Source organism: Bradyrhizobium sp. UBA2491 (genome assembly GCF_002341725.1).
GTDB lineage: Bacteria > Pseudomonadota > Alphaproteobacteria > Rhizobiales > Xanthobacteraceae > Bradyrhizobium.
Genome location: NZ_DDOP01000077.1, coordinates 1 through 57,671, shown reverse-complemented (window position 1 = coordinate 57,671; position 57,671 = coordinate 1). Strand labels below are relative to the sequence as shown.

General features: G+C 65.8%; 45 protein-coding genes (1 of these 45 running past the window's edge). 29 read left to right on the top strand and 16 right to left on the bottom strand.

Going from position 1 to position 57,671, the window contains the following annotated elements; genetic code table 11:
- On the top strand, positions 1 to 38 hold the final stretch of the coding sequence (gene ahcY, locus B2W55_RS25280) for an adenosylhomocysteinase (RefSeq protein ID WP_024585078.1). It extends 1,390 nt beyond the left edge of the window; only the last 38 of its 1,428 coding nucleotides appear in the window; its start codon lies beyond the left edge, outside the window; the stop codon is at positions 36 to 38.
- 324 nt (positions 39 to 362) lie between these two features.
- Here the strand turns inward: ahcY and B2W55_RS25275 are convergent, their stop codons facing one another.
- The 3 genes from B2W55_RS25275 to B2W55_RS25265 form a co-directional block, all read right to left on the bottom strand.
- Entirely contained in the window at positions 363 to 1,157 is a 795-nt protein-coding gene (locus B2W55_RS25275; RefSeq protein WP_024585077.1) for an IclR family transcriptional regulator, read from the bottom strand.
- A 217-nt stretch (positions 1,158 to 1,374) separates the two neighbouring features.
- On the bottom strand, positions 1,375 to 3,105 hold the full coding sequence (locus B2W55_RS25270; protein ID WP_024585076.1) for an FAD-dependent oxidoreductase: 1,731 nt from the start codon (positions 3,103 to 3,105) through the stop codon (positions 1,375 to 1,377).
- A 10-nt stretch (positions 3,106 to 3,115) separates the two neighbouring features.
- A complete protein-coding gene (locus tag B2W55_RS25265; protein WP_024585075.1) occupies positions 3,116 to 4,315 on the bottom strand; it encodes an ABC transporter substrate-binding protein in 1,200 nt (399 codons plus the stop codon).
- 357 nt (positions 4,316 to 4,672) lie between these two features.
- Here B2W55_RS25265 and B2W55_RS25260 point away from each other — a divergent pair, with 357 nt between their 5' ends.
- The gene (locus B2W55_RS25260; RefSeq protein WP_024585074.1) at positions 4,673 to 5,602 is read left to right on the top strand and encodes an aspartyl/asparaginyl beta-hydroxylase domain-containing protein; all 930 of its coding nucleotides are present in this window, start codon (positions 4,673 to 4,675) and stop codon (positions 5,600 to 5,602) included.
- An 85-nt stretch (positions 5,603 to 5,687) separates the two neighbouring features.
- On the opposite strand, the gene B2W55_RS25255 is transcribed toward B2W55_RS25260, so the two are convergent.
- On the bottom strand, positions 5,688 to 7,028 hold the full coding sequence (locus B2W55_RS25255) for an MFS transporter (protein ID WP_024585073.1): 1,341 nt from the start codon (positions 7,026 to 7,028) through the stop codon (positions 5,688 to 5,690).
- Between the two features lie 328 nt (positions 7,029 to 7,356).
- On the opposite strand from B2W55_RS25255, the gene B2W55_RS25250 reads away from it, so the two are divergent.
- The 4 genes from B2W55_RS25250 to B2W55_RS25235 all read left to right on the top strand — a co-directional run bounded on the left by B2W55_RS25250 (position 7,357) and on the right by B2W55_RS25235 (position 11,375).
- Positions 7,357 to 9,054, top strand: coding sequence for an NAD-dependent malic enzyme (locus B2W55_RS25250; RefSeq protein ID WP_024585072.1), 1,698 nt, complete (start codon positions 7,357 to 7,359; stop codon positions 9,052 to 9,054).
- Between the two features lie 195 nt (positions 9,055 to 9,249).
- On the top strand, positions 9,250 to 10,635 hold the full coding sequence (locus tag B2W55_RS25245) for an MFS transporter (RefSeq protein ID WP_244442345.1): 1,386 nt from the start codon (positions 9,250 to 9,252) through the stop codon (positions 10,633 to 10,635).
- Between the two features lie 22 nt (positions 10,636 to 10,657).
- Positions 10,658 to 11,029, top strand: coding sequence for an SPW repeat protein (locus B2W55_RS25240; protein ID WP_291532304.1), 372 nt, complete (start codon positions 10,658 to 10,660; stop codon positions 11,027 to 11,029).
- Positions 11,030 to 11,153: 124 nt separating this feature from the next.
- Positions 11,154 to 11,375: a hypothetical protein gene (locus B2W55_RS25235; protein ID WP_024585069.1), complete on the top strand. Its 222-nt coding sequence runs from the start codon at positions 11,154 to 11,156 to the stop codon at positions 11,373 to 11,375.
- Between the two features lie 66 nt (positions 11,376 to 11,441).
- Here the strand turns inward: B2W55_RS25235 and B2W55_RS25230 are convergent, their stop codons facing one another.
- From B2W55_RS25230 to galE, 4 genes are all read right to left on the bottom strand, one after another.
- Positions 11,442 to 12,143 carry a fumarylacetoacetate hydrolase family protein gene (locus B2W55_RS25230; RefSeq protein WP_024585068.1) on the bottom strand — a complete coding sequence of 234 codons (702 nt, stop codon included), beginning with the start codon at positions 12,141 to 12,143 and terminating at the stop codon, positions 11,442 to 11,444.
- 227 nt (positions 12,144 to 12,370) lie between these two features.
- Positions 12,371 to 13,582 (bottom strand): hypothetical protein, encoded by a 1,212-nt coding sequence (locus B2W55_RS25225; RefSeq protein ID WP_024585067.1) that lies wholly within the window; start codon positions 13,580 to 13,582, stop codon positions 12,371 to 12,373.
- A gap of 71 nt (positions 13,583 to 13,653) precedes the next feature.
- Complete coding sequence (locus B2W55_RS25220) at positions 13,654 to 15,465, bottom strand: ABC transporter ATP-binding protein (RefSeq protein WP_024585066.1); 1,812 nt, start codon at positions 15,463 to 15,465, stop codon at positions 13,654 to 13,656.
- 108 nt (positions 15,466 to 15,573) lie between these two features.
- Positions 15,574 to 16,587, bottom strand: a complete 1,014-nt coding sequence (galE, locus tag B2W55_RS25215) for a UDP-glucose 4-epimerase GalE (RefSeq protein ID WP_024585065.1) — start codon at positions 16,585 to 16,587, stop codon at positions 15,574 to 15,576.
- Between the two features lie 137 nt (positions 16,588 to 16,724).
- On the opposite strand from galE, the gene B2W55_RS25210 reads away from it, so the two are divergent.
- Entirely contained in the window at positions 16,725 to 17,765 is a 1,041-nt protein-coding gene (locus tag B2W55_RS25210; protein WP_024585064.1) for a glycosyltransferase family 4 protein, read from the top strand.
- Here the strand turns inward: B2W55_RS25210 and waaF are convergent.
- Complete coding sequence (gene waaF, locus B2W55_RS25205) at positions 17,747 to 18,811, bottom strand: lipopolysaccharide heptosyltransferase II (protein ID WP_024585063.1); 1,065 nt, start codon at positions 18,809 to 18,811, stop codon at positions 17,747 to 17,749. The genes B2W55_RS25210 and waaF overlap by 19 nt on opposite strands.
- Positions 18,812 to 18,946: 135 nt before the next feature.
- Here waaF and rfaD point away from each other — a divergent pair, with 135 nt between their 5' ends.
- From rfaD to B2W55_RS25175, 6 genes are all read left to right on the top strand, one after another.
- Positions 18,947 to 19,927, top strand: a complete 981-nt coding sequence (gene rfaD, locus B2W55_RS25200) for an ADP-glyceromanno-heptose 6-epimerase (RefSeq protein ID WP_024585062.1) — start codon at positions 18,947 to 18,949, stop codon at positions 19,925 to 19,927.
- A gap of 18 nt (positions 19,928 to 19,945) precedes the next feature.
- Entirely contained in the window at positions 19,946 to 21,418 is a 1,473-nt protein-coding gene (gene rfaE1, locus B2W55_RS25195) for a D-glycero-beta-D-manno-heptose-7-phosphate kinase (RefSeq protein WP_024585061.1), read from the top strand.
- Positions 21,419 to 21,426: 8 nt separating this feature from the next.
- Positions 21,427 to 22,710 (top strand): O-antigen ligase family protein, encoded by a 1,284-nt coding sequence (locus B2W55_RS25190; RefSeq protein WP_024585060.1) that lies wholly within the window; start codon positions 21,427 to 21,429, stop codon positions 22,708 to 22,710.
- 84 nt (positions 22,711 to 22,794) lie between these two features.
- The gene (locus B2W55_RS25185; protein WP_024585059.1) at positions 22,795 to 24,708 is read left to right on the top strand and encodes a nucleoside-diphosphate sugar epimerase/dehydratase; all 1,914 of its coding nucleotides are present in this window, start codon (positions 22,795 to 22,797) and stop codon (positions 24,706 to 24,708) included.
- 48 nt (positions 24,709 to 24,756) lie between these two features.
- Entirely contained in the window at positions 24,757 to 25,971 is a 1,215-nt protein-coding gene (locus tag B2W55_RS25180; RefSeq protein ID WP_029880260.1) for a glycosyltransferase family 4 protein, read from the top strand.
- A complete protein-coding gene (locus B2W55_RS25175) occupies positions 25,968 to 26,909 on the top strand; it encodes an NAD-dependent epimerase/dehydratase family protein (RefSeq protein ID WP_024585057.1) in 942 nt (313 codons plus the stop codon). The genes B2W55_RS25180 and B2W55_RS25175 overlap by 4 nt, the downstream gene beginning before the upstream one ends.
- 10 nt (positions 26,910 to 26,919) lie before the next feature.
- On the opposite strand, the gene B2W55_RS25170 is transcribed toward B2W55_RS25175, so the two are convergent.
- Both B2W55_RS25170 and B2W55_RS25165 read right to left on the bottom strand, forming a co-directional pair.
- On the bottom strand, positions 26,920 to 27,930 hold the full coding sequence (locus B2W55_RS25170) for a glycosyl transferase (RefSeq protein WP_029880259.1): 1,011 nt from the start codon (positions 27,928 to 27,930) through the stop codon (positions 26,920 to 26,922).
- 8 nt (positions 27,931 to 27,938) lie between these two features.
- On the bottom strand, positions 27,939 to 28,925 hold the full coding sequence (locus tag B2W55_RS25165) for a lysylphosphatidylglycerol synthase transmembrane domain-containing protein (protein WP_024585056.1): 987 nt from the start codon (positions 28,923 to 28,925) through the stop codon (positions 27,939 to 27,941).
- 329 nt (positions 28,926 to 29,254) lie between these two features.
- Here B2W55_RS25165 and B2W55_RS25160 point away from each other — a divergent pair, with 329 nt between their 5' ends.
- The 6 genes from B2W55_RS25160 to B2W55_RS25135 all read left to right on the top strand — a co-directional run bounded on the left by B2W55_RS25160 (position 29,255) and on the right by B2W55_RS25135 (position 37,695).
- The gene (locus B2W55_RS25160; protein ID WP_024585055.1) at positions 29,255 to 30,667 is read left to right on the top strand and encodes a mannose-1-phosphate guanylyltransferase/mannose-6-phosphate isomerase; all 1,413 of its coding nucleotides are present in this window, start codon (positions 29,255 to 29,257) and stop codon (positions 30,665 to 30,667) included.
- Positions 30,668 to 30,920: 253 nt separating this feature from the next.
- Positions 30,921 to 31,937, top strand: coding sequence for a Gfo/Idh/MocA family protein (locus B2W55_RS25155; RefSeq protein ID WP_024585054.1), 1,017 nt, complete (start codon positions 30,921 to 30,923; stop codon positions 31,935 to 31,937).
- A gap of 48 nt (positions 31,938 to 31,985) precedes the next feature.
- Complete coding sequence (locus B2W55_RS25150; RefSeq protein ID WP_024585053.1) at positions 31,986 to 33,137, top strand: DegT/DnrJ/EryC1/StrS family aminotransferase; 1,152 nt, start codon at positions 31,986 to 31,988, stop codon at positions 33,135 to 33,137.
- A gap of 42 nt (positions 33,138 to 33,179) precedes the next feature.
- Positions 33,180 to 34,709 (top strand): murein biosynthesis integral membrane protein MurJ, encoded by a 1,530-nt coding sequence (gene murJ / locus B2W55_RS25145; RefSeq protein WP_024585052.1) that lies wholly within the window; start codon positions 33,180 to 33,182, stop codon positions 34,707 to 34,709.
- A gap of 128 nt (positions 34,710 to 34,837) precedes the next feature.
- Positions 34,838 to 37,147: a xanthine dehydrogenase family protein molybdopterin-binding subunit gene (locus B2W55_RS25140; RefSeq protein ID WP_024585051.1), complete on the top strand. Its 2,310-nt coding sequence runs from the start codon at positions 34,838 to 34,840 to the stop codon at positions 37,145 to 37,147.
- Between the two features lie 101 nt (positions 37,148 to 37,248).
- Positions 37,249 to 37,695: a c-type cytochrome gene (locus B2W55_RS25135; RefSeq protein ID WP_024585050.1), complete on the top strand. Its 447-nt coding sequence runs from the start codon at positions 37,249 to 37,251 to the stop codon at positions 37,693 to 37,695.
- Between the two features lie 104 nt (positions 37,696 to 37,799).
- Here B2W55_RS25135 and B2W55_RS25130 read toward each other — a convergent pair whose 3' ends face one another.
- Positions 37,800 to 38,222, bottom strand: coding sequence for a CHRD domain-containing protein (locus B2W55_RS25130; RefSeq protein WP_024585049.1), 423 nt, complete (start codon positions 38,220 to 38,222; stop codon positions 37,800 to 37,802).
- Positions 38,223 to 38,387: 165 nt separating this feature from the next.
- On the opposite strand from B2W55_RS25130, the gene B2W55_RS25125 reads away from it, so the two are divergent.
- The gene (locus B2W55_RS25125; protein ID WP_024585048.1) at positions 38,388 to 39,317 is read left to right on the top strand and encodes a c-type cytochrome; all 930 of its coding nucleotides are present in this window, start codon (positions 38,388 to 38,390) and stop codon (positions 39,315 to 39,317) included.
- A 75-nt stretch (positions 39,318 to 39,392) separates the two neighbouring features.
- On the opposite strand, the gene B2W55_RS25120 is transcribed toward B2W55_RS25125, so the two are convergent.
- Entirely contained in the window at positions 39,393 to 39,638 is a 246-nt protein-coding gene (locus B2W55_RS25120; RefSeq protein ID WP_016845986.1) for an Lrp/AsnC ligand binding domain-containing protein, read from the bottom strand.
- A gap of 191 nt (positions 39,639 to 39,829) precedes the next feature.
- Here B2W55_RS25120 and thiD point away from each other — a divergent pair, with 191 nt between their 5' ends.
- The 4 genes from thiD (at position 39,830) to B2W55_RS25100 (ending at position 43,812) form a co-directional block, all read left to right on the top strand.
- Positions 39,830 to 40,627 (top strand): bifunctional hydroxymethylpyrimidine kinase/phosphomethylpyrimidine kinase, encoded by a 798-nt coding sequence (thiD, locus tag B2W55_RS25115; RefSeq protein WP_024585047.1) that lies wholly within the window; start codon positions 39,830 to 39,832, stop codon positions 40,625 to 40,627.
- 237 nt (positions 40,628 to 40,864) lie between these two features.
- Positions 40,865 to 41,677 (top strand): UDP-2,3-diacylglucosamine diphosphatase, encoded by an 813-nt coding sequence (locus tag B2W55_RS25110; protein ID WP_024585046.1) that lies wholly within the window; start codon positions 40,865 to 40,867, stop codon positions 41,675 to 41,677.
- Positions 41,674 to 42,765: a glycosyltransferase family 4 protein gene (locus B2W55_RS25105; RefSeq protein WP_024585045.1), complete on the top strand. Its 1,092-nt coding sequence runs from the start codon at positions 41,674 to 41,676 to the stop codon at positions 42,763 to 42,765. The genes B2W55_RS25110 and B2W55_RS25105 overlap by 4 nt, the downstream gene beginning before the upstream one ends.
- A 57-nt stretch (positions 42,766 to 42,822) precedes the next feature.
- Complete coding sequence (locus tag B2W55_RS25100) at positions 42,823 to 43,812, top strand: threonine/serine dehydratase (protein WP_024585044.1); 990 nt, start codon at positions 42,823 to 42,825, stop codon at positions 43,810 to 43,812.
- A gap of 80 nt (positions 43,813 to 43,892) precedes the next feature.
- On the opposite strand, the gene B2W55_RS25095 is transcribed toward B2W55_RS25100, so the two are convergent.
- Positions 43,893 to 45,209: a hypothetical protein gene (locus B2W55_RS25095; protein ID WP_024585043.1), complete on the bottom strand. Its 1,317-nt coding sequence runs from the start codon at positions 45,207 to 45,209 to the stop codon at positions 43,893 to 43,895.
- 75 nt (positions 45,210 to 45,284) lie between these two features.
- On the opposite strand from B2W55_RS25095, the gene B2W55_RS25090 reads away from it, so the two are divergent.
- Positions 45,285 to 46,487, top strand: a complete 1,203-nt coding sequence (locus tag B2W55_RS25090; protein ID WP_024585042.1) for an MFS transporter — start codon at positions 45,285 to 45,287, stop codon at positions 46,485 to 46,487.
- Here B2W55_RS25090 and dgcA read toward each other — a convergent pair.
- Positions 46,457 to 47,458, bottom strand: coding sequence for an N-acetyl-D-Glu racemase DgcA (dgcA, locus tag B2W55_RS25085; RefSeq protein ID WP_024585041.1), 1,002 nt, complete (start codon positions 47,456 to 47,458; stop codon positions 46,457 to 46,459). The two genes, B2W55_RS25090 and dgcA, sit on opposite strands and share 31 nt — an antisense overlap.
- 143 nt (positions 47,459 to 47,601) lie before the next feature.
- On the opposite strand from dgcA, the gene B2W55_RS25080 reads away from it, so the two are divergent.
- From B2W55_RS25080 to B2W55_RS25070, 3 genes are all read left to right on the top strand, one after another.
- Positions 47,602 to 48,735, top strand: a complete 1,134-nt coding sequence (locus tag B2W55_RS25080) for an MlaE family ABC transporter permease (protein WP_024585040.1) — start codon at positions 47,602 to 47,604, stop codon at positions 48,733 to 48,735.
- Positions 48,736 to 48,737: 2 nt separating this feature from the next.
- Positions 48,738 to 49,508, top strand: a complete 771-nt coding sequence (locus B2W55_RS25075; protein ID WP_024585039.1) for an ABC transporter ATP-binding protein — start codon at positions 48,738 to 48,740, stop codon at positions 49,506 to 49,508.
- 117 nt (positions 49,509 to 49,625) lie between these two features.
- Positions 49,626 to 50,492, top strand: a complete 867-nt coding sequence (locus B2W55_RS25070; protein WP_024585038.1) for an MlaD family protein — start codon at positions 49,626 to 49,628, stop codon at positions 50,490 to 50,492.
- Between the two features lie 540 nt (positions 50,493 to 51,032).
- Here the strand turns inward: B2W55_RS25070 and B2W55_RS25065 are convergent.
- On the bottom strand, positions 51,033 to 56,987 hold the full coding sequence (locus tag B2W55_RS25065; protein ID WP_024585037.1) for a negative regulator of septation ring formation: 5,955 nt from the start codon (positions 56,985 to 56,987) through the stop codon (positions 51,033 to 51,035).
- Positions 56,988 to 57,368: 381 nt separating this feature from the next.
- Between B2W55_RS25065 and B2W55_RS25060 the strand changes: the two genes are divergently transcribed.
- Positions 57,369 to 57,671, top strand: a 303-nt coding sequence (locus tag B2W55_RS25060) for an Hpt domain-containing protein (RefSeq protein ID WP_291532303.1), incomplete at its 3' end; no start/stop codon positions are given.

Sequence of the window (57,671 nt, the reverse complement as noted above, 5' to 3'; positions counted from 1 at the left end):
AGGAAGGTCCGTACAAGTCGGATCACTACCGCTACTGAGCAGCGCGCACTGCGATCGATGAAGTGAAAAGCCCCGGCATCGTCCGGGGCTTTTTGCTGGGCGGGCCTCGTCATTCGCTGGGACTACGACTGTGAATAGTTCACGCGGTGTCACCACCGGCGAAAGCGGGTGATCCAGTATTCCAGAGGCGGTCGTGCTTGAATCGAGAAGCCGCGGCGTACTGGATCGCCCTGTCGAGCCGGACGATGACAGCGAAGAATGCGGACGCAGGAGCGCACCTCTATCCACACGTCATTCCGGGGCGCGCCGCTTGGCGCGAGCCCCGGAATGACGACTGGGCACGTGTGCCGCAGTCGCCAGCGTCACTCCGATGCCCGCACCGTGCCGTATCCTAGCTGCCTCGAGATATCGCCGGCACAATCACGCAGCGCGGCGGCGATCGCGCTGTCCCAACCGGCGTCGAAGGTGCCTTCCGGGCCCATCGCGGTGATCACGAGTGCGACATGGCCGGCGTGATCGAACACCGGCGCGGCGAAGGCGTTGACACCTGGCAATGGATCGCCGATCGCGCGTGCGAGACCGCGGCTGCGGACCTCGTCGAGCACCTCCGCAGCCTTCGCGTGGACGGGATCACGCTTCGGGTTGTAGCCGACGCCGAGCCGATCGAGGCCGCTCTCGAGTGCCGTCCTGATCGCGTTCGGCGGCATGAAGGCGGCAAAGGCGCGGCCGGTCGCGGTCTCCAGCAGCGCCACCACCGAGCCGACGCGCATCGCGATATGCACGGGATGGCTCGGCTCCTCGAGCCGCACCACGGTGGCGCCATGGGTGCCCCAGACCGACAGCGACACCGCATGATTGATGCTGTCGGCGAGCGCGGCGATCCTGGGCGTCGCGATCCGCACCGCTGACTGCCGGCGCAGGCTGATCAGGCCGAGCTCGAGCGCCAGCGCGCCGATCTCGTAGCGGCCGGTGGCCTCGTCCTGCTCGATCAGTCCGATGCGGGAGAAGCTGACGAGATAGGGATGCGCCTTGGCCGGCGGCATGCCGGCCTCACGGGCGAGATCGCGCAGCATCATCGGCTCGCCGTTGCGGGCGAGCGCGCGGAGCAATTCTCCACCGACCTCGATCGATTGTATGCCGCGACTTTCTCTCGTCATGTGACCTTGCTCGTGTTCGTCGTTTCGCGCTTAGCAGGAAACCCGGCTGGCCGCGAGACGTCGACGCGTGGGGAGTCTTTTTGTGCGTCATCCCGAGGAGCCGCGGAGCGGCGTCTCGAAGGATGGACGGCCCCACTTCAGGCCGTCGACCCTTCGAGACGGCCGCTTCGCGGCCTCCTCAGGGTGACGGTGATAGTGCTCACGGCTGCACTCTCCGCTAAGCCGCAGCCCCCGCAATGTGCTTGCCGGCGATGTAGCCGAAGGTCAGCGCGGGCCCCAGCGTGATGCCGGCGCCGGGATAGTTGCCGCCCATGATGCTCGCCATGTCGTTGCCGGCGGCATAGAGGCCTTCGATCGGCTGACCGTCGGCATCGAGCGCGCGGGCATTGGCATCGGTGCGGATGCCGGCATAGGTGCCGAGGTCGCCGATCACCATCTTGATGGCGTAGAACGGCCCGTGCTGGATCGGCGCGATGCAGGGATTGGGGCCGTGCAGCGCATCGCCCTGGTAGCGATTATAGGCGCGCGAGCCCTTGCCGAAGGCGGGATCGCGTCCCTCGGCCGCCAACTTGTTGAATTCAGCGACGGTGGCCTCGAGCGCTCTGGCGTCGATGCCGGCCTGGGCGGCAAGCTCTGACAGCGTCGCGCCGCGCTTCAGGTAACCGGTCTTGAGATGATGGCCGAGCGGCATCGGGCGCGGCGGCACGCAGCCGAGACCGTATTTGCGCAGCGTGTCGTGATCGCAGATTAAATAGGCTGCGATCTCCTCGCCGGGCTGTGCTGCCTTGATCATCTCCTGCACGAAGTCGTGGTAGGAATTGCCCTCATTGGCAAAGCGCTTGCCGTCGCGCATGACCGCGATCACGCCGGGTTTGGCGCGATCGATGAAGTGCGGCATCACGCCCTTCGAGCCGTCCTTGCGCGTCGTGACCGAGACCGGCACCCAGGCCGCAGCATTCGGCAGCGAATCCTCGACGCGGCCGCCGGCGGATTCCGCAAGCCGCAGACCGTCACCGGTGTTGCCGGTCGGTCCCGGGGAATAGTGCTCCATGCCGGTCGGCGCATGCGGAAACATCTTCTGCCGCCGCGCCACGTCATGCGGGAAGCCGCCGCAGGCGAGCACGACGCCGCGCCTGGCGTTGACGCGGACAATGCGGCCCTCGCGCACGACGATCGCGCCGCGCACCACGCCGTTCTCGACGATCAATTCGCGCACCGGCGAATTGAGCCAGAGCGGGATCTCGAGGTCGAAGGCGGATTTCGCCAGCCGGCCGGCCAGCGCATTGCCGTTGGTCAAGGTCATGCCGCGGCCGTTGCGCATCACGTCGACAGCGTGCTTCGACAGCCGCTTGGCGACATAGGCCGCCGAGGTGATCGACCGCGTCGCGCGCATGAAGTGCACGATCTCCTTGCCGGAGCCGAGCATCATGCCGAACACGGTGAGCTCGGGCAGGGGGCTGCCGAGGTTCTTCAAGGCATCGCCGAGCTCGTGGGCGTCGAACGGCCGCGTCACCATCGAGCGGCCGCCCTGCGCGCCGCCGGGGGCTTCGGCATGATAGTCCGGGAAGGTCAGCGGCATGTCGAAACGCACCGCGGTCCTGGTCGTGAAGAAATCGACTGCCTTCGGCCCTTCGGTCAGGAACGCATCGACGCGCGCGGAGTCAAAGCTGTTGCCGGCTTCGTGGCGCAGATAGGTCCTGGCCTGATCGGGGCTCTCCTCGATGCCCCAGGCCTTGGCCAGCGAGGTGCCGGGAATCCACAGCCAGCCGCCGGAGCGCGCGGTGGTGCCGCCAAAGCGTGGCTCCTTCTCGACCACCAGGACCTTCAGGCCATGATGGCCGGCGGTGACCGCCGCGGACAGCCCGGCACAGCCGGAGCCGACGACGAGCGCGTCGCAGTCATAGGTTTCCTGGTTGTCTCGGGTTTCTTGGTTTTTTTCGTTGGCCACGCGATCGATCCTATTTCTTCAGCAGCGGGCATTTGGACTCGGAGACCGGACGAAACGCGTCCTCGCCCTTCACGGTCTTGACGATGTCGAGATAGTCCCACGGCTCCTTGGACTCCGAGGGCTTCTTTACCTTCGCGAGATACATGTCGCGGATCACGCGGCCGTCCTCGCGCAGTCTGCCGCCATGCACGAAGGTGTCCTCGATCGGCAGCTCGCGCATCTTGGCCATCACCGCTTTCGGATCGTCGGTGCCGGCAGCCTTGATGGCCTTGAGATAATGCAGCACCGAGCCGTAGACGCCGGTCTGGATCATGGTCGGCATCACGTTGGTGCGGGCGAAGAATTTCTTCGACCAGGCGCGCGTCTTCTCGTCCATGTTCCAGTACGACGCGGTCGTCATGTAGGTGCCCTGCGCGGCGTTGAGGCCGATCGCGTGCACGTCGGTGTCGAACATCAGGAGGCCGACCAGCTTCTGGCCGCCCTGCACGAGGCCGAACTCGCCGGACTGCTTGATTGAATTGTCGGTGTCCTGGCCGGCATTGGCGAACGCCACCACATCCGCCTTCGAGTTTTGCGCCTGCAAAGCGAAGGAGGAGAAGTCGGCGGTGTTGGTCGGATGGCGGACGCTGCCGAGCACCTTGCCGCCCATCTCGTTGACGAAGCGCGTCGCGTCCTTTTCGAGCTGCTGGCCGAAAGCGTAGTCCGCGGTGATGAAGTACCAGGACTTGCCGCCTTCCGCGATCACCGCCGAGGCCGTCACCTTCGACAGCGCATAGGTGTCGTAGGTGAAGTGCACGGTGTTGGGGCTGCACAGCTCATCGGTCAGCGAGCTCGCGCCGGGGCCGGACAAGAGCGCGATCTTGTTGCGCTCGCGCACCATGTTGTGCACGGCGATCGCGATGCCGGAGTTGGGAATGTCGACGACGGCGTCGACCTTGTTGTTGTCGAACCAGCCGCGCACGATCTGCACGCCGACATCGGTCTTCATCTGGTGGTCGGCGGAAATGATCTCGATCGGCTTGCCGAGCACGGTGGGGCCGAATTCCTCGACCGCCATCTTGGCCGCCTCGACCGAGCCCGGGCCGGAATTATCGCGGCCCCAGCTCGACAGGTCGGTCAGCACTCCGATGCGCACGACGTCATCGGAAACCTGGGCTTGAGCTGCGGTCGTCATCGCCGCGAGCATGGCTGTCGCCAAGAAATGTCTCATCGTTCCTCCTCCTGGATGTCCGCATTCTCTGGCGGGTCATCTTTTGATTAGGAATTATCAAATTAGTTTGTCAATGGCAAATTGGAACGTGTGTGAATGTTGCCACATGATTGCGTCCTCGAATGAGGCGGTGCTTCACATTTGGTGAGTATACGCTTACATGGCTCATCCGGGATGGCACTGCGGCAGGGCTTCAGCCCACGCCAGAGCTCGCGGCAGTACCAAGTCAGTATGAACAGGGGAATTTTCGCGGACGGCGATGCCTTCGCCGCCCGGCGGAGCCAGCCTTCACCGGGATCGGCTCTTGCGGGGCGGCTCGCAGGAAGAGCGTCGGCGCACTGCGATCATAGACGGACCATGTTGAGACAGCTCTTCGCGCCGCAGCTCGTTATTCTCTACGTGCTGGTGGCCTCCACACTTTACGTGCACTTCCGCGGCAAGCAGCGGTTGCGCTTCGCGCGCCAGCTCGGCGATCACTCGACCTATCTCGCGCCCTACAATGTGCTGATGTATGCGGGCTCGGCCGTGCCCAACACCCCGGTGATCCCGGTCGAGCAGTTTCCCGAGCTGAAGAAGCTCTCCGACAATTGGGAGACCATCCGCGACGAGGCGACCCGGCTGTTCGACGAGGGCTTCATCCGTGCCGCGGCCAAGAACAACGACTGGGGCTTCTACTCGTTCTTCAAGAGCGGCTGGAAGCGGTTCTACCTGAAATGGTACGACGACTTCCTGCCGTCGGCGCGCACGCTGTGCCCGCAGACGGTGGAGCTGTTGAATTCGATCCCGAACGTGCACGGCGCGATGTTCGCGATGCTGCCGCCCGGCGGCAAGCTCGGCGCGCACCGCGATCCGTTCGCGGGCTCCCTGCGCTATCACCTCGGCCTGGTGACGCCGAACTCGAACCAGTGCCGCATTCTCGTCGATGGCGTCGAATGCGTCTGGCGCGACGGCGAGGCCTTCATGTTCGACGAGACCTTCATCCACAGCGCCGAGAACAAGACCGACGTCAACCGCATCATCCTGTTCTGCGATGTCGAGCGCCCGATGAAATACGGCTTCATGACCCGGATCAACCGCTGGGTCAGCCACAACATCGTCAAGGCGTCGGCCACCCAGAACGTCGACGGCGAGCATGTCGGCGCGCTGAACAAGGTGTTCGGCAAGCTCTACGAGGTCCATCTCGCCAGCCGCAAGGTCAAGGAGTGGAATCGGAACGTGTACTACACGCTGAAATATTCCGTGACCGTGCTGATCCTCGGCCTGATCGTGATGTCGGCGCTGCGCTGACCGCAGCTGGTTTGCCGCACTGACTGCAAAGCCCCGGAGCGGTGTTCCGGGGCTCTTGCTTTGCCGGGCGCCGTCTGGTCCTGGCCTACCGCTCCCGATTGGCGCCGACGCCGAGCGTATCGATCTTGGCGTCGGAGGCGGCATCCATATCGGCCGCGGTGATCGGCTGGTCGACGATGAACAGATAGCATCCCGCCGAGACGACGCCGATCAGGGCGCCGACGACGAGGGCTGGGACGAACGAACCCGTCTTCTGCACGATCACGCCGGTCACGGTCGGCGCCAGAGCGCCGCCGAGATATCCGCCGAAATTCTGCACCGAGCCGATCGAGGCGGTGCAGTTGGTCGGGACCGCGACCGAACTGAGCGCCCAGGCGCAAGTGCTGGTGACATAGACCAGGAACAGCGAGATCGAGATGAAGGCGATCGCGAGCGCATTGCTCTCGACATAGGCCGCGGCCACCGTGCAGGCCGCCGTCCCAAGCAGCGAGATCGCGGCCGGGTAACGCCGGCTCCTCAGCGGCTCGACGCCGCGGCGTACCAGGATGTCGGCGATGTATCCGCCGATGACGCCGCCGACCACACCGCAGGCGAACGGCACCGCGGCCGCCCATCCGGTGTATTTTACGCTCATATGCCGTTCGATCTCGAGATAGCCCGGCAGCCAGGCAGTGTAGATCCAGGTCAAATAGATGCAGCCGAAATAGCCGAAGATCATGCCCCAGGTGGTGCGGAAGCGGAACAACAGCGACCAGTCGCGGAACGTGACCTTGGTGCGCTGGCCGGGCGGATCGCCTTGCGTCCGGTAGGCGTTCTCGTGCGCGGTGAGCGCAACCTGCTCGGGATTGCGATAGAGCAGGCACCAGCAGGCGGCGACGATCAGGCCGGCGATACCCATGATCACGAACATCGCGCGCCAGCCGAATGTCAGCATCAGATAGGTCAGCAGCGGCACGGCGATCGCGGTGCCGAGCGATGACGCGCAATTGAACACGCCGGTGGCGAGGCCGCGGTCGCGCTGGTTGAACCAGTCCCGCACCACGCGCGCGCCGGTCGGGAATTGCGGGGCTTCGCCAATTCCGAGCAGGACGCGCGCCCCGAAGAACTGGCCGAAATTCTGCACCAGGCCGCCGATCAACTGCGCCAACGACCACAGGCTGAGACCCATGGTGAGAAGCAGGCGCGGACCCAGCCGGTCGACCATCGCGCCGGTGGGGAGCTGCGAGAATGCGTAGGCCCACAGGAAGGCGGAAAGCAGGTAACCCATATCCGCGATCGACAACCCGAGTTCCTCGCGGATCAGCGGATTGGCAACCGCGAGCGTCGCGCGATCGATGTAGTTGACGACCCCGGCAACGACCAGCAGAGCCAGCGCGACGCGTTGAATAGATTTCAGCCGTGGCGTCGCAAGCTCCATTCCCGACATGATTCGTTTTCCTCACCTGTGATTTTGCCGCACAGTATCGGCGTGTGACGGGTCGAACCAGAACGGTCGTCGTCCAGCCTGCGTTGCGATTTTGACATGGACCTTTGGCCGTGGTTGGTGACCGCGCGCTGTGCGCCGAAGACGAGCGCGCCGACGGGTCTGCGCCGAACGTCGGCGTGCCGACCGCCGATCACACTCTCGCGATGTGACGGATGGTTGATCCGCTCATGGCGTGCAAGAACCTGGCGGGCAGGGTGAGTTCGCGCTGCCTTGTACGTGTCGAAGTGCTACAGTCCGATTTGACATTTTGCACTCAGGGGACCTTGTCATGCCGGAGACATCTGGAGCTTTCGCGACCACTGCGCTGAGCGGCTACGAGCTGTTGGCCGATCCCCGGTTGAACAAGGGCACGGCGTTCTCCGAAGCCGAGCGCGAGACGTTCGACCTGCACGGCCTGCTGCCGCCCAACATCCTGACGCTGGACGAGCAGGTCTCGCGCCGCCTCGAGGCGTTGCGCGGCTACGAGACGGACATCGAGCGCTATGCCTTCCTGCGCGAGCTGCAGGACACCAACGAGACGCTGTTCTACGCACTCTTGGTCAGCAATCTGGAAGAGCTGCTGCCGATCGTCTACACGCCGACCGTCGGTGAGGGTTGCCAAAAATTCAGCCGCCTGTTTCGCAAGCCCCGCGGGCTGTTCCTCAGCATCCCGCACCAGCACCGGATCGACCGCATTTTCGCTCATCCGCGTTTCGACCATGTCGAGGCGATCGTGGTGACCGACGGCGAACGCATCCTCGGTCTCGGCGACCAGGGCGCCGGCGGCATGGGTATCCCGATCGGCAAGCTCGCGCTCTACACCGGCTGCGGCGGCCTCCACCCGGCGACCACGCTGCCGATCCTGCTCGACGTCGGCACCGACAATCCCGATTGCCTGGCCGATCCGCTCTATATCGGCTGGCGCAACGAGCGCGTCCGCGGCCAGGCCTATGACGATTTCATCGAGGCATTCGTCTCGGCGGTGGTGAAGCGCTGGCCGCGCGTGCTGCTGCAATGGGAGGATTTCGCCAAGAACAATGCGACGCGCATGCTGGAGCGCTATCGCGACCGGCTGTTGACCTTCAACGACGACATCCAGGGCACCGCCGCGGTCGCGACCGGCGCCTTGCTCTCCGCGATCAACGTCACCGGCGTGCCGCTCACCGAACAGCGCGTCGCGGTGCTCGGCGCCGGCTCCGCCGGCTGCGGCATCGCCAGCCTGATCCGCGCCGCGATGGTCGATGCCGGCCTGTCGGAGGGCGAGGCGTCGAAACGCTTCTTCATGGTCGACCGCGATGGTCTGCTGCTCGAGGGCATGAGCGGGCTTGCCCCGTTCCAGTTGCCGTTCGTGCAAGGCAAGCAGGCGACCGCAGGCTGGCAGCTCAGCCATCCGGACAAGATCGGGCTGCTCGACGTGGTGCGCAACGCGCGACCGACCGTGTTGATCGGCGTCTCCGGTCAGGCCGGCGCGTTCTCCGAGCCGGTCGTCCGTGCGATGGCCGAGTGCAACAAGCGGCCGGTGATCTTCCCGCTGTCGAACCCGACCTCGCGCGAGGAGGCGACGCCCGCCGACATCGAAGCGTGGACCGAAGGGCGGGCCCTGATCGGCGTCGGCAGCCCGTTCCCGCCGATCACGCGCGACGGTGCCCGCTTCAAGGTCGACCAGACCAACAACTCCTACATCTTCCCTGGCGTCGGTGTCGGCGCGCTTGCGGTCGGCGCCAGCCGGATCAGCGACGGGATGTTCATGGCTGCCGCCAAGGCGCTGGCCAGCGTGTCGCCGGCCCGCAACAATCCGAAGCACAATCTGCTGCCACCGGTCAGCGCGCTGCGCGACGTCGCGCTGACGGTCGCACTGGCGGTGGCGCTGCAGGCGCACAAGGAGGGGCTCGCCAAGGACGTTCCGATCGACCAGGTCGAGGCGCGCATCCAGGCCAAGATCTGGACCCCGCGCTACGTGCCGTATCGGCGTAGCGATCGGGCGTAGCCGCACAGGCGCCCGACGCGATTCTTCGCACCCGCCTGCAAGCGGTGCGAAGGCGCGAGGCGCTGCCGCGGCCGACTAAAGTTCTAGCCCTGACGTTGCTTTCCGCTGGAACCTTCTGCGCGGCACGCTCGTTTGTGCTCAAACGACCCAAGCGGTCACGATCCATCCGGGGGCCTGTCCGAGGGAGACGCTCCCATGCCAATTTCTGGCCAAGCACCCAATCAAACACCTGGTCAAACCAGCCAAACGTTTGGCCCCGACTCCAACCAGCTCACGCCAGCCGAGCATCAGCTCCAGCTGCGCCGCGCGGTGATCGCATCCACGGTCGGCACCGCGATCGAATGGTACGACTTCTTCCTCTACAGCACCGTCACCGGCCTGGTATTCGCAAAGCTGTTCTTTCCGCATTCCGATCATTGGGTCGGCACGCTGGAAGCGTTCGCGATCTATGCGGTCGGCTTCGTCGCGCGCCCGATCGGTGCTGCGATCTTCGGGCACTATGGCGACCGCATCGGCCGCAAGTCGACGCTGATCGCGACGCTGCTGCTGATGGGTCTTGCGACCGCGGCAGTCGCGTTGGTGCCAACCTATTCCAGCATCGGCATCTGGGGCGCGGTGATCCTCACCGTGCTGCGCTTCATCCAGGGTGTCGGCGTAGGCGGCGAGTGGGGCGGCTCGGTGCTGATGTCGATGGAATGGGCGCGCAACGATCACTCGCGCGGCCTGGTCGCGTCATGGCCGCAATTCGGCGTGCCCTGCGGGCTGTTCCTCGCCAATCTTGCCGTGCTGGCATTCAGTCAGATGTCGGGTGATCAGTTCCTGGCATGGGGCTGGCGTGTTCCGTTCGCGCTCAGCATCATCCTGGTCGGCGTCGGCCTCTACATCCGGCTCGGCATTCTCGAAACGCCGGTGTTCACCAGGCTGCTGGCGGAGCGCAAGGTCGACCGCACGCCGATGCTGACGGTGATCCGCGACCATCCGAAGGAGATATTGCTGTCCGCCTTTGCGCGCATGGCCGAGCAGGCGCCGTTCTACATCTTCACCGCCTTCGTGTTCTCCTACGGTATCGGCACGCTGCACGTATCGCGCGACCTGTTGTTGACGGCGGTCCTCGCGGCCTCGGTGCTGTCGTTCGTGTCGATCCCGGTGTTCGGGCACCTGTCCGACCAGATCGGCCGCAAGAACATGTACATGATCGGCGCAGCGGCGACTGGCATCTTTGGCTTCATCTATTTCGCGATGCTCAATACCGGATCGGTGCCGATCATCTTCCTGGCGATCATCCTGTCGCTCGTTCCGCACGACATGCTGTACGGTCCGCAGGCCGCCCTGATCGCCGAGAGCTTTACCGGCCGGCTGCGCTACAGCGGAGCTTCGCTCGGCTACCAGCTCGCCTCCGTGATCGCCGGCGGTCCGGCGCCGCTGATCGCGGCATGGCTGTTCGGCACCTATCATTCGTCGACTGCGATCGCGGTCTATATCGCGATTTGCGCCGTCATCACGCTGATCGCGACCGCGCTGATGACCGACTACACCGGCAAGGACATCAATGCCGCGGCTGCGCACCAGCGGCCGGTTTGAACGAGCAAGGGAGAAGCAGATGATGAAATGGCGAAACGAATCGGCACTCGATCTCTACAACCTCGCCGCGGCGATCTTCCTGCTCGCCGCACCATGGCTGTTCGCGCACGCCAACCCGACGGCGTCGATCGATCTCAGGATCAGCGGTGCAGCGATCGCGATCATGTCGCTGGCGGCGATCGTCGCGTTTTCGGTCTGGGAGGAATGGATCAATCTGCTGGTCGGCTGCTGGCTGATCGTCTCGCCCTGGCTGCTCGGCTTCGCGCACACCCGCGCCATGCATTTCAGCATCATTGCGGGTGCGGTGGTCGCGTTCATGGCATTGCTCGAGTTGTGGCTCGAGTACGAGAAGACACATCTCGGCCCGGCCGCGCAGGGCGCGGCAAGACATTAGGACTTGCCACGCACGGGGTGCTCGCGGTTCGGTGATTGCGCGTGATGAAATATCCATGCACGACGGCGGTCTTGTTCGCAGGAGCCGAGCTTGGTCGGCTTCACCCATCGCGCGGAGAAACCCAATGACCAAATTGACTCTCGTGACCGTTGCCCTGGTCGCGGCAGCTGCGTATTCGGCGCAGGCGTCCGCCGCCGGCAGCAATGCCGCGGCGCGACGCGCCCATGCGTCGGCGACCACAGCGGTCAGCAGCAAGACCACCGATTGCGTGCGCGCGCCGAACGTCGGATCGTTCGCAACGGCTCCGTTCACCGAGCCGCCCTGCATGCCCGGCACGATGCGCTGACCTCGCGCAGCAAAGAGCCCCGGACCTAAGGTCCGGGGCTCTTGGCCTCATCCATCGAAGCCAGTTCTATTCCGGCTTGCCGATCGTCACGGCGAGCTTGCCGACACCGTCGACGCCGCATTCGATCTTGTCGCCCGGTTGCAACTGCGAGACGCCAGCTGGCGTACCGGTCATGATGATGTCGCCGGCGGCGAGCTTCACCTGCTGCGAGAGCTGCCAGATGATCTCCGGCACGTTCCAGATCAGTTCGGTGAGGTCACCCTTCTGGGCTTCCTTGCCGTTGACGGTGAGCCAGATCTTGCCCGCCGTCGGGTGGCCGATCTTCGAGGCCGGCTGGATCGCGGAGCAGGGTGCGGAATAGTCGAACGACTTGCCGACCTCCCAGGGCCGCTCCTTCTTGCGCGAGGCGATCTGCAGGTCGCGGCGGGTCAGGTCGATGCCGACCGCATAGCCGTAGACGTGATCGAGCGCCTTGTCGGCGGGAATGTTCAACCCGCCGCTCTTCATCGCCACCACCAGCTCGACCTCGTGGTGCAGGTCCTTGGTCAGCGGCGGATAGGGGATCGTCGCGCCGTCGGGCACCAGCATGTCGGCATGCTTGCCGAAGAAGAACGGCGGCGCACGCTCGTCATTGCCCATCTCCCTGATGTGCTCGAGATAGTTGCGCCCGACGCACCAGATGCGACGCACCGGATAGGTGCCGGTTTCGCCGACGACGGGGAGCGAAGGCTGCGGGGGAAGCGGAATGACGGTGGAGGTGGCGTTCATGAACGGATCCCGGAGGGTTGAAGAAGGGCGCGCCGGCCGTATTACGCGGTTACGACGTTTGGGGCTAGTGGCTGCGCCAGCAGGCGGAGATGTGAAGGTAACTTTTCGCTGAGCCTCCGGGGTCCGGTTGCACGGTCGCGATCAGGCGCAAAGTGATGGCCCGCAACGTTCTGTGCATGTTGCGCGCAGGACCGGCCCCGCACGGATGAGACCTGGCGGTGCGCCGATCAATGACACGCTTGAACGCTGAACCAGGGCATTTCCAGCGCACCGCGCCGGACGAGGACACAGGCCATCTTGTTCACCTCCAGCTCATCATAGACATCAGACGGTACGTTGATGTCGCCGGTTTCGTGCAGTGGTCCCCACGGAGCAAGCTTGAGGTGATAAGATGTCCGCTTGCCGTGGTAGATATGCTTGTCAAGGATTCTGCTCTGAAACACGGTTGCAGGCGAATTGTCGAGCAGAGCGTTTGCCTCGCCGATCGTGCCAAACGCGCAGATCGCGGTGCACAATCCGACCAGAAGCGGCTTCAACGGCTGCTGGCGCAGATCGCGATTGCAGATCATGAGAGCTACGGTGGACAGCGCCATGCCGAGAACGGCAGCTCCGATCAGCGGGAGCCAACTGACCATGTAGTTGTCGAACAGCATGCGCGCCATGATCGCGAGCGCGGGAAACACGGCGACCATTCCCAGGTTGGCGCGGGCGTCGTTGGTCCCAGGACCGACACGGAAGAGTTCCCGTGACAACAACGTCAATGCAGTAGCCAAAGCCGGAAGCACCGCGAGGCTCACGATCACCAGTGGATGCGGAAATGGAACGACGATGGACCACAGGCCGAGGACAATCGCCGTGAACTTCAACCCGGCCGCGGTTTTCTTGGCCAGGGCGAGTTTACGCAGGCGTTCGTCGCAGGTCGCTCCTAGCGCGACATTCGCAGCAATAGCGGCGGTCGATTCTCGCAAGCCTTCAGCGTCCAGATCTCGCAAGCCCGAAAGCCAGACGAAAAATGCCGTATCTGGATCGAGCAGGTGGCAAGGAAGGCAAATGCTCTTAAGCTCAGCGCGCGAAGGCACAACGACGGTCCACCTTTGGACGATCTTGCGTCCCGCAATCTCGTCGCGGCGGAGACGACGGCTGCTCACCCAATTCGATGTCTCGATCATGTCATCAGTCACGGTTACGCGCCAGCCGGTGAAATAAACCATAATCGAAACTGACAAGGCGGCGGTCGCGACTCCCAACAACCAGATAGCCGTCAAGCCCTCGATCGGTAAATCTCCCGGCTGGGTCAACGCCGCGTAGCAGATGACCAATCCGCCGAACAACATCGCCAAGCTGGAAAGCGGGAGAAGTATTCGCCAGAGCAGTTGCAGCCGATAGGTTCTTGCGGGAGCGACGGCGTTTTTCAGTCCCGTTTCGTCGGCCGCATTCATGATACGCCCTTCAAAATGTCAGCGGCGAGCTCTGATGAACGTCAAAAGAAAACACGAACGTCGAATAAGATTTATGACTCGGCTGCGAGGGCAAGCACTGGGCCCGAGGCGCCAAACTCGCGATGTTGCAGGCGGAAGAACGAGGCGTAACGGCCGCCGCGGCGCAACAGCTCATCGTGGCGTCCGCGCTCGACGATCTCGCCGCCCTCGACCACCAGGATCGCATCGGCGTGCATGATGGTGTGCAGGCGGTGCGCGATCACGATCGTGGTGCGGCCCTGGCAGAGATGCTCGATCGCCTCCTGCACCTGCTTCTCGGACTCCGAGTCAAGCGCGGCGGTGGCCTCGTCGAGCAGGATGATCGGCGCGTTCTTGATCAGCGCGCGGGCCACCGCGATGCGCTGGCGCTGGCCGCCGGAGAGCTGGGTGCCGTGCTCGCCGACCGGCGTGTCGTAGCCGAGCGGGAAGCTCATGATGAAGTCGTGGGCGCAGGCGGCCTTGGCGGCCTCGACGATCTCGGCCTCGGTGGCACCCTGCTTGCCGAAGGCGATGTTGGCGCGGATGCTGTCGCGGAACAGATAGACGTCCTGGCCGACATAGGCGGTCTGCTGCCGCAGCGACCTGCGCGAGACCTGCGAGATCGACTGGTCGTCGATCAGGATCTCGCCCTCCTGCGTCTCGTAGAACCGCAGCAGCAAGGCGAGCACCGTCGACTTGCCGCCGCCGGACGGGCCGACCAGCGCGGTCACCTTGCCGGGCTCGGCCGTGAAGCTCATCCGGTTCAGCACCGGCTCGCCGGGGCGATAGCCGAAGCTGACATCGCGCAGCTCGATCCGCGCATCGGTGAGTTTCAGCGCCGGCTTGTCGTCATCGGTCTGCTCGCTGGCCGGGCTGTCGACCACTTCGAGCAACATGCGCGCGCCGACCAGCTGGCTGTTGAGGTCGATGTTGAGCCGCGCCAGCCGCTTGGCCGGCTCGGTCGCCATCAGGAAGGCAGTCAGGAAGGTGAAGAACTGACCCGGCGTGGAGCCGAGCGCCACCACGCTGTAGCCGCCATAGAGCAGGCAGCCGGCGACTGCGAAGCCGCCGAGCATCTCCATCAGCGGGTTGGAGCGGTTGGCGACGCGCGCCATCTTGTTGGCATTGTTCTCGACGGTCGCGATGTGCTCGTCGATCCGCTGCTGCATGGCGTCTTCCAGCGTGAACGCCTTCACGGTGCGGATGCCCTGCAACGATTCCTGCATCGTCTCCATGATGTCGGCGGTGCCGGTGAACTGGTTGTAGGCGAGGCCCTTGATCCGCTTCACCAGCTTGCGCAGCATCAGCATCGCCGGCGGCACCGCCACCAGTCCGATGAACGACATCAGCGGATCCTGCCACACCATCACGGCGAGCATGCTGATCAGCATCAGGAAGTCGCGACCGATCGCATTCACCAGCATGTTGAGCACGTCGGTGATCGACTTGGCGCCGGCGGTGAGCCGCGCCAGGAACTCCGACGAGTGCCGCTGCGAGAAGAAGCCGATGCTCTCGCTCATCAGCTTGGCGAACAATTGCCGCTGATTGCTGGCAAGGATGGCGTTCGAGATCTTGTTCAGGATCACCATGTGGCCGTAGGTCGCCACGCCCTTGATGAACAGCAGCACCACCGTGATGCCGGCGAACATCGCGATGCCGGGGATATTCTTGTCGACATAGGCCTGGTTGATCACCTGGCCGAGGACATAGGTGGCGCCGGCGGTCGAGCCGGCCGCGATCGCCATCAGGCCGAACGCCATCAGATAGCGTCGCCAATAGGTAATCCCTTGTTCCATGACCAGGCGGCGGATCAGGATCGCCGCGCCATAGGGATCGTCGGTAATTTTCTTTGGAAACTGAGCCATCCGCGTTCCATTGACGGCGGGCAGCGCCGGCCGTCAGGGTTGCGGACCTCCTTGCCCGCTTGGCGGGGCTTTTTCAAGCACAATAACGGCTTGATAACGGCTTGATTTTTAGGCCGATTCTGCCTGTCGCGGAGCGCCGCCGCGCTCCCGGAACAGCTTTTCCTCCCAGGCCAGCGCATGGCTCGCGATGGTCTCGAGATCATCATACCGCGGCGTCCAGTCGAGCAGCGACCGGATCCGCCCCGTGTCGGCCACCATGGTCATGATGTCGCCGGGCCGGCGCCCGGCATAGGCGACCGCGAAATTGCGCATCGAGACCCGGCGCACCGCCTCGATGGTCTCGAGCACGGAATAGCCGCGGCCGTAGCCGCAATTCATCGTCACCGATTGCCCGCCGCCGCGCAGATAGGCCAGCGCCGAGCGGTGCGCCTCGACGAGGTCGCTGACATGGATGAAGTCGCGCACGCAGCTGCCGTCATGGGTCGGATAGTCGGTGCCGAACACGTCGATCTTGGCGCGCTGGCCGGTCGCGGCCTCGACCGCGATCTTGAGCAGATGGGTGGCGCCGATGGTGGCGAGGCCGACGCGGCCCTTCGGGTCGGCTCCGGCGACGTTGAAGTAGCGCAGCACGACGTAGCTCATGCCATGGGCGGAGGCGACGTCGTGCAGCATGATCTCGGTCATCAGCTTCGACGAGCCGTAGGGCGACAGCGGCCGCGTCGGCGCGATCTCCGGCACCGGCACCTGGTCCGGATTGCCGTAGACCGCCGCGGTCGAGGAGAAGATGAAGCGGCTGACGCCGCGCTTCACCGCCGCATTGAGCAGGCTGCGCGTCGTCATGGTGTTGTTGCGGTAGTAGCCGAGCGGATCGCGCATCGAGTCCGGCACCACCACGGAGCCGGCGAAATGGATGATGCTATCGATGCCATGTTGTGCGATCACGCCCTCGACGAGGTTCTCGTCGCCGGCATCGCCGATGAACAGCGGCACGCCTTCGGGCAGGAACGCGGAGAAACCGGTGGAGAGATTATCGATCACGACGACGCTCTCGCCGGCATCGACCAGCGCATGGACCATGTGACTTCCGATATAGCCGGCACCGCCGGTCACGAGCACGGTCATCGATCAAGCTCTCCCGATATCTTTAACCGGCGATGCTAACGGGAGTGCGGTGAAGAGGGGGTTTCGCGGCGGCCGAACTGGCCACTATGCTTAATGTTGCGTATAGGAACTGGCGCGAAACGGAGACTTGCGTGCCGATCGAGAACACACCTGCCGGCGAGCTCGAGCTCATCGTGCCCAACCTGCACCGCCGCTATTCGGGTGTCACCGCGACCAACCGCATGGTCGCGCCGAAGCTCGCAAGCATGTTCCGCGCGGCATGGCTCGGTTCGCATCGGCCCGACGGCATCGATGCGATGGGACTTGGCGATCTCTTGCGGCTGTGGCGACGCGCGCGTCCCGTGATCTGGCACGCGCGGCGCAATGACGAGATGATCGCGGGGCTTATGCTGCGCGCGCTCGGCTGGCCGTTGAAACTGCTGTTCACCTCGGCCGCGCAGCGTCATCACACCTGGCTGACGCGCTGGCTGATCCGCAACATGGATGCGGTCGTCGCCACCAGCCCGCTGTCGGCCTCATATCTGAAGCGTGAAGCTACCGTGGTGATGCATGGCGTCGACACCGACCGCTATACGCCGCCGGCCGATCGCGCGGCGGCGTTTGCCGAGAGCGGATTGCCGGGCCGCTATGCGATCGGCTGCTTCGGGCGGGTGCGCGCGCAAAAGGGCAGCGATGTGTTCGTCGAGGCGATGTGCAGGTTGCTGCCGCGCTATCCCGATTTCACCGCCGTCATCGTCGGCGCCGTGGTGCCGGAGCAACTTGCTTTCGCCGGCGAGTTGAAGCGGAAGATCGAGGCCGCCGGCCTGCAATCGCGTATCATCATCACGGGCGAATTGCCGATCGAGGATGTCGTGCGCTGGTATCAGCGGCTGACCATCTACGCCTTCACCTCGCGCAATGAAGGCTTTGGCCTGACCTTGATCGAGGCGATGTCGGCCGGTGCGGCGCTGGTGGCGGCACGCGCCGGTGCCGCTGAATTCGTCGTCGAGGACGGCGTCACCGGCGTGCTGACGCCGCCTGGCGACGCCGACGCGCTGGCGGCCGCGCTCGAGCCGCTGATGCGCGATCCGGCCGCGGCGGCGGCGATGGGAGCGCGGGCGCGCCAACGAGTTGTGGATAAGTTCAGCCTCGATGCGGAAGCCGGCGCGATCGCCGGGGTCTATCGCACGTTGATCTGAGCCAGCACGCGCTGCGCGATCCCCACGACCTCCTCGGCCGCGATGTCGCGCATGCAGCGGTGGTCGTTCATGGTGCAGACCGTGCGCTGGCACGGTTGGCACGACAGCGTGCTCTTCGTTTGCCGCACCGTCGCGGCGAGCGGGTTGAGGGGGGCCCAGAGATAAGGGTCGGTCGGGCCGAAGATGCCCATTGTCGGGGTGCCGATCGCGGCGGCGATGTGCATCAGCCCGGAATCGTTGGCGATCGCGACGCTGGCCGCGGCCATCGCCAGCGCGCCGTTGCGCAAATCGGTGCCGGTGAGATTGCGCACCCGCGGCCCGCCGATTGCGGCGATCTGCTCCGCCAGTGCCTTCTCGCCGGGGCCACCGACCACCCAGACATCGAAGCCGCGCTCGGCAAACAGCCGCGCGGCTTCCGGATAATAGGTCCAGCGCTTCGAGGCGCCGACCGAGCCGGGGCCCAGGGCGATGGCGGGGCCGGTGCCGAGGCCGTTGGCCTGCCGCCACCGCGCGATCTCGTCAGCGGGAACCCGAAGCTGAGGCACCGGCCATTCGGGCGGCCGGGCCGCGCCGTCCGGCAGCGCCAGGACGGCGTTCTTGTCGATGAAGCGCGGCAGCTGCTTTTCGCCCCATCGCATCGCGTTGATCAGGCCGAACCGGACCTCGCCGAAGAAGCCGACCCGCTCCGGGATCCCCGCCAGCGCCGGTGCAAGGGCGGACTTCCAGGTCCGTGGCAGCACCAGCGCGGTGGCGTAGTTCCGGGTGCGAAGCTCGGCCGCCAGCGCCTGCTGCCGGCGCAACGCCAGCCGGCTGCGCGGCAGGTCGAACACGACCGCGGACCGGACCCCCGGCATATAATCGACCAAAGGGGCGCAAAGGCTGGAGGTCAGAAGGTCGACCGGCCGGTTCGGCCAGCGCTTGCGCAACACCCGGACAACGGTCTGACCGCGCACGAAATCGCCGATCCAGACATAGGGTACGATCAGGATCGGTCGGCTATCCTGCGCATCCTCGGTTTCGATATCTGATATTGAATCAATATTCATTTCTAAATAGCCAGGACCGGGTCGGACCCGGCCAAGTCGGTAACCGGTTCGCGATGTGAGGTAAAGCCGTCGTTGCCTGTGGCGCGGGAGTGGGGCAAAGCTGGCGGCTGCAAAGGAATCTGGCGGGATTTCATAATGTTTCTGGTAACCGGGGGTGCCGGTTTTATCGGATCGAACGTCGTGGCTGCGTTGAACGACGCCGGCCGCAGCGATGTTGCGGTCTGCGACGTGCTTGGTCATGACGGCAAATGGCGGAACCTGGCCAAGCGTCAGCTTGCCGATCTGGTTCCCCCGGCCGAGCTCGGCGACTGGATCAAGGGGCGGCGGCTCGACGCCGTCATCCATCTCGGCGCCATCTCGGAGACCACGGCAACCGACGGCGATCTGGTGATCGAAACCAATTTCCGTCTCTCGATGCGGCTGCTCGACTGGTGCACCGCGAACGGGACGCCGTTCATCTATGCGTCCTCGGCCGCGACCTATGGTGACGGCGAGCAGGGCTTTGCCGACGATGGCTCGGTCGAGGCGTTGAAGCAGTTGCGGCCGATGAACCTGTACGGCTGGAGCAAGAACCTGTTCGACCTCGCGGTCGCCGAGCGGGTGGCGAAGGGCGAACGGCTGCCGCCGCAATGGGCGGGACTGAAATTCTTCAACGTGTTTGGCCCGAATGAATATCACAAGGGCCCGATGATGAGCGTGCTGGCGCGCCGTTTCGACGACATCAAATCGGGCCGCGTGGTGCAGCTGTTCAAGTCGCATCGCGAGGGCATCGCCGATGGCGATCAGCGCCGCGACTTCATCTATGTCGACGACGTCGTGCGGGTGATCATCTGGCTGATCGCAACCCCGCAGGTCTCCGGGCTGTTCAATGTCGGCACCGGCAAGGCGCGCAGTTTCAAGGACCTGATCGTCTCGGCCTATGGCGCGCTCGGCCGCGAGCCGAACATCGAATATGTCGACATGCCCGAGCAGATTCGCGGCAGCTACCAGTATTTCACCCAGAGCGTCGTCGATCGTCTCGGCCGGGCCGGATACAATGGCGGCTTCACCCGCCTGGAAGACGCAGTCGGGGCCTATGTGAAGGGTTTTCTCGATCGCTCCGATCGCTATCGTTGAAGCTGAGTACGGTGAGTGATGTTCGATTTTGAAGCGATCTCGCGTGCGATGTCCGGCCAGACCGTGCTCTGCGTCGGCGACCTGATGCTCGACGAGTTCGTCTATGGCGAGGTGTCGCGGATCTCGCCGGAGGCGCCGGCGCCGGTGATCGCGGTCAGGCGCAGCGAGACCAATATCGGTGGCGCCGGCAACGTCGCGCGCAACATCGCCTCGCTCGGCGGCCGCTGCATCTTCGTCGGCCTGATCGGCGAGGATGCCGCCGGCACGGTGTTGTCGGAGGCGCTCGCGAATGAGCCCGGTATCGAGGCCCTGTTGGTGCGTGACGCCGCGCGTCCGACCACGCGCAAGGTGCGGTTCGTCTCCGAACAATTCTCCACCCACATGCTGCGCTCCGATTGGGAACTCGCCGCGCCGGCGGGGCCGGCCATCGAACAGCAACTGATCGACACCATCCTGCCGTGTCTGGCGCGTGCCGACATCGTGCTGTTGTCCGACTACGCCAAGGGCGTGCTCACCGCGCGGGTGATCCGCAACGTGATCGATGCCGCGCGGCAGGCGGGTAAGCGCGTGATCGTCGATCCTAAGAGCGCCAACCTCGCGATCTATCGCGGTGCCAGCGTGCTGACGCCGAACCGCAAGGAATTCGCCGAGGCGACCCGCAGTCGCGCCGACAGCCTGGACAGCATCGCGCAGGCCGCGCCCGATGCGATGTATCTCGCGGATTGCGAGGCGATGCTGGTGACGCAGGGCGAGCGCGGCATGACGCTGGTGACGCGCGGCGGCGATTCGATCCACGTGCCGGCGCTGCCGGTCAAGGTGCGCGACGTCTCCGGCGCCGGCGATACGGTAGCGGCCGCGCTGGCGCTGGCGCTGTCGGGTGGCGCCGACTGGGAAGGCGCGCTGCGGATCGCGAGCGCGGCGGCAGCGGTTGCCGTCGGCAAGACCGGGACCGCGATCGTCAAGTCAGACGAATTGCGGCGCAGGATCCTGCCGCACGCTTCGCTCGCGGCCGAGGACAAGATCGTCCCGGCCGGCGGCGATATCGATGCCTATCTCGATGAATGGCGCCGGCAGGATCTGCGCATCGGCTTCACCAATGGCTGTTTCGACATCCTGCATCCCGGCCACGTCAAGGTGCTGACGGCCGCGCGCGGCGCCTGCGACCGCCTGATCGTGGGGTTGAACAGCGACGCCTCGGTGAAGCGGCTGAAGGGCGAGGGGCGTCCGGTGCAGAACGAACGCGCCCGTGCCGAAGTGCTGGCGGCGCTGGAAGCCGTCGACCTCGTGGCAATCTTCGAGGAGGACACCCCGATCAATCTGATCACCAAGGTGCGGCCGAGCGTGCTGGTGAAGGGCGGTGACTATACCCGCGCGCAGGTGGTCGGCCACGAGATCGTCGAGGCCGCCGGCGGCGAGGTCGTGCTGGTCGACATCCTGCCCGGCCACAGCACGACGTCGCTGGTTGCCCGGGCGCGCGAGGGCAAGGCGTGAGCGCGAGCATGGCATCATCGGCGTCCGCCCCGGCCTGCCCGGTCTGGTGGCGCGATCCAGTGCGCTGGCGCACCGGGACCGATGTGGTCGCGGTGCTGATTGCGCTGTCGTTGCCGTGGTCGACCTCGCTGGTCGGCATCTTCGGCGTGGTGCTGCTGATCGCGATCGCGCCCACCGTCGACCTGAAGGCGTTCTGGGCGCTGCTGAAGCGGCCGATCTGCGTCGCGCCGATCGCGTTGTTCTGCCTCGCGCTCGTCGGCACGCTTTGGTCGGACGCTGCCTGGGGTGCCCGATTCTACGCGGTCGGGCCGACAGCAAAGCTCCTGGTGCTGCCGGTCCTGCTCTATCATTTTCAGCGGTCGACCCGCGGCACCGCGGTGTTCATCGCCTTCCTGGTGTCATGCACGCTCTTGATGCTGATGTCCTGGCTGGTGTTTGCCTATCCGCACCTCGCGCTCAGGGCGCCCGCGCCCGGCGAGCAGGGCGTTTTCGTCAAGAACTACATCGACCAGAGCCAGGAATTCACCCTCTGCGCGGTCGCGCTGGCCTATCCGATCGTCATGTTGCTGCGGGCAAGGCGCATCTGGCCGGCCATATTGCTGATCGTGATTGCGCTCAGCCTGTTCGCCAACATGGCGCTGGTGGTGGTGTCGCGGACGGCCCTGGTCACGGTTCCGATTATGTTCGCGGTGTTTGCGTTGCTCCATTTGCGCTGGCGCAGCATCGTGCTGATTATTTGTGCCGCCGCCACGCTATCCGTGGTGGCGTGGTATGCCTCGCCGCAATTTCGCTGGACCGCCGAGTCGTTCCAGCGCGACTACAAGCTCTATATGGAACGCAACGAGCCGACGTCGCTCGGTTTGCGGCTCGAATTCTGGCGGAAGTCGCTCGGCTTCTTTGCCGAAGCCCCGCTCATCGGCCATGGCACCGGCGCGACCCGCGGCCTGTTCGAGCGCGTCGCGACCGGTGGCGTGACCCAGGCGTCCGGCGAGGTGATCGGAAACCCGCACAATCAAACGTTGAACGTCGCCGTGCAGTGGGGCATTGTGGGTGTTGCGATCCTGTATGCCATGTGGGTCCTGCACCTCCTGCTGTTCCGAGGCGGGGGTTTCGTCAACTGGATCGGACTTCTCGTCGTGGTACAGAATATTTTCAGCTCGCTGTTTAATTCGCACATCTTCGATTTTCACGAAGGCTGGATGTATGTGCTTGGCGTCGGGGTTGCGGGCGGCATGGCGTTGAACGAGCGATTGGGGGGCGATATGGAACCCGAACCTCCGATCCGTCCATGATCGCTGGCAAGGGCTGTGCAGATACGCTATCAGCCTGCCAATGTCTCGCCGCGAACTCCCAGCTGCCGGTAACCCGTCCGTTAGATGACGCGTCTTTCACAATTCACCCTGCGTAATTTCCTGATTCTGGTGCATGACGCGCTCGCGACGACGTTTGCGTTGCTGGCGAGCTTTTACCTGCGTTTCGAGGGGAGCCTCCTTACCGACCGATTGCCGCATTTGCTGCGCATCCTGCCCTGGTTCGTGCTGTTCAGCATTGTGGTGAGCTATTTCTCCAACCTGACCACCGCGAAATGGCGCTTCACCTCGCTGCCGGATGCCGTGAACATCCTGCGGGTCGCGGCGGTGCTGACGCTGGCACTCGTGGTGCTGGACTACGTCTATTTCTTCACGGGAGCGAATTCGCCAAGCCCGGTGTTCCTCGGCCGGGTCACGATCATCCTGTTCTTCTTCCTGGAAGTGTTCGCGCTGAGCACGTTGCGGCTGGGCTATCGTTACTTCCGCTACTCGCGCACGCGCCTTCACGCCCGGTCCGACAACGCCGCGCCGGCGCTGCTGATCGGACGCACCGCCGACGCCGAAGTGGTGCTGCGCGGCATCGAGAACGGCGCCATCAAGCGGCTCTGGCCGGTCGGCGTGCTCTCGCCGTCGGTCGCGGACCGCGGCCAGATGATCCGCAACATTCCGGTGGTCGGCGGGGTCGACGACATCGAGACGGTGATTCGCGACTTCGAGAGCCGGCAGAAGCCGATCAAGCGCGTGATCATGACACCCTCCGCATTCGAGCCGGAGGCGCATCCGGAGAGCGTGCTGATGCGCGCCAAGCGGTTGGGTCTGATCGTCAGCCGGCTGCCATCGCTGGAGAGCGGCGATGCGCCGCGGCTCACCAATGTCGCGGTCGAGGACCTGCTGCTGCGTCCGAGCCAGAAGATCGACTACGCCCGGCTCGAGGCGCTGGTGAAAGGCAAATCGGTGATCGTGACCGGCGGCGGCGGCTCCATCGGCGCGGAAATCTGCGACCGGGTCGCGACCTTCGGTGCGGCGCGCCTGCTGGTGGTGGAGAACTCGGAGCCTGCGCTCTATGCCGTCACCGAGGCGCTGTCCGCGCGCGACACCGGCGCCGTCATCGAGGGCCGGATCGCCGACATCAGGGATCGCGAGCGAATCACGCGGCTGATGAGCGAGTTCAAGCCCGACATCGTGTTCCATGCCGCCGCGCTCAAGCATGTGCCGATCCTGGAGCGTGACTGGAGCGAGGGGGTCAAGACCAACATCTTCGGATCGGTGAACGTGGCCGACGCCGCGCGTGCCGCGGGCGCCAGCGCGATGGTGATGATCTCGACCGACAAGGCGATCGAGCCGGTCTCGATGCTGGGCCTGACCAAGCGCTTTGCCGAGATGTACTGCCAGGCGCTGGACCATGACCTGATGACCGAGGCCAAGGGCAACGCGCACATGCGGCTGATCTCGGTGCGGTTCGGCAATGTGCTGGCCTCCAACGGATCCGTGGTGCCGAAGTTCAAGGCCCAGATCGAGGCCGGCGGACCGATCACGGTGACCCATCCGGACATGGTCCGCTACTTCATGACGATCCGCGAGGCTTGCGATCTCGTGATCACGGCGGCGACGCATGCGGTGACGCCGGCGCGGCCCGACGTCTCGGTCTATGTGCTGAACATGGGCCAGCCGGTCAAGATCGTCGATCTCGCCGAGCGGATGATCCGGCTGTCGGGCCTGCAACCCGGTGTCGACGTCGAGATCGTGTTCAGCGGCATCCGTCCCGGCGAGCGGCTGAACGAGATCCTGTTCGCAAGCCAGGAGCCGACGCTCGAAATCGGCGTCGCCGGCGTGATGGCGGCCAAGCCGAACCAGCCTCCGATGTCGACGCTGCGCAAGTGGCTGGCGGCGCTCGAGGATGCGATCGCGAGGGATGACCGCGTGACCATCCGCGCCGTGCTTCAGGACGCCGTGCCCGAGTTCGGATCGAATGCCGCCTGATAGCGCCGTCCTGCGCGCGATGCGGCAGGATCATTTCGAAAGCCATTGATGCGTCATTCTCGAAAAGTCGTGGTCGTCAGCCAGCACTATCCGCCGGACCACAGCACGACTGCGGCGATCATGGCCGCGATCGCCGAACGGATCGCGCAGGAGGCGGACGTGATGGTGGTCTCGGGCATGCCGGGCTCGGCAAGGGCGCCGTCGCCCGGGCAGCCAGTGGTCGTCGAGATCAGGAACTGGTTGCCGGGAAAGGGGGCGCTGCTCAAGCGCGCGCTGGCCGAGGCGCTGTTCACCGGTCGGATCTTCCTTGCGCTGTTGTCGCGGTTGCAGCGGGGCGACGTGGCACTGACCGTGACCGCGCCGTTCGCGCTTCCCTATGCGGTTGCGGCCGCGGCCAAGTTGAAGGGCGCAAAGTCGGCGCTGATCATGCACGACCTGTTTCCCGATGTGCTGGTGATGGCCGGGCTGTTGCGGCCTTCCTCGCTGGTTGCGCGGGCGATGCGCGGGATCAACGCGCTGATGTTCCGGGCCCTGAATGCGGTCATCGTCATCGGCCGGGACGCCGAGAAGCTGTTGCTGCGGTATGGCGGAATGACGCCGGACAAGATCAGGTTCATTCCGAACTGGGCCTCGCTCACCCCCGCCAACCGCCCCGTCGACCCGGACAATCCGTTTCGTAAGGCCATCGCCGCCCGCTTCGTGGTCGGACTGTCGGGCAATCTGGGCTTCACCCACGATCCGGACATTGTTTTCCATGCAGCCCGCCTGTTGCGCAACGAGAGCGACATCCATTTCCTGCTTTCAGGGTGGGGGATGGGCTTCGCGCGGCTGAAGGAGATGCAGGCCGCGGACCAACTGGCCAATGTGACGCTGGTCGAACGCGTCGCGGATGACAAGCTCGATGCGCTGCTGTCCAGTGCCGACGTCTGGCTCATTCCCTATCGCAAGAACGTTGCCGGCGTCTCGGTGCCAAGCCGGTTCTACAACCTGCTCGCGGCCGGCCGACCCGTCATCCTGGTCTCCGAGCCCGAGGCCGAAGCCGCGCTGACCGTCAGTGAGAATCGCCTCGGATGGGTCGTCACACCTGAACGGCCCGATCAACTCGCCGATGCCATCAGGTTGGCGTCACGCTCGCAGGACACCGCGATGGCCGACCGCGCCGTCGCGACCGCGCGGACCTTCAGTCCGGAGCGGGCGCTCGCGAGCTACGCTGCGCTGGTGCGGGATCTGCTATCCAGTCAGGATGTGGAGCGGACAGCATGAATGACGGTGGCCGGAAGGTTCTGGTGACGGGGGCCAGCGGCTTCGTCGGCCGCCACGTGGTGCCCGTACTGGCGCGCAGCGGCTGGCAGGTGCGTCGCGCGGTGCGAACCCCGCCGCGAGACGCAAACGACGTCACGATCGGTTCGCTCAGTCCGACCACCGATTGGCGGGCCGCGCTCGATGGCGTGGATGCCGTTGTCCATCTCGCGGCGCGCGTACACCAGCAGTCCGACGAACAGGCGATTGAACTGTACCGCAACGTCAATATCGAGGGCACGCTGCATCTGGCGCGCGCCGCGGCCGCCGCGGGCGTTCGCGATTTCATCTTCGTCAGCACGATCCTGGTGCATGGACGCAGCAACTACGGGCGTCCGCCGTTTCGAGAAGACGATCTGCTTACTCCCCGTGGCCTCTACGGCAACTCGAAGGCGGCCGCAGAGGTCGGCCTGAAGGGAATTGTGCCCGGCAGCAACATGCGGGTGACCGTGATCAGGCCGCCGTTGATCTACGGCGCCGGCGCAAAGGGAAATTTCGCCTTGCTGAAGCGTGCGGTGATCAATCGCGTGCCGCTTCCGCTGGCCGATGTAGGGAACCGCCGTGCGTTCCTGTCGGCGGAAAACCTGGCGTCGTTCATCCTGCATCGGTTGTCGCATCCGGGAAATGAATTCGAGGTGTTTCTGGTGGCTGACCGCGAGCAGGTCTCGACGCGGGATTTCGTCGAGCGTCTCGCCCGCGCGGCGGAAACCTCGCCGCGCCTGTTCTGGCTGCCGCTGCCGCTCTTGAAGGTGTCGCTCGCGATCGGCGGTCGCAAGGAAGCCTATGACAGCCTGTTCACCTCGCTCGAACTCGACCTTTCCAAGATCGCGAGCACGGGATGGCAACAGCCGATCAGCCTCGACGATGGGCTGAGGCGCGCGCTGCGCAAGACGGATGGCTGATCCGAGGCGATCAGCGCGGCCGTGAGAACCGGCGCAACTGCCAGGCAACGGCGAGCGCCCCGGCAAGCAGCAGGACGGCATCCGCGGCAAGCGAATTGATGACGACCGAGGCGAATGCGAGCAGCGCCAGCACGACGTTGAGCGCGAACACCTCGCCGACGACGCGCCACACCGTGAACCCGTTGTCTGTCGCGCGCTGATAGAAGTGCGTGCGATGCGCGGCCCAGAACGGCTCGCGACGCGCGATGCGCCGGAACAGCGTGACCGTGGCGTCCGCCAGATAGTAGAGCGGCAGCAGCAGCGCGGCCGCGAATTGCTGGCGCAACGCGAGTTCGAGCAGACACCAGCCGAGCAGCAGGCCGATCGGCAGGCTGCCGACATCGCCGAGGAATATTCTCGCCACCGGCCGGTTGAACGGCGCGAAGCCGAGCATCGCTCCGCACAGGGCTGCCGCGACCAGCGCGGGCGCCGCCGGGATGTAGCCGGCGCCGCCGAGCAGGGCGACCGCCACCGTGACCGGGATCGCCTCGGCCACCGTCATCAGGTCGAGCCCGTCCATGAAGTTGACGAGGTTCACGAACCACAGGCCGGCGATCACCAATAGGCCGCGTTCGAACCAGGCCGGACAGGCCGGAACGAGCCTGAGATCGCCCGGCACCGAGAGCACCACGGCCGCGACGGCGGCGGCCTGTAGCAGCAGCCGAGGAACGACGGGCAGGGAGCGGACGTCGTCGGCGAAACCCACCACCGCGATGAACAGGCAGGCCGCGAACACGATGAACGGAATCGTCAGGTCCGGCGATCCCGCCAGCATGATGACGATCCCGCCCGCGAGCAGTGTGGCGATCGTGACCGCGATTCCAGCGCCCTGTGGCGTCGGGGTGCGATGCGACGAGCGCGCATTCGGCTTCGCCAGCGCCACGCGCAGCAGCAGCGGCCGCGTCAGCAGGATCAGGACGGCCGAGATCGATGCGGCGAGCACCACGGCGATCAGCGACAGGAGGGTCTCGAAACTATTCATCGGTCCGGCTACTGCGATCCCGGGACTCGCGATGGCGATCCCGGGACTTCGATCGGCTCGGCGCCCTTGGCGGCTTTTTCAGGGCTCAGGATCCAGACCAGGCCGCCGAACACCCCGACCACGAACGACACCGCGCCGAACAGCAGCGAGATGTTGACGCCCTCATTGGCGATCAATCCGGCATAGCCGAACGCCAGCGCCATGGTGGCTTCGCGTACGCCCCAGCCCGCGATCGAGATCGGCATCATCGTGATCAGCATCACCGGCGGCAACAACTGAAAGATCTGGCCGAAGGTGACCGGAGCCGTGATCGACTTCACCACGCACCAGCCGATCACGACGGTGACGACGTGAATGGCGATCGAGAGGGTCGCGACCCGCAATCCGTGCTCGCGGCTGAACAACACCCGGTTGGCGATCACGGCGCAGGCGTGGACGTGATGCGTCGCCCACCACTGCTTCAGCCACGGCCAGGGCAACGCGCCGATCAGCAGGAAACCAAATCCGGCCGCAAGCGCGGCGAGGTCGAGCAGCAGCAACGCCATCCAGCCGTGGGTATCGGAGATCAGCCGGTAGCTCCACGGCAAGGCGGCGGCGATGACGACGGCCAGGGCGATCAGTCCGATCGCGCGGTCGACGAAGATCGAATAGGTGGCCGCGCGCCAGCCCGCGCCGGCCCGTGCGACCAGCCAGAGCCGCACCGCGTCGCCGCCGATCGAGGACGGCAGGGTCTGGTTGAAGAAGGTGCCGATCACGTTGTAGCGCATCGCCTGCCCGGTCCCGAGCGGCGCGCCGCACTCAGCGCTGATCTCCCGCCAGCGCAGCACCCCGAGGAAGATCTGCAAGAATGTGACCGCGATCGCGAGGCCGAGCCAGCCCAGGCTCTCGACCTGGATGCGGGAGGCGAGGTCATACAGATTGACCTTGCGCAGCGAGAAATAGAGCAGCGCACCCGAGATCAGGAGCTTGGCGGTCGAAAGCAGGATTCGGCGCATTTCCGTTCGCGCTGCCAGGTGTCAGATTGTGTCAAAAAAAGCGCAAAACGCTTTCGCGCGCCCAAATTCGCCGCCTTGGTATGGTTTCCGCACCGATCTGGCAATACCCGTACTGGTCCCTATTGCGGCAGGTGCGAAGGGGCGGTTAAAGAGGCCGTAACGGGGGACGGCCAGCCACTCACCGGCGGTTTACAATACCGGTAAGATCCGACCAGGCGCGTGGGGGCGCGTGATACTGCTCGGATCGTGCTTCCCAGGTAACAGGGCTGTCGGCCGCGGTGGCCCGGGGCCAATTTGGTGTGTCGTCTGCGACAGGACTTGAGGCATCGATGGATCGACGAATTATTCCCCTGATCATGTGCGGCGGCGCAGGCACGAGGCTCTGGCCGGCGTCACGCGAGGTGCACCCGAAGCAGTTCCTCTCGCTGTTCGGGGCCCGCTCGACCTTCCAGGAGACGTTGCTGCGGGTGTCCGATGCGGGCCTGTTCGAGCGGCCGATCGTGATCACCAATGAGGCGTATCGCTTCATGGTGCTGGAGCAATTGGCCGAGATCGGCCGCGAGGCCGACGTGTTGCTGGAACCGATGCGCCGCGACTCCGGACCCGCGATCGCGGCCGGCGCCGTGTTCGCGCAAAGCCGCGACAGTGACGCGATCGTGCTGGCGCTCGCCGCCGACCATCTGGTGCGGGATACCCAGGCCTTCGTCGCCGCATGCCGCGGCGGATTGGTGGCGGCGGAAGCCGGCCGCATCGTGACCTTCGGCGTCAAGCCGGAGCGGCCCGCCACCGAATACGGCTACATCAGTCCGGGCGACGTGGTCGCCGGCGAGGTGCGGGCGGTGGCGAAATTCGTCGAGAAGCCGGATGCCGCGACGGCAGCCGGCTACATCGATGCCGGCTATCTCTGGAACAGCGGCAACTTCATGTTCCGCGCCGGCGTGCTGCTCGATGAGTACCGCAATGTCGATGCCGACAGCGTGGCCTCGGTGGAGCAGTCGGTCGCGTCGGCGGCGCGCGATCTCGGCTTCGTCAAGCTCGATGCCGCGGCCTTCGCTGCGGCAAAGGCGATCTCGATCGACTACGCGGTGATGGAGAAGACCTCCCATGCGGCGGTGGTGCCGGTGGCGTGCGGCTGGTCCGACATCGGCTCGTGGCGCCAGGTCTGGGAGCTCTCCGACAAGGACAGCCTCGGCAACGCGGCGCGCGGCACGGCGGTGTTCGAGGACAGCCGCAATTGCAACGTCGCGACCGACCGCGCGCTGGTGGCGCTCGAAGGCGTCGACGACCTCGTCGTGGTCGCGACCCAGGACGCCGTGCTGGTGTCGCGCCAGAAGGATGCCAACGGGCTGAAGCGGCTGGTCGCGAAACTGAAGGTGACGGCACCCGAGGTGACCGAGAGCCACATCAAGGTGCATCGTCCCTGGGGCTCCTATCAGTCGGTCGACAATGGCGACCGCCATCAGGTCAAGCGCATCATCGTCAAGCCGGGCGGGCGGCTGTCGCTGCAGAAGCATCACCACCGCTCCGAGCACTGGATCGTGGTGCGCGGCACCGCGCAGGTCACCGTCAACGAGCTGATCAAGACGGTGCACGAGAATGAATCGATCTACATCCCGATCGGCGCCGTGCACCGGCTGGAGAACCCGGGCAAGATTCAGCTCGAGCTGATCGAGGTGCAGACCGGCAGCTATTTCGGCGAAGACGACATCATCCGCATCGAGGACGATTATCAGCGCACCTGAGGGTTGCGCTGGTTCCTGCGCCGATCATGCGGCGCGGGACGATGTAACTCTTTGAATCAAAACGTGTCCGGATTTCGTCGTTGGCATTCGCCACATTTGTGACGTCGTGCTATAGCGGCTGCCAACGAAGCGGGGTCGTGATTTGCGCCGAAGCGCCTGATCGGACGAGAGCCGAGGTGCTGATTCGCTCGGAGCCGGGGTGGCTCCCAGAGAAGCCGGGACATCCGCCAGAACGTTACTTGGGGTCTACGATATGAATGCAAAAGTGTCCGCAGCGGGCGCAAATGCCGATACCGGCCGCGCATTGCGTGTCGGCGTGATCGGCGCCGGCGTGATGGGCAGCAACCATGCCCGCGTGCTGGCCGGACTGCCCGGTGTCGCGCTGGTCGGCATCGTCGATCCGCTCCCCGAACACCGTTCGCGCGCCGTCGGCCTGGTCGGCTGCCGCGCCTTCGAAGACCTCGATCAGCTGCTCGCCGAAGGCGTCGATGCGGTGACGATCGCAGCGCCCACCCACCTGCATCACGAAATCGCGCTCGCCTGCATCGCGCGCAACATCCATATCCTGGTCGAGAAGCCGGTCGCCTCCACCGTCGAGGAGGGACGCGAGATCGTCGCCGCCGCGGACAAGGCCGGCGTCACGCTGATGGTCGGCCATGTCGAGCGCTTCAATCCGGCGGTCGCCGCGATCAAGCAGGCGATCTCGGGCGAGGACATCCTGTCGATCGGCATCACCCGGGTCGGCCCGTTCCCGCCGCGGATGTCCAATGTCGGCGTCGTGATCGACCTCGCGGTGCACGACATCGACCTGATCCGCTGGTTCACCGAGTCCGACATCGTCGAGGTGCAGCCGCAGCTCTCCAGCGCGGTCGCCGAGCGCGAGGATATCGCGCTGCTCCAGTTCCGCACCGCCTCCGGCGTGCTCGCCCACATCAACACCAACTGGCTGACGCCGTTCAAGGCGCGCAACGTCACGGTCGCGACCCGCGGCAAATATGTGATGGGCGACCTGCTGACGCGCCAGGTCACCGAATGCTTCGGCTTCAAGCCGGACGGCAGCTATTCGATGCGTCACCTGCCGGTCGGTCATGACGAACCGCTGCGCGCCGAGCTGATCGCTTTCCTCGATGCCGTGCGTAGCGGCAAGCTGCCGGCGGTGTCCGGCGACGAGGGCGTCGCGAGCCTCGAGATCGCGATCCGCTGCCTGGAATCGCCCGCGAGGCCCGCCGCCTCGACGATCCGCAAGGGGCCGCGCCGCGTCGCCGGCTGATCCTTCACCGGCCGATTGTCATTCATTCAACACCTGCAAAGAGCTTCCATGAACCAGCATATGCAGCTTGAGCCCATCCCCTTCATCGATATTTCCGCGCAGCGCCGGCGGCTCGGCAAGTCGATCGATGACGCGGTCGCGCGCGTGCTCGACCATTGCCAGTTCATCAATGGTCCTGAGGTCACCGCGCTGGAGAAGGCGCTGGCGGACTATAGCGGCGCCAAGCATGTGGTGAGCTGCGCCAGCGGCACCGACGCGCTGCTGATGGTGCTGATGGCGAAGAATGTCGGCCCGGGCGATGCGGTGCTGTGCCCGACTTTCACCTTCTGCGCGACCGGCGAAGTCGTGACGCTGACCGGCGCGACGCCGGTTTTCGTCGACGTCGACGAGGAGACCTTCAACATCGACGTCAACTCGCTGAAGCGCGGCATCGCGACCGCGCGGGCGCGCGGGCTGAAGCCGGTGGCGGTGATCCCGGTCGACCTGTTCGGCCAGAGCGCCGACCATGACGCGATCGCGGCGGTCGCCGAGGCCGAGGGCCTGTTCGTGCTGGATGATGCCGCGCAGGGTTTCGGCGCAACCTACAAGAACCGCAAGCTCGGCACCTTCGGTCTCGCCACTGGCACCAGCTTCTTCCCCGCCAAGCCGCTCGGCTGCTTCGGCGACGGCGGCGCGATCTTCACCGACGATGCGGAACTCGCGGCCACGCTGCGCAGCATCCGCGTCCACGGCCAGGGCTCGGACAAGTACGACAATGTGCGGCTCGGCCTCACCGCGCGGCTCGACACCATGCAGGCGGCGATCCTGCTCGAGAAGCTGAAGATCTTCGACGACGAGATCGCGGCGCGCAACAAGTTGGCGGAGCGCTATTCGCGCGCGCTCGGCAACCTGGTCGCGGTGCCGCGCCTGGCTCCGGGCTGCACCTCGGTGTGGGCGCAGTACACCATCCGCCTGTCCGAGGGCATCGATCGCGACACCTTCGCGGCAGCCCTGAAGGCGCAGGGCGTTCCGACCATGATCTACTATCCGAAGTCGGTGCATCAGCAGACGGCCTACAGCCACTTCCCGGTTGCCGAGGGCGGCCTGCCGGTCAGCGAGCGCCTGTCAAAGGACGTCATCGCGCTGCCGATGCACCCCTATCTCGACGAGGCGACCCAGGACCGCATCATCGCGGCTGTGCGCAGCGCGCTGTCGGCCTGATCAGTCATTTTGACCTAGGGTGATGATGCGCTAGAAGCAGCCATGCTTGGGCGCATCTTCACCGTTGGCGGCTATACCCTGCTTTCGCGGGTGACCGGATTCGCGCGCGACATCATGCTCGCGGCGATCCTCGGCGCCGGGCCGGTCGCCGATGCCTTCTTCGTGGCGCTGCGGCTGCCCAATCATTTCCGCGCGATCTTTGCCGAAGGCGCCTTCAACGCCGCCTTCGTGCCGGCCTATGCCCATGTCCATGGCGAGCGCGGCGAGGCGTCGGCGCGGCTGTTCGCCGACCGCATTTTCACGCTGCTGTTCGCCTCGCAGGTGATCCTGCTCGTCGTGGCGATGGCGTTCATGCCGCAGGCGATGAGCATCCTCGCGCCGGGCTTCACCGACGACGCCGAACAGCGCAAGCTTGCGATCGAGCTGACGCGGATCACCTTTCCCTATCTGCTGCTGATCACGCTGGTGACGCTCTATGGCGGCATGCTCAACGTGATGCATCGCTTCGCCAGCGCCGCCGCCGCGCCGATCTTCCTCAACCTCGCGATGATGATGACGCTGGCGCTCGCGGCGTTCTTCCCGAGCGCCGGCCATGCCGCGGCCTGGGGCGTGCTGATCTCGGGTTTCCTGCAGTTTGCTCTGCTCGCCGGCGACCTCGCGCGCCATGGCGGCCTGCCGCGGTTCGCGCCCCTCAAGCTCGACGAGGACGTCCGCGCCTTCTTCCGCGCGCTGGGACCGGCGACGCTGGGCTCGATGGGAACCCAGGTTGCGCTGTTCGCCGACACCATCATCGCGACCTTCCTCCCGGCTGGCGCGCTGTCGGCGCTGTACTACGCCGATCGTCTCAATCAATTGCCGATCGGCGTGATCGGGATCGCGATCGGCACCGTGCTGCTGCCGGAGATGTCGCGACGCCTGACCGCCGACGATCACGCCGGCGCGATGGCCGCGCAGCGCCGTGCCTTCGATTTCACGCTGTTGTTCTCGGTGCCGTTCGTGGCGGCGTTCCTGACAGTCGCAGATCCGATCATGCGCGCGATGTTTGCCCGCGGCGCGTTCTCGAAGGCCGATGCCGCGAGCGCCGGCGCCACGCTTGCCGCCTATGCGGTCGGGCTCATTCCCTTCGTGATGATCCGCAGCGCGGTTGCGACCTTCTACGCCCGCAAGGATACCGCAACGCCAGTAAAGGCGGCGCTGACCGGGGTCGCGGTCAACGTCGCGCTGAAGGTCGCGCTGGTCGGCTCGCTCGCGCAGGTCGGCCTCGCGCTCGCGACCGCGGTCGGCGCCTGGGTCAACCTGCTGCTGGTGCTGTTCTTCGCCGGGCGCCGCGGCTATCTCGTGCTCGATCGCGTGCTGATCCGCTCGTTTGCGACCTTCGCGCTGTGCGGTGCGCTGCTCGCGCTCGCGCTCTGGCTGACCTCGCATTTCGCCTATGTGTGGTTCGCGCCGGTGCAGCATTTCCGCGACGAACTGGTCCTGCTGCTGCTGATTGCGGTCGGCGTCTTCATCTACGCGTTCCTGATCCTCGCGCTGTTCGGCCGCGGCTGGTTGTTCGCACTGCGGCGCGTATAGTTTTACCTTTCAAATCAAGTGCATAGGAGCGGGGTGCGAGACGGCGCCGCGCGCGACCGAAAGCGGTTTGCGCTTCGCGGACAACCACGCCAATATGCGCAAAACACACCAAGGCAATTGGAGAGACGATGGCAGCTCCCATCAAATTCGGCGTCGGACAAAGCGTGCGGCGCAAGGAGGACGACGCTCTGATTCGCGGCAAGGGCCGCTACACCGACGACGTCGCGCCGTCTCCCGCATTGCACGCGCTGATGCTGCGCTCGCCGCATGCGCATGCCACCTACACGATCGATGCCGGCAAGGCCCGCGGCCTGCCCGGCGTGGCGCTGATCCTGACCGCGGCCGATGTCGCCGAACTCGGGGGGCTGCCGTGCCTGTTCAACCTCGAAACCGATCCGTTCACCGCGCCGCCTTATCCGATCCTCGCCAAGGACGAGGTACGCCATGTCGGCGACGCCATCGCCTTCGTGGTCGCCGATAACCTCGATCATGCCCGCGACGCGATCGAGGCGATCGACGTCAAATGGACGCCGTTGCCGGCGGTGGCAGGTCTCCTCAACGCGGTGAAGAAGGGCGCGCCGCAGGTCTGGCCGGACAAGCCCGGCAATGTGCTGTTCGACGTCTCGATCGGCGACAAGGGCGCCGCCGCGGCGGCGTTCGCCAAGGCGCATGCGGTCGCCGAGATCACCATCGTCAATCCGCGCGTCATCACCAACTTCATGGAAACGCGCGCCGCGGTCGCCGAATACGACGCCAAGAAGGACCATCTGACGCTGACGATCGGCAGCCAGGGCAGCCATCGCCTGCGCGAGATCCTCTGCGACATGATCCTGAAGATGCCGAAGGAGAACATGCGGGTGATCTGCCCGGATGTCGGCGGCGGCTTCGGCACCAAGCTGTTTCCCTATCGCGAATACGCGCTGATCTCGGTCGCCGCGCGCAAGCTCAAGAAGTCGGTCAAATGGACCGCCGAGCGCTCCGACCATTTCATGGGCGACGCGCAGGGCCGCGACAATCTCACCACCGCGAAGATGGCGCTGGCCGAGGACGGCAAATTCCTCGGCATGGATGTCGACCTGATGGGCGATATGGGCGCCTATCTCTCGACGTTTGCGCCCTATATCCCGCATGGCGGCGCCGGCATGCTGCCGGGCCTCTATGACATCCAGGCCTTCCATTGCCGCGTCCGCACCGTGTTCACCAACACCGTGCCGGTCGATGCCTATCGCGGCGCCGGCCGCCCGGAGGCCGCCTATGTCATCGAGCGGCTGGTCGACGCTGCTGCGCGCAAGCTCGGCATGACGCCGGACGCGATCAGGCGGAAGAACTTCATCCCGCCGAAGTCGCTGCCCTACACGACCGCGACCGGCAAGGTCTACGACTCCGGCGACTTCGTCGCGCATATGAAGCGCGCGATGGAGATCGCCAACTGGAAGGAGTTTTCAAAGCGCGCCAAGGCGGCCAAGAAGGACGGCCTGGTGCGCGGCATCGGCATGGCGAGCTATGTCGAGGTCTGCGGCACCATGGGCGAGGAGACCGCCAAGGTGGCGCTCGATCCCAATGGCGACATCTCGGTCCTGATCGGCACCCAGTCGAGCGGGCAGGGCCACCAGACCGCCTATGCGCAGATCGTGGCCGAGCAATTCGGCGTGCCGCCGGAGCGCGTCCATGTGCTGCAAGGCGACACCGACAAGATCGCGACCGGCCTCGGCACCGGCGGCTCGGCATCGATCCCGTCCGGCGGCGTCAGCGTGCAGCGGGCGACGCATGAGCTCGGCAACAAGCTGAAGGAGCTTGCGGCGCAGGCGCTGGAAGCCGGCACCGGCGACCTCGAGATCGCCGACGGCCGGATCCGCATCGCCGGCACCGACCGCTCGGTCAGCTTCGCCGATCTTGCCAAGCGTCCCGGCGGCGACACCGCAAAGATGAATGCCAGCGCGACGTTCGCCAGCGCCGACGGCACCTATCCGAATGGCACCCATCTCGCCGAGGTCGAGATCGATCCCGCAACCGGTATCATCAAGATCGTCAGCTATGTCATCGTCGACGATTTCGGCGTCACGCTCAATCCGCTGATGCTCGCGGGCCAGGTTCATGGCGGCGCGATGCAGGGCATCGGGCAGGCGCTGATGGAGCAGGCGGTGTACAGCCAAACCGACGGCCAGCTCGTCACCGGCACGTTCATGGATTACGCGATGCCGCGTGCCGCCGACGGTCCGTCGTTCGTGTTCGAGACCAACAACGTTCCCTGCACCACCAATCCGATGGGCGTGAAGGGAGCAGGCGAGGCCGGTGCGATCGGCTCGTGCCCGGCGATCGTCAACGCGATCGTCGAGGGCCTGCATCGCGAATACGGGATCGACCACATCGACATGCCGGCCACGCCGGAGCGGGTCTGGATTGCGATCCGCGAGGCGCAGCGCCGCCACACTCTCTGATAAATTGTCGCAGGCGGAATGAAGATTCCGCCTGCGGTGTTTGCAGGTCAGGCCGGCCGCAGACCGCGGACCGGGACAGAGCAGGATTGAGGGGATTGCCGATGAAACGGATTGTCGTCGTTGCTGCGATGCTTGTGTTGAGTGCCGGTGCGGTCGTCGCCGACCAGGATCAGGTCAAGCAGACCCAGGCCCAGATGAAGGAAACCGGCAAGAACGCCGGTGCGCTCGGGGCCATCGTCAAGGGCGAGAAGCCCTATGACCAGGCAACCGTCGACGCCGCGCTGGCGAAGTTCGAGGACACCGCCAAGAAGCTACCGACGCTGTTCCCGGAAAGCTCCAAGGGGCTGAAGACCGACGGCGACTACTCGGCCGGGCCGAAGATCTGGGAAGACAAGGCCGGCTTCGAGCAGCACATCGCGAGCTATGCCAAGGCCGTCGCTGATGCCAAGGGCAAGATCAAGGATGTCGATACGCTGAAGGCGGAGCTGGGCGTGATCGGCAAGCAATGCGGCGGCTGCCACGAGACCTATCGCCTCAAGAAGGGCTGATCGCGGTTCGATCAACGAAAGGGCGGGTGCTTCAGGCACCCGCCCTTTTTTGTGTCGGCCGTTTCTTGTTCGCGTGTCTTCGCCTGCGACGACTTCGCCCGCGGCTATTTGGTCACCTGGCCGCGGATCTCGCCGCCCGGGTTGGCCGCGGTGTGGACGTTGACATAGTACTTGCCGGCGAGCAGATCGGCGGCCTGCGCGTCGGTGAGCGTTGCGCTGCCTTCGACCGGGCTCGACGTCGCGTTCGGGATCGCGACCGCGACGCCGGAATTCTTGCCGGCCTCCGCAGGGCCGTGGAAGTGCGCAGCAGTGGCCGGACCAGTCAGGCCGGAATAGGTCAGCTTCCAGCTCAGCTTCTTGGAGGCGGCGTCATAGTCGATGTCGGCGGTGCCGGTGCCGGCGCTGGTGTTCGGCGGTACTTCGGTCTTGCCGTCCAGCTTGGCATGCAGCTTCTCGGCAAAGGCCGGGCCGGCGAGGGCGACGACAGCGCCGAGGGTCAGCGCGGCAAGCAAGGTCTTGTTGGGCATGGTTCTCTCCCCTTTGACGTCACACGATGGTTGCAGTGTTCAAACCGCGGCCGTTCCGATTTATTCCCAAAATGAACGTGCATGCGGCAAATTTGATGCGAGCTTGTGCGACCGCTTGCCATCATACTGGTTGATAGACTGACGCGACCAATGACGGATCGGTGAATGTTGCGACGAATTCTCCTCCTGGCCGGCCTGGTCGGCGCCATCGGCCTCGCCGTGTTCTGGTGGCTGACGATCCCCGCGACCGTCGCCGCCAGCGCGCTGCCGGCCTATCAGCCCGACCTTGCCAATGGCCTCACAACGTTCAATGCCGGAGGATGTTCCTCCTGTCATGCCGTGCCGAAGCAGGATGACCGCACCAGACTCGGCGGCGGGCTGGCGATACCGTCGCCGTTCGGCACCTTCTATGCGCCGAACATCTCGCCCGATCCCAACGACGGCATCGGCCGCTGGAGCGAGGCCGACTTCGTCACCGCGGTCATGAAGGGCACGTCGCCGTCGGGCACGCACTATTTCCCGGCGTTTCCCTATCCGTCGTATCAGCACGCCAAGGTCAACGACGTCCGCGACCTGTTCGCCTATCTGAAGACCTTGCCGTCGGTGGCGGGGAAGGTGCGCGACCACGATGTGCCGTTTCCGTTCAACATCCGCCGCAATATCGGCGTCTGGAAATTCCTGTTCATGGACGGCAAGCCGTTCGTCGCGGACGCGAGCCGCTCGGCGCAATGGAATCGAGGTGCCTATCTCGTCAACGGCTTCGGCCATTGCGCCGAGTGTCACAGCCCGCGCAATTTCCTCGGCGGCATCGTCAGCGCGCAGCGCTTTGCCGGCGGCCCGAATCCGGAAGGCGAGGGCTGGGTGCCCAACATCACGCAGAAGGGGCTGTCCGACTGGAGCGCGAAGGATATCGCCTATTTCCTCGAGAGCGGGCAGACGCCGGATGGCGACAGCGCCGGCGGATCGATGGTGCGGGTGATCCGCAACACCTCGCAGCTTCCGTCAGGCGATCGCGACGCGATCGCCGACTACATCAAGTCGCTGCCGCCGGTCGAGGGGCCGCCGAAGCCCACAAAGCCCGAAAAGAAGTCCTAGCGGGGATGCTGGTGGGGACATCGGTTCACCCCTCCCTTTGGGAGAGGTGAAGGAAAGTTCTCGGGCAGGCAGAGCCTACTTCGCGCCGAACGCCTTGAAGGTGATGATGGTGAGGGTGTCCTGAATGCCCGGGATCACCTGAACCTTCTCGTTGATGAAATGGCCGATGTCGGTGTCGTGGTCGACGTAGAACTTGACCAGCAGATCGTAATTGCCCGCGGTGGAATAGATCTCGGATGCAATCTCGGCTTCCGCCAGCGCGTTGGCGACGGTGTAGGACTGGCCGAGCTTGCATTTGATCTGGACGAAGAAGGGAACCATCAAAGTCGTCTCCGGGGATATCAGCGACTATAGGCCAAAAACCGGCGGCCAAGGCAAGGGGGAGGGGGGCCCGAGGCAGGGTCAACTCGCGGTAAAGTCAGGCAAACTTGCTGCCGGCGGGCGGCCGGGCTAGGACAGGCCATGGTGCACTTCGTCATGGTCTCGTTCGTATCAACCGCCGGTGCTGCGCAATGACGCCGGTCGCGCTCACCATTGCCGGCTCGGATTCCTCGGGCGGCGCGGGCATCCAGGCCGACCTCAAGAGCTTTGCCGCGCTCGGGGTCTATGGCGCCTCGGCCATCACGGCGCTCACCGCGCAGAACACCAAGGGTGTCAGCGGCATCCATCCGGTGCCGGCGGCCTTCGTCAGCGCGCAGATCGATGCGGTGTTTTCCGACCTCGCGGTCGGTACGGTCAAGATCGGCATGGTGGCGCAGGCCGAGACCATTGCCGCGATCGCCGATGGGCTGACGCGCTGGGCGCCGCGCCACATCGTGCTCGATCCGGTGATGGTCGCAACATCGGGCGACCGGCTGCTTGCCGCTGAAGCCGTCGACGCGCTGAAGACCCTGCTGTTTCCGCTGGCGTCGCTGATCACGCCGAACCTGCCGGAAGCAGCCGCGCTGCTCAACCAGCCGGTCGCATCGAACGAAGCCGAGGTCGAACGACAAGGCAAGCAACTGCTGGCGATGGGCTGTCGCGCGGTGCTGGTCAAGGGCGGCCACGGACACGGCACCGAGAGCATCGACTATCTGATCGACGCCGAGCGCAGCATCGCGCTGTCGGCGCCGCGCATCGCCACCGCCAACACGCATGGCACCGGCTGCTCGCTGTCGTCGGCGATCGCGGCGGGGCTTGCCAAGGGTGAGACGATGGAGACCGCGGTGCGTCACGCCAAGGCGTGGATCACCGATGCGATCGCGGCCGCCGATCGCTTTGCGGTCGGGCAGGGTCACGGGCCGGTGCATCACTTCCACAAATACTATTGAAACTCGGTAGCTGAATCCGGCTACGCATTCATCGACCGCCCTCGTCGTCCCGCTGCGCCATGCGCGCAACACAACGCCCGTTCCACACAGCCGCGACCGCTCATGTCGCCAGATTGTCGCACGTCGCTGTTATCCGCAGTGAAGGGGCGTGCTGCTGATTCTCGTTAACTCTTTGTGGGACCTCAGGTCGCGGGGATCGTCATCGCCCTGTCACAGGAATCTGTTAGGTGCACAGGCATGGGAAGTGACTCCTTGAGTGAAGAAAGCCCCGAGCGGCGCTTTCGCACTTTGTTTATCTCCGATGTCCATCTCGGAGCCCGCGGTTCGCAAGCCGACCGCCTGCTGGACTTCCTCCGCTCTCACGACGCCGACACGATCTACCTCGTTGGTGATATCGTCGACGGTTGGGCGCTGAAGTCGAACTGGTACTGGCCGCAGACTCACAACGACTTCGTGCAAAAGATGCTGCGCAAGGCGCGCAAGGGCGCCAAGGTGATCTACGTTCCGGGCAACCACGACGAGTTCCTGCGCAGATATTACGGCACGCATTTCGGCGGCATCGATGTGGTGGAGAACACCATCCATACCGGCGCCGACGGCAAGCGCTACCTCGTGATCCACGGCGACATCTTCGACCTCGTGGTGCAGAACGCGCGCTGGCTCGCCCATCTCGGCGACAAGGCCTACGACTTCGCGATCCAGATGAATCGCTTCGTCAACTTCTTCCGCAAGATGTTCGGCGTGCCCTACTGGTCGCTGTCGCAATGGGCGAAGCTGAAGGTCAAGAAGGCGGTCAACTATATCGGCGCGTTCGAGGCCACGCTTGCCGGCGAAGCGCGTCGTCACGGCTGCGACGGCGTGATCTGCGGCCACATCCACTACGCGACCATTCATGACGAGCACGGCATCCGCTACATGAATTGCGGCGACTGGGTTGAGAGCTGCACCGCGCTCGCCGAGCACGAGGACGGCCATTTCGAAATCATCACCTGGACCGACCCGGTGCGCCGGATCGCGCCAGTTCCGCGAGTGACGGCACGCGCTGCATGACGCATATCCTGGTCGCGACCGATGCGTGGCATCCCCAGGTCAACGGGGTTGTCCGCACGCTGACCATGATGGCACAGGCGGCGAAATCGCTCGGCGTCGAGGTGAGTTTCCTGACGCCGGACGAGTTCCGCACCTTCGCGATGCCGAGCTACCGCGATCTCCGGCTGGCATTGCCGTATCAGGCCAAGGTCGCCAGCCTGATCAAGGCGGCCAAGCCCGACAGCATCCATATCGCGACCGAAGGCCCGATCGGGCTTTCGGTCCGCCGCTATTGCCGCAAGCACGGCCTGCCGTTCACGACGAGCTTCCACACCCGTTTCCCGGAGTATGTGTCGGCACGGACGCCGGTTCCGGAAGCCTGGGTGTGGCGTGCGTTGCGCTGGTTCCACAAGCCGAGCCGGGCCGTGATGGCGGCGACGCCGGCGCTGGCGGCCGAACTGCGCCAGCGTGGCTTCCGCAACGTGGTGCTGTGGTCGCGCGGCGTCGACACCGCGCTGTTCCATCCGCGTGATGTCGATCTCTGCCTGCCGCAGCCGGTCTATCTGAGCGTCGGCCGGGTCGCGGTGGAGAAAAACCTCGAGGCATTCCTCGATCTCGATTTGCCCGGCACCAAGGTTGTGGTCGGGGATGGCCCGGCGCGGGCTGCGCTGGAGCGGAAATATCCGGAAGCCGTCTTCCTCGGCGCGCGCCATGGAGAAGAATTGGCTGAGATCTATGCGGCGGCCGATGTGTTCGTTTTCCCCAGCCGCACCGATACATTCGGTCTGGTGTTGCTCGAGGCCTTGGCGAGCGGTCTGCCGGTTGCCGCTTTTCCGGTCACCGGCCCCCGCGACGTGATTGGCGCGGCACCGGTCGGTGTGCTCGACGAGGATCTGCATCACGCCTGCCTCGAGGCACTCAGCATTCCGCGGCAGGCCTGCGTCGATTTCGCCGCGCTCCACACCTGGCAGGCGTCGGCCCGGGTGTTCATCGAGCGCTGCCTGAACGTCCGCCCCGCGGCGCCGGACGGCGAGGGGGAGGTGTTCGAATTCGGTGCCGAGGAGCACCATTTCGCAGGCCTGCCGGCGAGCCAGCCGACCTCGCGCTAAACAATCTCACGTTAAAGCGTCTTGCCGGGCCGCGCTCCGTCGCGATACAAATCGCGGATGACGGACACCGTTTCAAATCCACCCGTCGCTGCCGCGGACATCGATGCCGCCGCAAGGGTGGTCGCGCCGTTCGCGGTGCGCACGCCGCTCCTGACCTTCCCCGTTCTCAACGAACGTGTTGGCAGCCAAGTTTTCCTCAAGCCCGAGATGTTGCAGCGGACCGGATCGTTCAAGTTTCGCGGTGCGTTCAACAAGCTTGCCTCGATCCCGCAGGACAAGCGGAGCGGAGGTGTCGTCGCGTTCTCCTCGGGCAACCATGCCCAGGGTGTCGCCGCGGCGGCCAAGATCCTCAACATGCAGGCGACCATCGTGATGCCGGCGGACTCGCCGCTCACCAAGCGCGAGCGGACCAAGTCGTATGGCGCCGAAGTCGTGCTCTACGATCGCGATCGCGACGACCGCGCGGCGATCGCCAGCGGCATCGCCAGCAAGCGCGGCGCGACGTTGGTGCCTCCCTATGACGATCCCCTGGTGATCGCGGGCCAGGGCACCGCCGGCCGCGAGATCGCCGAGGACATGGCGGCGCTCGGGCTGACCCCCGATATCGTCGTCGCGCCGGCGTCGGGCGGTGGCCTGATCGCCGGTGTCGCCACCGCGGTGAAAGCAAAATATCCACAGGCCCAGGTCATCGTCGCCGAGCCCGCGGGCTATGACGATCACGCGCTGTCGCTCAAGGTCGGGCATCGCGAGGCGCATCCGGTTGCGGCGCGCACCATCTGCGACGCGCTGATGGCGATGATGCCGGGCGAACTGACCTTTGCGATCAACAGCAAGCTGCTCGCCAACGGCGTCAGCGCGACCGACGAAGAGGTTGGTGCGGCGGTTGCCTTTGCCTATCGCGAGCTGAAACTCGTGGTCGAACCCGGTGGCGCCATCGGCCTTGCCGCGCTGCTGGCCGGGCGGATCGACGCCCGAGGCAAGAACGTCGTCATCGTGCTCTCGGGCGGCAATGTCGACGCGGATTTGTTCGCGAAGCTCGTCGCCTGACGGCTACGATTTGAGATCAAGCGGGGGCAGGGCGGTGCCGCTCTGCCCCTGTTTCGTTGCGCGGCCAGGCGCGAACTCGATCAAGAGAAGAACGCGAGTTTCTCGGCCTGGCTCATGCGGCGGATCGGCGCCAGCGGATCGTTGGCTGCTACGCTCGGCTTCTTCAGCAGGCCGCTCGCAATGATGGTCGCGCCGAGGGAAACCTCTGCCGCGGGCGCCGGGGCAATTTCAACGCTCGCCGGGAGAGGCGGCGGCACGGCCGCTGGAGCCGAGGCAATCGGCGTCACGGCGACTGCCGACGATTCGACCTCGAGCTTCGGCTCGGCCGCCAGCATCGGCTCAGGCGCGGGTTCGGGCTCCGTCGCGGGCGCGACCATGTCGGGCTCGGCCGCCATCGCCTCGGCGACACGCATCTCCTCGGCGGCGCGCATTTCCTCGGCGATCGCCTCTTCGTCGATCGGATCGGGCGCGCCCATTTCCATCGCGATCAGGTCGAGCACCGCTTCGTCTTGCGCGTCGGCGGCGGCATCGTCGGTGACGCGGGCGAGCTCCGCAGCTTCGGCTTCGGCCAGTGCGGCTTCGGCTTTGAGCCAGGCCTCGCTCGGTTGCGGCATCACGGCCGTAGCCGCCTCAGGGCTCGGCGTTGCGGCAGGCATCGCGGCCTCGGCGTTCGGCGCTGCAATGGTCTCCTGGGGCAGCGCTGGCGACGCAGCGGCCATGGCGGCTTCTGGAGCAACGTTATCGGCCGCGGCGGCGCTTTCGGCTGCTGGCGGCGGTGCAGAGGGCGCGGCCGGTTCCGCAACCGGGCCCTCGGCCACTTCAGGCTTGGCCGCAGGCGTGACCGCCTTGTCCGGATCGAACTCGCTGAGCCGGCGGGCCAGCGCCGCGAAGGCGGCATCCAGCACGGCCTTGGCGTCGTCCATCGAAACCTGCGCAGCACCGGACTCGATCGCGCTGGCCTGCGAATCGATGATGTCGCAGATCCGCCCGTCATTGCCGATCTCGCGCAGCCGCCAGGAGATCTCCCGGATCACCCGCACGCCCTTGCGCACCGGCGCGAGGTTCGGCTCGAAGCTGATGCCGTCGAGCGCGGCGATCGCGGACGCCTGGCTGGCCTCGATCGCGCCGCGCAAGGCGCCCAGCGCCTGCGCCAACTGCTCGTCCCTGATCGCGTCCGCGGCGGCCTGCCGCTGGGCGCTGAGGCTCTCCTCGATCCGCGCCACGGCGTCGAGCACCATGCGGGTGTCGGCATTGCGGTTGCGCTTGGCGTATTCGCCGAGGAACCAGCGGCCCCGCGAGGTCTCCATGAAGGCCGCGCTGATCGCGGCATAGTCCTCCTCGCTCGGCAGGGCCGCGCGGGCGGATATCGGAGACAGGGCGAATGCTTCTTCGGCCATCACAATCTCTTCGCGCAAATCACTGCGCGTTACGCTAACGATCACCACGATATCGCGCGAATCGCAATTGAATTGATGTCTTCCGAATCACAAATCCCCATTGCAGCCAGGGTTGCATCGCGGCGATTCGCGCGAAGGCTCGCGGCATTCTACGCCACGCTGTTCGGCATGACCGGGGTGCATCTGCCGTTCTTCACGGTGTGGCTGAAGGCGATCGGGATCGATGCCACCTGGATCGGCATCATCACCGCCGTGCCGCCGGTGACGCGCTTCACCGTGCTGCCGCTGATCACCGCGGCGGCGGAACGGCGCCAGATGCTGCGCGGCGCGATCATCGCCACCGGCTTCGCCACGGCGCTGGGCTTCGTCGTGATCGGCACCCAGCATCAGCCTTTCGTGCTGCTCGCGGTCTACGCGCTGACCTGCTGCGTCTGGACGCCGATGGTGCCGCTCACCGACGCCTATGCGCTGCGCGGCGTCCGGCAATTCGGCCTCAGCTACGGGCCGCTGCGGCTGTGGGGGTCGGCGGCCTTCGCGGTCTGCGCGCTGGTCAGTGGTTTCCTGCTCCGCTACGTCGCGGAGGTCGATTTGATCTGGATCATCACGGCCATGACGCTGCTCGGCGCGCTGGTCGGGCTGACCTTGCGGCCGCTCGGCCGTCCGGCGGCGGCGGCCGCGCCGAAGGCCGGCGCGCCAAGACTGCTGCGCAATCCGACCTTTCTCGCCATCATCGTGGCCTCGTCGCTGATCCAGGGCAGCCACGGCGCCTATTACATCTTCGCCTCGATTGCCTGGCAGCAGGCCGGTTTCAACGGCCTGACCATCGCATGCCTCTGGGTGATCGGCGTGATCGCCGAGATCGTGCTGTTCGCATTGTCGCCGCGCTTCACGCTGCCGTCGGCGGTGCTGGTGATGATCGCAGCGGCCAGCGCCGCGGCGCGCTGGGCGATCACCGCGCAGGACCCGCCGCTCGCGGTGCTCGCCGTGGTCCAGCTCGGACACGGCTTGAGCTTCGGCCTGACCCAGGTCGGCATCATGGGGTTGATGGTGCAGCACGTGCCGGGGCATGTGATGGCGCGCGCGCAGGGCTATCTCACCGCCTGCGGCGGCATCGTCGCCAGCACCACGGCGATCGTCAGCGGCATGGTCTATGCGCGCTTCGGGCTCGGCGTCTACGACATGATGGCGGCGACGGCGGCGACCGGCGGGCTGGTGGCATGGCTGGCGCGTGGACGCCTAACCCATCATCATCCCCACAGCGCCGCGTCCGGCGGATAGACCTGGCTGCCGTCATAGCGCAGGCCGTCGTCGCGGTCCTTCGCCAGCAGCAGCGGGCCGTCGAGATCGATGAAGCGGGCGGCCTGCGCGATCAGCATCGCCGGCGCCATCGACAGCGAGGTCGCGACCATGCAGCCGATCATGATCTCGAAGCCGAGCGCGTTTGCGGCATCCGCCATCGCCAGCGCCTCGGTCAGCCCGCCGGTCTTGTCGAGCTTGATGTTGACGGCGTCATAGCGACCGCGCAGTCCGGCAAGCGAGGCGCGATCATGCACGCTCTCGTCGGCGCACACCGCGACCGGCCGCTTGATCCGCGCCAGCGCTTCGTCCTTGCCCGCGGGCAGCGGCTGCTCGATCAAAGTGACGCCGGCATCGGCGCAGGCTTTGAGGTTGGCGGCAAGGTTGTCCTCGGTCCAGGCCTCGTTGGCATCGACGATCAACTCGGAACCCGGCGCCGCCTTGCGCACGGCGGCGATCCGCGCGCCGTCGCCATCGCCGCCGAGCTTGATCTTGAGCAGCGCGCGGTGCGCGGCCTTCGCGGCGGCTTCCGCCATCGCCTCTGATGTCCCGAGCGAGATCGTGTAGGCGGTGGTGCGGGGTTCTGGCGCAGACCGGCCGAGCAGGTTCCATATCCGCCGACCGGCGCGCTTCGCCTCGAGGTCCGCCAGCGCGCAGTCCAGCGCATTGCGGGCGGCCCCGGCGGGCATCCGCCCTTGCAGGGCGATGCGGTCCATACCGCCGGCAAGCGGTTCCTGCATGGCCTGGATCGCCTCCAGGGTCGCCTCCGGCGTTTCGCCATAGCGCGGATAGGGCACGCATTCGCCGCGGCCAATCAGGCCGCCCTGGCCGACCTCCGCCACCACGACGACGGCTTCGGTCTTGGCGCCACGGCTGATCGTGAACGAGCCCGCGATCGGCCAGCGCTCGATCCTCACCGTCAAGGAAACAGTTCCGCGTGGGGTGGAAGTCATTTTAAAGTCTACTATTTCCTGAACCGTAGCTTGCGACGCGCAACCAACTATGGCTGGTTAGTGACAGATTCGACAAGCCGATCCGGCAAGCCGCCGGAGATCTGCATAAGCGGCGGCCAGCCGGCTTGAGGGGTAGGCAAAAGGTGAGCGGCGACCCGACACTGGAGCGGATAGCCCAAGGCGAAGGACTGGCGTTGTGCGCGGCGGGCAACTGGACGGCCCGCTTCGCGCCGGCGCTTGAGCGGATCGTCTCCGATGCCGAGAAGCTGCGCGGCAGCCGCCCGCATATTTTTATCGACGTGTCGCAGGTCGCAAGCCTCGACACTTTCGGCGCCTGGCTGATCGAACGGCTGCGCCGCAGCCTCAGCGACACCGGTGCCGAAGCCGAGATTGCGGGCCTCTCGGCGAATTATTCCAGCCTGGTCGACGAGGTCCGTCGCGTCGATCCCGCGCCCAAGGCCGCGGGTGAACCGCTGCTGATCGTGGGCATGCTCGAGCAGATCGGGCGCACCGTGGCCGGGATCAGCGGCACCATCGTCGGCCTGGTCGATATGCTCGGCGCGGTGCTGGCCGCGGCCGCCTGGGTGCTGATCCATCCGCGCAGCTTCCGCTTCACCTCGACGGTGCATCACCTCGAACAGGTCTGCCTGCGCGCGGTGCCGATCGTGGTGCTGATCACCTTCCTGATCGGCTGCATCATCTCGCAGCAGGGCATCTTCCATTTCCGCAGGTTCGGCGCCGACATCTTCGTCGTCGACATGCTGGGCGTGCTGGTGCTGCGCGAGATCGGCGTGCTGCTGGTCGCGATCATGGTCGCGGGCCGCTCCGGCTCGGCCTACACCGCCGAGCTCGGCTCGATGAAGATGCGCGAGGAGATCGACGCGCTGCGCACCATGGGCTTCGATCCGATCGAGGTCCTGATCCTGCCGCGCATGCTGGCGCTGGTGCTGGCGCTGCCGATCCTGGCCTTCCTCGGTGCGATGGCCGCGCTCTACGGCGGCGGCCTGGTGGCCTGGCTCTATGGCGGCGTCGATCCGGAAGCCTTCCTGCTCCGCCTTCGTGATGCCATATCGATCGACCATTTCATCGTCGGCATGGTCAAGGCGCCGGTCATGGCGGCGGTGATCGGCATCGTCGCCTGCGTCGAGGGGCTGGCGGTGCAGGGCTCGGCGGAGTCGCTCGGACAGCACACCACCGCGTCGGTGGTGAAGGGAATCTTCTTCGTGATCGTGATGGACGGCGTGTTCGCGATCTTCTTCGCCTCGATCGGGATGTGATCATGGCGGACGAGGACAACGACGCCATCATCCGGGTCCGCGACATCACCGTGCAGTTCGGCGAGACCCGGGTGCTCGACGGCCTCAACCTCGACGTCAAGCGCGGCGAGATCCTCGGCTTCGTCGGGCCGTCGGGCGCCGGCAAGTCGGTGCTGACGCGCACCATCATCGGCCTGGTGCCGAAGGTTTCCGGCCGCATCGAAGTGTTCGGCGTCGACCTCGATGCCGCCAACTCGGCGCAGCGCCGCGCGGTCGAGCGGCGCTGGGGCATCCTGTTCCAGCAGGGCGCGCTGTTCTCCTCGCTCACGGTGCGCCAGAACATCCAGTTCCCGGCGCGCGAATATCTGCGGGTCTCGCAGCGGCTGCTCGACGAGATCATGGTGGCGAAGCTCGTGATGGTCGGGCTGAAGCCCGAGGTCGCCGATCGCTATCCGTCGGAACTGTCGGGCGGCATGATCAAGCGCGTCGCGCTGGCGCGCGCGCTCGCGCTTGACCCTGAACTCGTGTTCCTTGACGAGCCGACGTCGGGCCTCGATCCGATCGGCGCCGGCGATTTCGACGAGCTGGTGCGCACACTCCAGCGCACTTTGGGGCTGACCGTTTTCATGGTAACCCACGATCTCGACAGCCTTTACACCGCGTGCGACCGTATCGCCGTTTTAGGGAACGGTAAGATCATTGCTGCAGGATCGATCGCCGACATGAGGGCATCGCAGCATCCGTGGTTGCAGCAATATTTCAACGGCAAGCGCGCCCGTGCCGTTGTGGCCTAGCCATGATCCCGAGACGAGACCAGCGGTTTTGACGAGATCATGCGGCAACGGAGAATTCGACGGGTTCGCGCGCAGGCCGGCTGCGCGGGAGCTCAAAGGTATTAACGCGAGTATTTGATGGAAACGCGGGCGAACTACGTCTTGATCGGAGCCTTCACGTTGGCGGTCATCGCCGCGGCGTTCGGCTTCGTGCTGTGGTTCCAGAGCCTGCACACCACCAAGCAGCGCAGCCCGTTGCGGGTCATCTTCGAGGGGCCGGCGTCAGGCCTGCGCAACGGCGGCAACGTCAATTTCAATGGTATCAGAATAGGGGAGGTCGTCTCGGTCAAGCTCGACAACCCGCGCCGCGTGGTCGCGCTGGCGATGATCGAGAACAGCGCGCCGCTCCGCAAGGACACCCTGGTCGGCCTCGAATTCCAGGGCCTCACCGGCGTCGCCGCGATCTCGCTGAAAGGCGGCGAGGAGGCCGCCCCGCCGGTGCCGCTCGATGAGGACGGCATCCCGGTCCTGACCGCCGATCCCAATGCGCTGCAGGACGTCACCGAGGCGATCCGCGCCACCCTGCAAAACGTCAACCGCATCGTCGCCGACAATCAGCAGTCGGTGAAGAATTCGCTGAAGAACCTCGAGGTCTTCACCCAGGCGCTGGCACGCAATTCCGAGAAGATCGACAACGTCATGGTCAAGGTCGACGGCGTGATGGCCAAGGCCGACAATCTGATGCTCGGCCTCAATGCGATCGCCGGCGGCAACAATGGCAGCGAGCTGAACCAGATGGTGAAGTCGATCCGCGAGCTCGCCGACAATGTCGACAAGCGGACCAATCTCCTGATCAACGACGGCCGCCGCACGCTCGCCGATATCAGCCGTGCCGTGAACAATTTCGACCGCAACCCTAGTCGGGTGATCTTCGGCGGCAGCAACAACGCCGCACCCGAGCCCGCGCCGGCTCCCGCGGCGCCAGGGCCGCGGCGAAGGCAGTAGTGACAGGCGAAGGGTGAGTGGCAAATGGCGAATGGCTCCTCGCCTGTTGGCCCCGTCATCGTGAGCGGAGCGAAGCAGCCGATCGCATAAAGTAGTCCGAACCGGAACAGGTTGTCGTGTCGAATGACAAACCAGACTCGCTTCAGCAATCAATGCTGTACGCGCTGATATTCGCTGTCGGCGCGGTTCCCGCTGCCGTGCTGTTAGGCATCGCGTGGCGCGATTGGACTTTGTTCGCAGCCTGTTGGGTCGCAATGTATTTGATGGGCGGAATGCGGTGGTTTCCCTGGGGAACGCCGCGTCGAAAAGCCTTCTCGATTGGGGTGTTCGCCGGGACGACGCTGCCGACTGCTGCCTGGGTAGCCGGATTGACGCCCTGAGGTGAGACCATCTGTCGTTTCCTGACGGTGACGACGGCGGTTAGGGCATCACGTTATCGGTGACGCGCTGTCCGCCTGTTCAACCGTGGCGCAAAACAACGGAGGCCTTTCGGCCTCCGCTTTTCCTTCGCTATTCGCTACTCACTATTCGCCGATCAACTTACCCCAGCCGTCCCGCGGCATGCGCGAGCAGGGTGTAGACCAGCCCGGTCTCCGAGGTCAGGTGGCCAGCGAGCTCCTGCTGGCCGCGGCCGTCGCGGGCGACTTCGTCGAGCAGGCGCTCGAACTCCGCGATGTAACGGTCGACCGTCTGCTTGAAGCCGCGATCGGCGCGGTACTTGCGGGCCACCTCGTCGAAGGCCTTCTGGCCGGCGGGCGTGTAGAGCCGCTTGCTGAACGCCTTGTTCTCGCCGCGCTGGTAGCGATCCCACATCTCGGCCGCGAGCGTGCGGTCCATCAGCCGGCCGATGTCGAGCGACAGCGACTCCAGCGGATTGACGGCCTGCTGCGGCGGCTGACGCGGGCGCTGCGTGTCGCGGCTCGGCGGGGCAGGCGGCGCCGCGTCGCTGCGGTTGAGCAGGTCGGACAGCCAGCCGTCCTGGCCATTGTCGGAGCTCGCCGGGCTGACCGACGGAGCTTCGGTGCGACGCGAGGCCGGCATGCCGAGGTTTTGCATGCCCAGATCCGGGGGCGGCAGCGTCGCGGCGCTGTTGCCATTGTCGCGCGCGCGCACGTCGTCCCGCATCCGCACGTCGCCACGGCCGCCGGCGGCAGCCATCAGCGGCTCCTCGTGGCGGACGCTGGCGCGGTTGGTCGAGACCACGTCGAGCCCGCGGCCGTGATGGGCGACGATGCGATTCAACTCGGCCAGCGCCTCGATCTGGTCGACGATCACCTTGCGCATCTGCGCGGTGTTCTCGGCGGCCTCCTGCGGCATCTCGAGCACACCGCGGCGCAGCTCGTTGCGGGTGGCCTCGAGCTCGCTGTGCATCTCGCTCGCCATCTGCTTCATCGCCGTGACCATCGCGGAGAACTTCTCCGTCGATTCCTTGAACATCGCATCGGTCTCGGCGTTGCTCTGCTGGTAGAGGTCGTTCATCGCATCGACGGTCTGCTGACGCTCGTTCTCGGCCGCCTGGCGCACCGCCTCGAACTGCCTGCTGATCGCAGCCGAACCGGCGCCTGCGGTCTCCGCCACGACGCGGGCGATGTCGCGGGCGCGCTCCTCGGCCGCGGCCAGCGATTCATCGAGCAAGCCGGTGAAGCGCGACAGCCGCTGGTCGAGATCGGTGGTGCGCAGGTCGATGGTGGTGACCAGCGATTCCAGCTCCGACTTGCGCTCGTTGACGGAGGTCGTCGTCGAGCGGTTGGCCTGCTCGACCACGGCGGCGGCGTCGATCAACGCCTTGCCGTGGGTCTCGAACTGGCTCGACAGCGCGCCGAGGTCCTCCAGCGCCTTGCCGGTCTTGCTGTTGAACACCGTGAGCTGGTCTTCCAGCGTCTGGGTCGCGACGCCGTTGCGCGAGGTGACGTCGTTCATGGCGGACACGAAGTCTGCCACGCGGGTCACCAGCGCGCGCTCCAGCGAGTTGAGGTTGTCGTGGGCGCCGGTCAACACCTCCTGCAACAGGATGTTGCCTTCGCGCAGCCGCTCGAACAGCGCGACCGTATCGGTACGCAGGATCTTGCTGGTCTCCTGCATCTCGGTGACGGCCGAGATCGAGACCTGGCGCGACTGGTCGATCGCCGCGCGCGAGGCGTGCTCGAGCTCCTTGAGCGACTTCGCCACCGCGCCGGTTGCCTGGTCGCCCGCCGAGGTGATGTTGCGCGCGACATCGCTGCCATGCGCCGACATCGACTGCGAGAAGGCGAGGCCGCGGGTTTCGATCGCCTTCAGCGCATCCGCGGTGGCGCGATCCATGTCGGTCGCAAGTTGCGTGGTCTTGGCGGTCAGCGCCTCGACCAGCGAGCCGCGGCGGCCGTCGACCATCTGCGACAGGCGCTCGGTCTGCTGCTGCACATAGGTGACGATCTCGTCGGTCTTGCCGGTCATCGCCGAGCCGAACGCGCTGGAGGCGGACAGCACCGAACGCTCGATGTCGGCGGAGGTCGTCTTGACCTTGGTCGAGACCTCGTTGGACATCGTGATCAGGGCCGCCTGCGCGTTCTGCGCCGAGGTCTGGATGTTGTCGGTGGTCTTGGCCGTGACCGCGCCCAGCGCGCGCTCGACGTCGGTCGACAGCGTGCGGATCTGGGCGGCGGCATCGGCAGAGGTCGCCGCGAACGAGCTCTGGGCCTCGCGGGCGCTGCCCAGGATGGTCTGCGCCGTCTCCGCGCTGGCCGCGGTCAGCGAGCGCTCGATCTCGGCCGAGATCGCGCGCATCTGGCTTGCGGCTTCGCTCGACGTTGCCACGAACGAGTTCTGCGCGTCGCGGGCGCTGCCCGCGATCGTTTGCGCGGTGTTGGTGCCGACCGACGTCAACGTGCGCTCGACATCGACCGCCAGCGACTTGACGTGGTTGGCAGCCTCCGTCGACGCGGTGACGAGGGTGTTCTGCGCCTCGCGGGCGCCGGCCGTCAGCAACTCCACGGTGCCGGAACCGGCCATCGACAGCGCGCGCTGGATGTCGGCGGCGAGCGCCGACACCTTGCTCGTGGCCTCGGTCGACGCATTGACCAGCGTGCTCTGGGCTTCGCGCGCACCTGACGTGATCGATTCCGCGGTGGCGGAGCCGGCCATCGAGAGCGAGCGTTCCATGTCGGCCGCCAGCGTGCGGACCAGGCTGGTGGCCTCGGTGGATGCGCCGGCCAGCGTGCTCTGGGCCTCGCGGGCGGAGGCGACGACGGCTTCCGCGGTGGCGGAGCCGGCCATCGACAGCGAGCGCTCGATGTCGGCCGACAATGTCCGGACCAGGTTGGTGGCATCGGTCGACGCGCCGGCCAGCGTGCTCTGCGCCTCACGGGCCGAGGCGACGATGGATTCCGCGGTCGCGGTGCCGGCGGTCGAGAGCGAGTGCTGCATGTCGGCCGCGAGCGAGCGGATCAGGTTGGTCGCCTCGGTGGATGCGCCGGCCAGCGTGGTCTGGGCCTCGCGGGCGGAGGCGACGACGGCCTCCGCGGTGGCGGAGCCGGCCATCGAGAGCGAGCGCTCGACATCGCTGGCGAGCGACTTGACCTGGCCGGTGACGTCGGTCGAGGTCGAGATCAGCGTGGTCTGTGCCTCGCGTGCACCGGTCATGATCGCCTCGGCGGCGGCGGAGCCGGCCATCGACAGCGACTGCTCGACATCGGCAGCCAGCGACTTGACCTGGCCGGCGGCCTCGGCGGAGGCGCTGACCAGCGTGGTCTGCGCGTCGCGGGCGCCCGACAGGACGGAGGCCGCGGTGGCGCTGCCGGCCGCTTGCAGTGTGCGCTCGACATCCTCCGACAGCGACTTGATCTGGGAGGCGACGTCGCCGGAGGCCGAGACCAGCGACACCTGGGCGTCGCGGGCGCTGGTGAGGATCGAATTGGCCGCATTGGTGCCGACCGCGGTCAGCACGCTCTCGACCTCGGCCGAGCTCTGCTTGAGCTGGTTGCCGACGTCGGCGGACACGGTGAGCAGCGCCTGCTGCGCGGTGCGCGCGCCGGTCTGGATCGTCTCGCTGGTGTTGACCACGAGGTTGGTCAGCGAGCGTTCGGCGTCCTCGACATGGGACTTGATGCTCGACGACAGCAGCTCGGCGCGGGACATCAGGTCCTCGCTGGCCTGACGGCCGCTGCTCTCGATGCGGCCCGCGACCGCCTCGACGCGCGAGCCGAGCAGGTCCTCGAACTGCGCGACGCGGGTGTCGATGTCGCCTGCGATCACGCCGACATGGCTCTCGATGCCCTGCTGGATGCTGGCGAAGCGCGCCGAGATGGTGTCGGTCAGGTTCGCGCTGTGACCCGTGATGGTGTCGACGAGGCGGGTGTTGTGACCGTTGATGGTGTCGGCGAGGCGGGTGCTGTGGCCGTTGATGGTGTCGACCAGGCGGATGCTGTGGCCGTCGATGGTCTCGGTGACGCCGTTGATGCGGTGGTCGACCGCGGCGATCGCCTGCACCGTGCCCTCGGTCAGGGTCGTGGTGAGCAGGCCGAGCCGCGAGTCGATCGAATGGATCGCCTGGGTGGCGCCTTCGGTGAGCTGGGTCGCGAGCGTGCCGAGATGGCCGTCGATGGTGTCGGTGACCGACTTGGCGCGGCTCTCGAAGGTGACCTCGAGCGTCTTCATGCGGCCGTCGATCGCGTCATCCAGCGATTGCAGGCGGCCGTCGAACGAGCCGATCTTGCTGGCGAGCGAAGAGTCGAACGACGACAGCTTGTCGGTCAGCGAGGCGTCGAGATGGGTGACGCGGCTGCCGAGCGTGGTCTCGAATTGCAGCAGGCGCTGGTCGAGCGAGGCGGTGATCTCGCCGCTGTTGGTGGTGACGCGATTGTCGAAGGTGTCGACATAGGTCTTCAGGCTGTCGGCGATGTCCTGGGTGCGCTGGCCCATGCGGTCGACGATGTCGCCGCCGAAGGTCTTCACCGTGCGGTCGAATTCCGAGATGTGGCGGGTGATCAGCGCGCCGAGCGTGCCGGAGTCGCGGGCGAATTTCTCGGCCAGCTCGCTGCCATGGTTCTTCACCAGGTCGTCGAACGCGCTCATCTGCAGCGACAGCGAATCGTGCGCGGTCTCGGTCTGGCCCACCACCTTGGCGACCAGCGAATTGACGGTGACGTCGAGCGCTTCGCTCGCCTTGTCGCCGGAGGTCATGATCTGGCCGGCGAGGCGGTTGCCGGCGTCGTCGATCTTGCCGACCAGGTCGTTGCTGCGCAGCTCGAGTTCGAGCAGCAGCGAATCGGCCGAGTTCTTCAGGGAGTCGTGTACGTCCGCGGTGCGGTCCGAGATGCCGTCGACGATCGCCGACGAGCGCTGCTCGAACTCGCCGGTGATGCGGTCGATGCGCTCGTTCAGCATCTCGTGGACGCGATCGGCCAGGTCGACGAATTCGTCATGGACGTGGCCGGTCTTGAAGTTGAGGCTGGTGGTCAGCCGCTCGGAGGCGTCGAGCACCGCGCGGGTGGTCTCGGCACTGGCTTCCTCGAGGCGGTCGAGCAGGTCGCCGCCGCGCTCGCCGAGCGCGAGGATCATGTTGTCGCCGGCATGGCTCAGTGCGGTCGTGATGTGCTGGCCGCGCTCTTCCAGCGCGCCGGTGATGCTCTTGGCGACCTCGTCGACGCGCGAGGCGATCGCGTCCGAGATCAGCGCGATGTCGTGGCGCAGGTCGATTTGCACGCCGGAGATCGCGCTGCGGACCTGCTCGGCCTGGCCGACCAGATTGTCGCGCTGGTGGGCGATGTCCTGTAGCAGCGCGCGGATGCGCACTTCGTTGTCGGAATAGGCGCGTTCCAGCGCCGCCACCTCGTTGGCGACCAGGGTCTCGAGTTCGCCGGCGCGCGCGATCGCGCGTTCGACGCCGTCGCCCATCGCCGCGACCTCGCGGCGGATCGCCTGGCCGACCGTCACCATGGAATCGGAGGCGGCATGCTCCGGCTCCGAGAAACGCATCGCGACCTGCGCCATCGATTGCGCGATCTTGTTCATGTTCTGGCCGTAGGCGGCCAGGGTCGAGACGAAGAAGAACAGCAGCACCGGGGCGATGAACAGCGCGGCAAGGCCCGCAAGCACCAGCACGCCGGTGCCCTGCGCCATCGCGGATTGCAGCGACGGCCAGAACGCGATGGTGAGGATGGCGCAGCCGAGCAGCCAGACGCCGGAGCAGATCGCGAACAGGGTGTAGGTGTTGAGGGAGGGGCGGCCCCTCTGCACCTCCTGAAGCATCTGGCCGATGCTGGCGCGATCGTCATTGGCGGCGCGGCGCTGGTTGCGCGGTTCCTCGATCGGCTCGAACACCGCTCGATCGGCATTCGCGCGGGGCTCGAACGACGTGGCCGAAAAATCCGGTGTGGCCGGTGGCAGGCTCGGCGGCGCGGCGCCGTCGTTGACGGGGCTGCGATTCTCCGCGCCCTGTTCGCTGATGTTGAGGGCTTCCTGGATGGCAGAAAGCGCGACTTCGGTGGGATCTTTGACCTTCTTGGGAGTGTTCGCCATGTTCAGTCTAAGCCCTCTCACTATTTACGCGTCGGCGAGCCTGCGATTGTCCCCGCGCAAGCTCGAAGCCGGTGCCCACAAGCGGAGCGCAAGCGCCCCCCTCGGCGGCTTGTCCGCTACATCCGCAAACATCCTATGGGGAGAGTGATGCGAATGAAATGCTTGCGATTAATACTTTCTTAATCATCGTTAACAGCTTTGCGCCATAAGGCCTTATGGGTACTCAAAATTCCTGCCCTGGCGCGTCGATTGTGTCCGGAAATTGTCCAGAATCAGGCGGTTTTGCCGATCATCCAGACAACAATCCGTTAACCAGTTTCGTGATTGGCTGGGCCAACGATCCCGCCGGCAAGGGCCGGACAGGGACCACAGGGACTGGCCATGCCGCTTCATCTCGAACGGGTTGAATGGACCCAATCGCCACCGCTCGCGCCCGGCGGCGGGCCGATCGACGTCGACCATCTCCAGCGCATGACGCTGGGCGACCCGGCCCTGGAACGGGAGGTGCTGGCCATGTTCTCGACCCAGTCGGCCCGGATCCTCGGTGAGCTGGCCGCCTTGCCGCCGGAGGCGGCGACCCATGCCCATACCCTCAAGGGGTCGGCACGCGCGATCGGCGCCTTCGGCGTCGCCGAGGCTGCCGCCCAGCTGGAAACCGCGCTCGGCAGCGGGTCCGATCCGGCC

Bases quoted from the DNA above. Each gene is read 5' to 3' on its own strand.
- B2W55_RS25275 (WP_024585077.1), bottom strand. From the start codon at position 1,157: ATGACGAGAGAAAGTCGCGGCATACAATCGATCGAGGTCGGTGGAGAA.
- B2W55_RS25265 (WP_024585075.1), bottom strand. From the start codon at position 4,315: ATGAGACATTTCTTGGCGACAGCCATGCTCGCGGCGATGACGACCGCA.
- B2W55_RS25260 (WP_024585074.1), top strand. From the start codon at position 4,673: ATGTTGAGACAGCTCTTCGCGCCGCAGCTCGTTATTCTCTACGTGCTG.
- B2W55_RS25255 (WP_024585073.1), bottom strand. From the start codon at position 7,028: ATGTCGGGAATGGAGCTTGCGACGCCACGGCTGAAATCTATTCAACGC.
- B2W55_RS25250 (WP_024585072.1), top strand. From the start codon at position 7,357: ATGCCGGAGACATCTGGAGCTTTCGCGACCACTGCGCTGAGCGGCTAC.
- B2W55_RS25245 (WP_244442345.1), top strand. From the start codon at position 9,250: ATGCCAATTTCTGGCCAAGCACCCAATCAAACACCTGGTCAAACCAGC.
- B2W55_RS25240 (WP_291532304.1), top strand. From the start codon at position 10,658: ATGAAATGGCGAAACGAATCGGCACTCGATCTCTACAACCTCGCCGCG.
- B2W55_RS25235 (WP_024585069.1), top strand. From the start codon at position 11,154: ATGACCAAATTGACTCTCGTGACCGTTGCCCTGGTCGCGGCAGCTGCG.
- B2W55_RS25230 (WP_024585068.1), bottom strand. From the start codon at position 12,143: ATGAACGCCACCTCCACCGTCATTCCGCTTCCCCCGCAGCCTTCGCTC.
- B2W55_RS25225 (WP_024585067.1), bottom strand. From the start codon at position 13,582: ATGAATGCGGCCGACGAAACGGGACTGAAAAACGCCGTCGCTCCCGCA.
- B2W55_RS25220 (WP_024585066.1), bottom strand. From the start codon at position 15,465: ATGGCTCAGTTTCCAAAGAAAATTACCGACGATCCCTATGGCGCGGCG.
- galE (WP_024585065.1), bottom strand. From the start codon at position 16,587: ATGACCGTGCTCGTGACCGGCGGTGCCGGCTATATCGGAAGTCACATG.
- waaF (WP_024585063.1), bottom strand. From the start codon at position 18,811: ATGAATATTGATTCAATATCAGATATCGAAACCGAGGATGCGCAGGAT.
- rfaD (WP_024585062.1), top strand. From the start codon at position 18,947: ATGTTTCTGGTAACCGGGGGTGCCGGTTTTATCGGATCGAACGTCGTG.
- rfaE1 (WP_024585061.1), top strand. From the start codon at position 19,946: ATGTTCGATTTTGAAGCGATCTCGCGTGCGATGTCCGGCCAGACCGTG.
- B2W55_RS25190 (WP_024585060.1), top strand. From the start codon at position 21,427: ATGGCATCATCGGCGTCCGCCCCGGCCTGCCCGGTCTGGTGGCGCGAT.
- B2W55_RS25185 (WP_024585059.1), top strand. From the start codon at position 22,795: ATGACGCGTCTTTCACAATTCACCCTGCGTAATTTCCTGATTCTGGTG.
- B2W55_RS25180 (WP_029880260.1), top strand. From the start codon at position 24,757: ATGCGTCATTCTCGAAAAGTCGTGGTCGTCAGCCAGCACTATCCGCCG.
- B2W55_RS25175 (WP_024585057.1), top strand. From the start codon at position 25,968: ATGAATGACGGTGGCCGGAAGGTTCTGGTGACGGGGGCCAGCGGCTTC.
- B2W55_RS25170 (WP_029880259.1), bottom strand. From the start codon at position 27,930: ATGAATAGTTTCGAGACCCTCCTGTCGCTGATCGCCGTGGTGCTCGCC.
- B2W55_RS25165 (WP_024585056.1), bottom strand. From the start codon at position 28,925: ATGCGCCGAATCCTGCTTTCGACCGCCAAGCTCCTGATCTCGGGTGCG.
- B2W55_RS25160 (WP_024585055.1), top strand. From the start codon at position 29,255: ATGGATCGACGAATTATTCCCCTGATCATGTGCGGCGGCGCAGGCACG.
- B2W55_RS25155 (WP_024585054.1), top strand. From the start codon at position 30,921: ATGAATGCAAAAGTGTCCGCAGCGGGCGCAAATGCCGATACCGGCCGC.
- B2W55_RS25150 (WP_024585053.1), top strand. From the start codon at position 31,986: ATGAACCAGCATATGCAGCTTGAGCCCATCCCCTTCATCGATATTTCC.
- murJ (WP_024585052.1), top strand. From the start codon at position 33,180: ATGCTTGGGCGCATCTTCACCGTTGGCGGCTATACCCTGCTTTCGCGG.
- B2W55_RS25140 (WP_024585051.1), top strand. From the start codon at position 34,838: ATGGCAGCTCCCATCAAATTCGGCGTCGGACAAAGCGTGCGGCGCAAG.
- B2W55_RS25135 (WP_024585050.1), top strand. From the start codon at position 37,249: ATGAAACGGATTGTCGTCGTTGCTGCGATGCTTGTGTTGAGTGCCGGT.
- B2W55_RS25130 (WP_024585049.1), bottom strand. From the start codon at position 38,222: ATGCCCAACAAGACCTTGCTTGCCGCGCTGACCCTCGGCGCTGTCGTC.
- B2W55_RS25125 (WP_024585048.1), top strand. From the start codon at position 38,388: ATGTTGCGACGAATTCTCCTCCTGGCCGGCCTGGTCGGCGCCATCGGC.
- B2W55_RS25120 (WP_016845986.1), bottom strand. From the start codon at position 39,638: ATGGTTCCCTTCTTCGTCCAGATCAAATGCAAGCTCGGCCAGTCCTAC.
- thiD (WP_024585047.1), top strand. From the start codon at position 39,830: ATGACGCCGGTCGCGCTCACCATTGCCGGCTCGGATTCCTCGGGCGGC.
- B2W55_RS25110 (WP_024585046.1), top strand. From the start codon at position 40,865: ATGGGAAGTGACTCCTTGAGTGAAGAAAGCCCCGAGCGGCGCTTTCGC.
- B2W55_RS25105 (WP_024585045.1), top strand. From the start codon at position 41,674: ATGACGCATATCCTGGTCGCGACCGATGCGTGGCATCCCCAGGTCAAC.
- B2W55_RS25100 (WP_024585044.1), top strand. From the start codon at position 42,823: ATGACGGACACCGTTTCAAATCCACCCGTCGCTGCCGCGGACATCGAT.
- B2W55_RS25095 (WP_024585043.1), bottom strand. From the start codon at position 45,209: ATGGCCGAAGAAGCATTCGCCCTGTCTCCGATATCCGCCCGCGCGGCC.
- B2W55_RS25090 (WP_024585042.1), top strand. From the start codon at position 45,285: ATGTCTTCCGAATCACAAATCCCCATTGCAGCCAGGGTTGCATCGCGG.
- dgcA (WP_024585041.1), bottom strand. From the start codon at position 47,458: ATGACTTCCACCCCACGCGGAACTGTTTCCTTGACGGTGAGGATCGAG.
- B2W55_RS25075 (WP_024585039.1), top strand. From the start codon at position 48,738: ATGGCGGACGAGGACAACGACGCCATCATCCGGGTCCGCGACATCACC.
- B2W55_RS25070 (WP_024585038.1), top strand. From the start codon at position 49,626: ATGGAAACGCGGGCGAACTACGTCTTGATCGGAGCCTTCACGTTGGCG.
- B2W55_RS25065 (WP_024585037.1), bottom strand. From the start codon at position 56,987: ATGGCGAACACTCCCAAGAAGGTCAAAGATCCCACCGAAGTCGCGCTT.